Annotated in this window: 51 protein-coding genes (2 of these 51 cut by a window edge); 22 read left to right on the top strand and 29 right to left on the bottom strand. The window is 71.6% G+C overall.

Features of this window, described 5'->3' with window-relative positions; all coding sequences use genetic code 11:
- The 3 genes from LOK46_RS19545 to LOK46_RS19535 all read right to left on the bottom strand — a co-directional run.
- Positions 1–647, bottom strand: the beginning of a protein-coding gene (locus LOK46_RS19545; RefSeq protein ID WP_273559935.1) for an efflux transporter outer membrane subunit. 889 nt of this gene lie to the left of the window's left edge; 647 of the gene's 1,536 nt are visible here — the first part of the coding sequence; its start codon is at positions 645–647; its stop codon lies beyond the left edge, outside the window.
- A 143-nt stretch (positions 648–790) separates the two neighbouring features.
- On the bottom strand, positions 791–3,940 hold the full coding sequence (locus LOK46_RS19540) for an efflux RND transporter permease subunit (protein ID WP_273559933.1): 3,150 nt from the start codon (positions 3,938–3,940) through the stop codon (positions 791–793).
- A gap of 16 nt (positions 3,941–3,956) precedes the next feature.
- On the bottom strand, positions 3,957–5,279 hold the full coding sequence (locus LOK46_RS19535) for an efflux RND transporter periplasmic adaptor subunit (RefSeq protein ID WP_273559931.1): 1,323 nt from the start codon (positions 5,277–5,279) through the stop codon (positions 3,957–3,959).
- A gap of 293 nt (positions 5,280–5,572) precedes the next feature.
- On the opposite strand from LOK46_RS19535, the gene LOK46_RS19530 reads away from it, so the two are divergent.
- From LOK46_RS19530 to LOK46_RS19520, 3 genes are all read left to right on the top strand, one after another.
- On the top strand, positions 5,573–6,580 hold the full coding sequence (locus LOK46_RS19530; protein WP_273559929.1) for a CobW family GTP-binding protein: 1,008 nt from the start codon (positions 5,573–5,575) through the stop codon (positions 6,578–6,580).
- A gap of 112 nt (positions 6,581–6,692) precedes the next feature.
- On the top strand, positions 6,693–7,967 hold the full coding sequence (locus LOK46_RS19525) for an O-antigen ligase family protein (protein ID WP_273559927.1): 1,275 nt from the start codon (positions 6,693–6,695) through the stop codon (positions 7,965–7,967).
- A gap of 54 nt (positions 7,968–8,021) precedes the next feature.
- A complete protein-coding gene (locus LOK46_RS19520) occupies positions 8,022–11,357 on the top strand; it encodes an ATP-binding protein (protein WP_273559925.1) in 3,336 nt (1,111 codons plus the stop codon).
- A 135-nt stretch (positions 11,358–11,492) separates the two neighbouring features.
- Here LOK46_RS19520 and LOK46_RS19515 read toward each other — a convergent pair whose 3' ends face one another.
- From LOK46_RS19515 to maiA, 4 genes are all read right to left on the bottom strand, one after another.
- Positions 11,493–11,810, bottom strand: coding sequence for a hypothetical protein (locus LOK46_RS19515; protein WP_273559923.1), 318 nt, complete (start codon positions 11,808–11,810; stop codon positions 11,493–11,495).
- Entirely contained in the window at positions 11,807–12,118 is a 312-nt protein-coding gene (locus LOK46_RS19510) for an EthD family reductase (RefSeq protein WP_273559921.1), read from the bottom strand. The genes LOK46_RS19515 and LOK46_RS19510 overlap by 4 nt, the downstream gene beginning before the upstream one ends.
- Positions 12,119–12,183: 65 nt before the next feature.
- Positions 12,184–13,515 (bottom strand): NAD(P)/FAD-dependent oxidoreductase, encoded by a 1,332-nt coding sequence (locus tag LOK46_RS19505; protein ID WP_273559919.1) that lies wholly within the window; start codon positions 13,513–13,515, stop codon positions 12,184–12,186.
- A 138-nt stretch (positions 13,516–13,653) separates the two neighbouring features.
- The gene (maiA, locus tag LOK46_RS19500; protein ID WP_273559917.1) at positions 13,654–14,301 is read right to left on the bottom strand and encodes a maleylacetoacetate isomerase; all 648 of its coding nucleotides are present in this window, start codon (positions 14,299–14,301) and stop codon (positions 13,654–13,656) included.
- A gap of 142 nt (positions 14,302–14,443) precedes the next feature.
- Between maiA and moaB the strand changes: the two genes are divergently transcribed.
- Positions 14,444–15,001 (top strand): molybdenum cofactor biosynthesis protein B, encoded by a 558-nt coding sequence (gene moaB, locus LOK46_RS19495; RefSeq protein ID WP_273559915.1) that lies wholly within the window; start codon positions 14,444–14,446, stop codon positions 14,999–15,001.
- 9 nt (positions 15,002–15,010) lie between these two features.
- Here moaB and LOK46_RS19490 read toward each other — a convergent pair whose 3' ends face one another.
- Positions 15,011–16,459 carry an amino acid permease gene (locus LOK46_RS19490; RefSeq protein ID WP_273559913.1) on the bottom strand — a complete coding sequence of 483 codons (1,449 nt, stop codon included), beginning with the start codon at positions 16,457–16,459 and terminating at the stop codon, positions 15,011–15,013.
- 134 nt (positions 16,460–16,593) lie between these two features.
- Positions 16,594–17,124 carry a hypothetical protein gene (locus LOK46_RS19485; RefSeq protein WP_273559911.1) on the bottom strand — a complete coding sequence of 177 codons (531 nt, stop codon included), beginning with the start codon at positions 17,122–17,124 and terminating at the stop codon, positions 16,594–16,596.
- A gap of 158 nt (positions 17,125–17,282) precedes the next feature.
- On the opposite strand from LOK46_RS19485, the gene LOK46_RS19480 reads away from it, so the two are divergent.
- Both LOK46_RS19480 and LOK46_RS19475 read left to right on the top strand, forming a co-directional pair.
- The gene (locus LOK46_RS19480; protein WP_273559909.1) at positions 17,283–18,398 is read left to right on the top strand and encodes a PA0069 family radical SAM protein; all 1,116 of its coding nucleotides are present in this window, start codon (positions 17,283–17,285) and stop codon (positions 18,396–18,398) included.
- A gap of 831 nt (positions 18,399–19,229) precedes the next feature.
- On the top strand, positions 19,230–21,332 hold the full coding sequence (locus LOK46_RS19475; RefSeq protein WP_273559907.1) for a methyl-accepting chemotaxis protein: 2,103 nt from the start codon (positions 19,230–19,232) through the stop codon (positions 21,330–21,332).
- 15 nt (positions 21,333–21,347) lie between these two features.
- Here the strand turns inward: LOK46_RS19475 and LOK46_RS19470 are convergent, their stop codons facing one another.
- From LOK46_RS19470 to LOK46_RS19460, 3 genes are read right to left on the bottom strand one after another with little or no spacing between them, the layout of a single operon-like run.
- Complete coding sequence (locus LOK46_RS19470; RefSeq protein ID WP_273559905.1) at positions 21,348–22,010, bottom strand: ribonuclease HII; 663 nt, start codon at positions 22,008–22,010, stop codon at positions 21,348–21,350.
- A 38-nt stretch (positions 22,011–22,048) separates the two neighbouring features.
- Positions 22,049–23,092 (bottom strand): glycosyltransferase family 4 protein, encoded by a 1,044-nt coding sequence (locus tag LOK46_RS19465; protein ID WP_273559903.1) that lies wholly within the window; start codon positions 23,090–23,092, stop codon positions 22,049–22,051.
- Positions 23,093–23,102: 10 nt separating this feature from the next.
- Positions 23,103–23,900, bottom strand: a complete 798-nt coding sequence (locus LOK46_RS19460) for a UDP-2,3-diacylglucosamine diphosphatase (protein WP_441011440.1) — start codon at positions 23,898–23,900, stop codon at positions 23,103–23,105.
- A 538-nt stretch (positions 23,901–24,438) separates the two neighbouring features.
- Between LOK46_RS19460 and LOK46_RS19455 the strand changes: the two genes are divergently transcribed.
- From LOK46_RS19455 to LOK46_RS19420, 8 genes are all read left to right on the top strand, one after another.
- Positions 24,439–25,647 (top strand): aminotransferase class V-fold PLP-dependent enzyme, encoded by a 1,209-nt coding sequence (locus tag LOK46_RS19455; protein WP_273559899.1) that lies wholly within the window; start codon positions 24,439–24,441, stop codon positions 25,645–25,647.
- Positions 25,648–25,750: 103 nt separating this feature from the next.
- Positions 25,751–26,692, top strand: a complete 942-nt coding sequence (locus LOK46_RS19450) for a D-2-hydroxyacid dehydrogenase (RefSeq protein WP_273559897.1) — start codon at positions 25,751–25,753, stop codon at positions 26,690–26,692.
- Between the two features lie 234 nt (positions 26,693–26,926).
- Positions 26,927–27,790 (top strand): NADP-dependent methylenetetrahydromethanopterin/methylenetetrahydrofolate dehydrogenase, encoded by an 864-nt coding sequence (locus LOK46_RS19445; RefSeq protein WP_273559895.1) that lies wholly within the window; start codon positions 26,927–26,929, stop codon positions 27,788–27,790.
- Positions 27,791–27,800: 10 nt separating this feature from the next.
- Positions 27,801–28,442, top strand: a complete 642-nt coding sequence (gene fchA, locus LOK46_RS19440; RefSeq protein WP_273559893.1) for a methenyltetrahydrofolate cyclohydrolase — start codon at positions 27,801–27,803, stop codon at positions 28,440–28,442.
- Between the two features lie 399 nt (positions 28,443–28,841).
- Positions 28,842–30,020 carry a malate--CoA ligase subunit beta gene (locus LOK46_RS19435; RefSeq protein ID WP_273559891.1) on the top strand — a complete coding sequence of 393 codons (1,179 nt, stop codon included), beginning with the start codon at positions 28,842–28,844 and terminating at the stop codon, positions 30,018–30,020.
- A gap of 18 nt (positions 30,021–30,038) precedes the next feature.
- A complete protein-coding gene (sucD, locus tag LOK46_RS19430) occupies positions 30,039–30,929 on the top strand; it encodes a succinate--CoA ligase subunit alpha (RefSeq protein WP_010687110.1) in 891 nt (296 codons plus the stop codon).
- A gap of 172 nt (positions 30,930–31,101) precedes the next feature.
- The gene (locus tag LOK46_RS19425; protein ID WP_273559884.1) at positions 31,102–33,852 is read left to right on the top strand and encodes a phosphoenolpyruvate carboxylase; all 2,751 of its coding nucleotides are present in this window, start codon (positions 31,102–31,104) and stop codon (positions 33,850–33,852) included.
- Between the two features lie 188 nt (positions 33,853–34,040).
- Positions 34,041–35,012: an HpcH/HpaI aldolase/citrate lyase family protein gene (locus LOK46_RS19420; RefSeq protein ID WP_273559882.1), complete on the top strand. Its 972-nt coding sequence runs from the start codon at positions 34,041–34,043 to the stop codon at positions 35,010–35,012.
- Between the two features lie 91 nt (positions 35,013–35,103).
- Here the strand turns inward: LOK46_RS19420 and LOK46_RS19415 are convergent, their stop codons facing one another.
- The 4 genes from LOK46_RS19415 to LOK46_RS19400 form a co-directional block, all read right to left on the bottom strand.
- Complete coding sequence (locus LOK46_RS19415; RefSeq protein WP_273559880.1) at positions 35,104–35,955, bottom strand: glycosyltransferase family 2 protein; 852 nt, start codon at positions 35,953–35,955, stop codon at positions 35,104–35,106.
- Entirely contained in the window at positions 35,952–36,545 is a 594-nt protein-coding gene (locus tag LOK46_RS19410) for a class I SAM-dependent methyltransferase (RefSeq protein WP_273559877.1), read from the bottom strand. The genes LOK46_RS19415 and LOK46_RS19410 overlap by 4 nt, the downstream gene beginning before the upstream one ends.
- The gene (locus LOK46_RS19405) at positions 36,542–37,279 is read right to left on the bottom strand and encodes a PIG-L deacetylase family protein (protein WP_273559875.1); all 738 of its coding nucleotides are present in this window, start codon (positions 37,277–37,279) and stop codon (positions 36,542–36,544) included. Before LOK46_RS19405 ends, LOK46_RS19410 begins: the two co-directional genes overlap by 4 nt.
- Positions 37,280–37,456: 177 nt before the next feature.
- Complete coding sequence (locus tag LOK46_RS19400; protein WP_273559873.1) at positions 37,457–37,780, bottom strand: XRE family transcriptional regulator; 324 nt, start codon at positions 37,778–37,780, stop codon at positions 37,457–37,459.
- A gap of 221 nt (positions 37,781–38,001) precedes the next feature.
- Here LOK46_RS19400 and LOK46_RS19395 point away from each other — a divergent pair, with 221 nt between their 5' ends.
- Positions 38,002–38,517 carry an META domain-containing protein gene (locus LOK46_RS19395; RefSeq protein WP_273559871.1) on the top strand — a complete coding sequence of 172 codons (516 nt, stop codon included), beginning with the start codon at positions 38,002–38,004 and terminating at the stop codon, positions 38,515–38,517.
- Positions 38,518–38,611: 94 nt separating this feature from the next.
- Positions 38,612–38,776, top strand: coding sequence for a hypothetical protein (locus LOK46_RS19390; protein ID WP_273559869.1), 165 nt, complete (start codon positions 38,612–38,614; stop codon positions 38,774–38,776).
- A gap of 29 nt (positions 38,777–38,805) precedes the next feature.
- Here the strand turns inward: LOK46_RS19390 and LOK46_RS19385 are convergent, their stop codons facing one another.
- Positions 38,806–39,021, bottom strand: a complete 216-nt coding sequence (locus LOK46_RS19385) for a hypothetical protein (RefSeq protein WP_273559867.1) — start codon at positions 39,019–39,021, stop codon at positions 38,806–38,808.
- Positions 39,022–39,130: 109 nt separating this feature from the next.
- Complete coding sequence (locus LOK46_RS19380; protein WP_273559865.1) at positions 39,131–39,409, bottom strand: hypothetical protein; 279 nt, start codon at positions 39,407–39,409, stop codon at positions 39,131–39,133.
- Positions 39,410–39,566: 157 nt separating this feature from the next.
- On the opposite strand from LOK46_RS19380, the gene LOK46_RS19375 reads away from it, so the two are divergent.
- Complete coding sequence (locus tag LOK46_RS19375) at positions 39,567–40,100, top strand: gamma carbonic anhydrase family protein (RefSeq protein WP_273559863.1); 534 nt, start codon at positions 39,567–39,569, stop codon at positions 40,098–40,100.
- 40 nt (positions 40,101–40,140) lie between these two features.
- Here the strand turns inward: LOK46_RS19375 and ppa are convergent, their stop codons facing one another.
- Together ppa and LOK46_RS19365 are read right to left on the bottom strand one after the other, a co-directional pair.
- Positions 40,141–40,674 carry an inorganic diphosphatase gene (ppa, locus tag LOK46_RS19370; protein WP_273559861.1) on the bottom strand — a complete coding sequence of 178 codons (534 nt, stop codon included), beginning with the start codon at positions 40,672–40,674 and terminating at the stop codon, positions 40,141–40,143.
- Between the two features lie 111 nt (positions 40,675–40,785).
- The gene (locus LOK46_RS19365; protein WP_273559859.1) at positions 40,786–41,292 is read right to left on the bottom strand and encodes a GNAT family N-acetyltransferase; all 507 of its coding nucleotides are present in this window, start codon (positions 41,290–41,292) and stop codon (positions 40,786–40,788) included.
- A gap of 209 nt (positions 41,293–41,501) precedes the next feature.
- Here LOK46_RS19365 and LOK46_RS19360 point away from each other — a divergent pair, with 209 nt between their 5' ends.
- Positions 41,502–42,227, top strand: coding sequence for a tyrosine-protein phosphatase (locus tag LOK46_RS19360; protein WP_273559857.1), 726 nt, complete (start codon positions 41,502–41,504; stop codon positions 42,225–42,227).
- Between the two features lie 4 nt (positions 42,228–42,231).
- On the opposite strand, the gene LOK46_RS19355 is transcribed toward LOK46_RS19360, so the two are convergent.
- Both LOK46_RS19355 and LOK46_RS19350 read right to left on the bottom strand, forming a co-directional pair.
- Positions 42,232–43,089, bottom strand: a complete 858-nt coding sequence (locus LOK46_RS19355; RefSeq protein ID WP_273559855.1) for a prephenate dehydratase — start codon at positions 43,087–43,089, stop codon at positions 42,232–42,234.
- A gap of 24 nt (positions 43,090–43,113) precedes the next feature.
- Positions 43,114–43,857: a 3-deoxy-manno-octulosonate cytidylyltransferase gene (locus tag LOK46_RS19350; protein WP_273559853.1), complete on the bottom strand. Its 744-nt coding sequence runs from the start codon at positions 43,855–43,857 to the stop codon at positions 43,114–43,116.
- Between the two features lie 343 nt (positions 43,858–44,200).
- Here LOK46_RS19350 and LOK46_RS19345 point away from each other — a divergent pair, with 343 nt between their 5' ends.
- Both LOK46_RS19345 and LOK46_RS19340 read left to right on the top strand, forming a co-directional pair.
- Positions 44,201–45,172 (top strand): c-type cytochrome, encoded by a 972-nt coding sequence (locus tag LOK46_RS19345; protein ID WP_273559851.1) that lies wholly within the window; start codon positions 44,201–44,203, stop codon positions 45,170–45,172.
- 164 nt (positions 45,173–45,336) lie between these two features.
- Entirely contained in the window at positions 45,337–46,497 is a 1,161-nt protein-coding gene (locus LOK46_RS19340) for a multidrug effflux MFS transporter (protein WP_273559849.1), read from the top strand.
- A gap of 271 nt (positions 46,498–46,768) precedes the next feature.
- Here the strand turns inward: LOK46_RS19340 and LOK46_RS19335 are convergent, their stop codons facing one another.
- Positions 46,769–47,272 carry a GNAT family N-acetyltransferase gene (locus LOK46_RS19335; RefSeq protein ID WP_273559847.1) on the bottom strand — a complete coding sequence of 168 codons (504 nt, stop codon included), beginning with the start codon at positions 47,270–47,272 and terminating at the stop codon, positions 46,769–46,771.
- A 64-nt stretch (positions 47,273–47,336) separates the two neighbouring features.
- Complete coding sequence (locus LOK46_RS19330; protein WP_273559845.1) at positions 47,337–48,533, bottom strand: MFS transporter; 1,197 nt, start codon at positions 48,531–48,533, stop codon at positions 47,337–47,339.
- A gap of 80 nt (positions 48,534–48,613) precedes the next feature.
- Here LOK46_RS19330 and LOK46_RS19325 point away from each other — a divergent pair, with 80 nt between their 5' ends.
- Positions 48,614–49,402 (top strand): AraC family transcriptional regulator, encoded by a 789-nt coding sequence (locus LOK46_RS19325; protein ID WP_273559843.1) that lies wholly within the window; start codon positions 48,614–48,616, stop codon positions 49,400–49,402.
- On the opposite strand, the gene hmpA is transcribed toward LOK46_RS19325, so the two are convergent.
- A complete protein-coding gene (gene hmpA / locus LOK46_RS19320; protein ID WP_273559841.1) occupies positions 49,399–50,640 on the bottom strand; it encodes an NO-inducible flavohemoprotein in 1,242 nt (413 codons plus the stop codon). The genes LOK46_RS19325 and hmpA overlap by 4 nt on opposite strands.
- A gap of 193 nt (positions 50,641–50,833) precedes the next feature.
- On the opposite strand from hmpA, the gene LOK46_RS19315 reads away from it, so the two are divergent.
- A complete protein-coding gene (locus LOK46_RS19315; protein ID WP_273559838.1) occupies positions 50,834–51,325 on the top strand; it encodes an Rrf2 family transcriptional regulator in 492 nt (163 codons plus the stop codon).
- Between the two features lie 12 nt (positions 51,326–51,337).
- Here LOK46_RS19315 and LOK46_RS19310 read toward each other — a convergent pair whose 3' ends face one another.
- The 4 genes from LOK46_RS19310 to LOK46_RS19295 all read right to left on the bottom strand — a co-directional run.
- Entirely contained in the window at positions 51,338–52,444 is a 1,107-nt protein-coding gene (locus LOK46_RS19310) for a microcin C ABC transporter permease YejB (RefSeq protein WP_273559837.1), read from the bottom strand.
- A 4-nt stretch (positions 52,445–52,448) separates the two neighbouring features.
- On the bottom strand, positions 52,449–54,296 hold the full coding sequence (locus tag LOK46_RS19305; RefSeq protein WP_273559835.1) for an extracellular solute-binding protein: 1,848 nt from the start codon (positions 54,294–54,296) through the stop codon (positions 52,449–52,451).
- A gap of 14 nt (positions 54,297–54,310) precedes the next feature.
- Positions 54,311–56,236: an extracellular solute-binding protein gene (locus LOK46_RS19300; protein WP_273559833.1), complete on the bottom strand. Its 1,926-nt coding sequence runs from the start codon at positions 56,234–56,236 to the stop codon at positions 54,311–54,313.
- Between the two features lie 148 nt (positions 56,237–56,384).
- A protein-coding gene (locus LOK46_RS19295; protein WP_273559831.1) for a hypothetical protein crosses the window boundary here: on the bottom strand, positions 56,385–56,546 show its end. The gene runs 1,920 nt beyond the window's last position; the window shows 162 of its 2,082 coding nt (coding positions 1,921–2,082); the start codon falls outside the window, past its right edge — the gene reads right to left on this strand; its stop codon occupies positions 56,385–56,387.

Raw genomic sequence — 56,546 nt, 5'->3', positions numbered from 1 at the left:
ATCTGCGCGCGCAGGGACGCTTCCTGGATCGCGGCGGCGACGACGTTGGCGGTCAGGCTCAGGTAGGCCGCTTCCAGCTGGAAGCGCTGGTTCTCGGTGGTGGCCTCCAGGGACTCGATCTGCCGGCGGTTCCCGCCGAACACGTCCGGATTGTACGAGACCACCGCCTGCGGCGTGGACAGGCTGTAGAGATACTGGGTCTGGTTGTTGAGGGGCGATTGCAGGTCGAGGCCGGGCGCCAGCGCCCCCTGGATCTGCGGCGTCGCCGTCAGGCTCGGGTAGAGCGTGCCCTTCTGGGCGAGCACGTTCTGCTGCGCCACCCGCAGGGAGGCCTGCGCCGCCTCCAGCGTCGGGTTGTTGGCGAGCGCCTGCTCGACGAGGCGGTTCAGCGCCTTCGAGTGGAACAGGGTCCACCACGAGCCCGGGATATCGGCGCCGGAGACGAAGCTCTGGTCGGCCGAGCCGCCCTGCCGGGTCCGGATCTTGTCGGCCGCGGAGGGGTTCTGCAGCGGTTCCCTGGTGTAGCGGCCGACCGGCGGGGCCTCGGGCGCCACGTAGTTCGGGCCGACCGCGCAGGCCGACAGGCCGAGGGAGGCCGCCAGCCACGCGGTCGCCCGTCCGCACCGTCTCGGCGCAAAGCTCACCATCCCGCCCCCGAAAGCCTCACCTCGGTAGAGCGGCGCGACCCGCTGCCAAGTCAATCCGACCGTCCCCAGATGGCGCGCGCGGCTGGGCCGTTGTGGCGCCCCTGCAACGGGCGGCGGCGCGGCCCGCGCGCTCCTGAGCCGGCTCACGCGGCGGCCCGGTGCGCGGGCCGCGCCTGGGCGTCCGGGTTCGGGCGGCGCCGGGAGAACAGCGAGATCAGGACCGGGACGATCACGAGGATCAGGTTCGGCGCCAGGATGATGCCGCCCACCACCACGAGCGCCAGCGGCTTCTGCACCTGCGAGCCGATGCCGGTGGAGACGGCGGCCGGCAGCAGGCCGACGCAGGCCGCCACGCAGGTCATCATCACCGGGCGCATGCGCACCACGGCGGCGTGCCAGACCGCCTCCTGCCGCCTCCAGCCCTCGTCGAGCAGCTGGTTGTAGTAGGCGAGCAGGATCACGCCCTCCATGGTCGAGATCCCGAACAGCGCGATGAAGCCGATCGCCGCCGAGATCGAGAACGGCGTGCCGGTCAGCGCCAGCGCGAAGATGCCGCCGATCATCGCCATCGGGATGACCGACAGGGTCAGCAGCATGTCGGCCACCGACGAGAAGTTGATGTAGAGGAGCAGCGCGATCAGCAGCAGCGTGATCGGCACCACGAGGCTGAGCCGGGCGGCCGCCTCCTTCAGGTTGGTGAACTGCCCGACCCATTCCAGCCGGTAGCCCGGCGGCAGGTCGACCGCGTCGGCGACCTTGCGCTGGGCCTCGAGCACGGCGCTGCCGAGGTCGCGGCCGCGCACCGAGAACTTCACCGGGATGTAGCGCTGCTGGTCCTCGCGGTAGATGAACGAGGCGCCGGAGACGAGGTCGACGTCGGCGATCTCGGAGAGCGGCACCTGGATCACGCCGCCGTTGGGGTTCTGGGCGCCGACCGCGATGTTGCGGATGCCCGCGAGCGAGGAGCGGTACTCCTTGGCGAGCCGCACCCGCATCGGGAAGTGGCGGTCGGAGCCGTACTCGTAGAGGTCGCCCGCGGTCTGGCCGCCGATCGCCGCCTGGATCGTGGTGTTCACGTCGCCGATCGACAGGCCGTAGCGCGCGGCCTTGTGGCGGTCGACGTCGATCCGCACCGTCGGCTGGCCGAGGGATTCGAACACCGACAGGTCGGTGACGCCCTGGACGGTGGCGAGCGCGGCCTTGACGGCGTTGGCGGTCTTGGTGAGCTGCGCGAGGTCGTTGCCGTAGATCTTGACCGAGTTCTCGCCCTTCACGCCCGAGGCCGCTTCCTGGACGTTGTCCTCGATATACTGCGAGAAGTTGAATTCGATGCCGGGGAATTCGGCCTCCAGCTTCTTGCTGAGGTCCTGGATCAGCGTCTCCTTGTCGAGGCCCTTGCGCCACTGGTCGATGGGCTTGAGCGGCGCCAGGATCTCGACGTTGAAGAAGCCCGTGGCGTCGGTGCCGTCGTTCGGGCGGCCCTGGTGCGACAGGACCGTGGTGACCTCCGGGACCTCCTGGAAGATCTTGCGCATGCGCTGGACGTAGGCGTTGCCGGCCTCCAGCGAGATCGAGGACGGCATCGTCCCGCGCACGTAGAGGTTGCCCTCCTCGAGCCGCGGCAGGAATTCCAGGCCGAGATTGCGGGCCGTGAGGCCGGAGACCAGCAGCACCGCCAGCATCACGGCGATCGCCAGGACGCGGTTGCGCAGGCCGAAGCGCAGAGCCGCCTCGTGGCCGACGCGCAGCACCCGCACGATCAGGGTGTCGCGCTCCTCGAGCTTCTTCGGCAGCATCAGGGCCGAGAGCGCGGGCGAGACCGTGAAGGTCGCGAGCAGGCCGCCGAGCAGCGCGTACGCGTAGGTCTTGGCCATCGGGCCGAAGATGTGGCCCTCGACGCCGGTCATCGTGAACAGCGGCAGGAAGCCGACGATGATGATGGTCGCTGAGAAGAAGATCGCCCGGTTCACCTCGCGGCCGGCGATCGCGATGGTGCCGAGCCGGCCCGTCAGGCCGTCGGGCGGGGCCTCGCCCTTGACGTGATCGGGCTCGGCGATGTGGCGGAAGACGTTCTCCACCATGATCACGGTCGCGTCGACGATCAGGCCGAAATCGATCGCGCCGAGCGACAGGAGGTTGGCCGAGTCGCCGCGCACCACCAGGATCAGGATCGCGAAGCCGAGCGCGAACGGGATCGTGGCCGCCACGATGATCGCGCTGGTGAGCGAGCCGAGGAACAGCCACTGCACCACGAAGACCAGCACCACGCCGAAGACGAGGTTGTGCATCACCGTGTGGGTGGTGGTGTGGATCAGGCCCGAGCGGTCGTAGATCCGCTCGATCTTCACGTCGGGCGGCAGGATCGTGGAGCTGTTGATCTTGTCGATCTCGGCCTCGACCCGCTCAAGCGTCGGCAGGCTCTTGCCGCCGCGGGTCATGAGCACGATGCCCTCGACGATGTCGGGCTGGTTGTCGTGGCCGACGATGCCGAGGCGCGGGGCGTTCGACACGCGCACCTCCGCCACGTCCCGCACCAGCACCGGGGTGCCGTTGACGAGGCTGATCATCGTGTCGCGGATGTCGTCCATGTCGCGGATCAGGCCGATGCCGCGCACCACCGCCGATTGCTGCCCGACGTTCAGCGTCTGGCCGCCGACGTTGATCGAGGCGTTGTTCAGCGCGTTGGTCAACTGCACCAGGGTCAGGCCCTGGGCCTGGAGGCGGTTCAGGTCGACCGCGACCTCGTACTCCTTGGCCTTGCCGCCGAAGGCCGTCACGTCGACGACGCCGGGGATCGCCTTGAACCGGCGCTGCAGCACCCAGTCCTGCAGGGTCTTCATGTCCATCGGCGAGTAGCCCGCCGGGCCGACGAGCTTGTAGCGCATGATCTCGCCCACCGGGCTTGTCGGCGAGATCTGCGGCGTGGCGCCGTTGGGCAGCGTCGGGGCCTGCGACAGGCGGTTGAGGACCCGCTGCAGCGCCTGCTCGTACGTGTACTCGTAGTTGAACTGGACCTTCACGTCCGAGAGGCCGAACAGCGAGATCGTCCGGACCACCTGGGCGTTCGGGATGCCGGCGAGCGCCACCTCCAGCGGGATGGTGATGTAGCGCTCGATCTCGTCGGCCGACTGGCCCGGGTTCTGGGTGATCACGTCGACGAGCGGCGGGACCGGATCCGGGTAGGCCTCGATGTTGAGCTGCGTGTAGGCGCCGTAGCCGACGCCGAGCATCACGACGAACAGCAGCACCACCAGCACGCGCTGGCGCAGCGAGAAGGCGATCAGGGCGTTCATCGGACCGGATCCCCGCTCAGGACGCCTTGTCGCCGGTGGCCGCCCGGTCGATGAACAGGGCTCCCCGGGTGACGACCTGCTCGCCCGCGCGCAGGCCCTGGACGACCTGCGCGTTGTCGCCGTTGATCAGGCCGAGCTTGATGTCGCGCGCCTCCACGGCGCCGTCCGGCCGGGCCACCCAGACGTGGGTGCGGTCGCCCTCGTAGACGATGGCGGCCACCGGCACGCTCGGGCTCGGCTCGCCCTTGCCGGTGATGATCGTGTAGGTGGCGAACATCTCCGGGCGCAGCACCCGGTCCGGGTTGTCGACCTCGCTGCGCACCGCGAGCCGCCGCGTCGCCGGGTCGAGGCTGGAAGCCATGTAGTTCACCCGGGCCTTGAACACCCGGGCGCCGAAGCCCGCCACCTTCGCCTCGACCTCCTGGCCGATGCGGATCCGCGGGATCTCGCTCTCGCGAACGTTGGCCACGAGCCAGACCGTCGACAGGTCGCCGATCACGAAGACCGGGTCGCTGGAGGCGGAGAGGTACTGTCCGATGCCGACCTTGCGCTGGACGATCGTGCCGGCGATCGGCGCCCGGATCTGCGTCTCGGCGCTCATCGTGCCCTTCTTCTCGAAGGCGGCGATCTCGGCGTCGGTCTTGCCCAGCAGGCGCAGGCGGCTCTTCACCGCGTCGAGGGCGCCCTCGGCGGTCTTCAGGTCGCTCTGGGCGGCGATGACGTCGTTCTGGGCCGACTGGTAGTCCTTCAGCGCCGTCGCGTGGGCCTGGAACAGCTCCTGCTGGCGCTGCGCGATGGTCTGGTCGAGCTTCAGGAGCGCCTGCTGCTTCTGGAGGTTGTTCACGGCGGCCTGATAGTCGTTCTGCGCCTGGACCATGTCGGTGGCCTCGAGCGTCAGCAGCACGTCGCCGGCCTTCACGTCGTCGCCGGCCCGGACCAGGACCTTCGTCACCCGGCCGGCATAGGGCGAGACCACCGGGACGTTGTCGTCGTCGTTGAGGGCGATCCGTCCCTCGGCCGAGCCCTCGGGCCGGAACACGAGGTTGGCGACCGGCAGGATCTCGAAGGCGGCGCGCTGCTCCTTGGAGGGCCGGAACACCCGCTCCACCGGACCGGCCCTCTCCACGTCGATGCCCGGGTCGGGGTTGCCCGAGGCGAACAGCCCGGTCACGGCCGCGACGAGGTGCGCGGCGGTCTCGCGGGTCCGGTCGGGAAACGCGACGGCGGCGCCGAGGCCGGCCGCGAGCAGGACGACGGCGACCAGCAGGCCGGGCCACCGGCGCCCGCGCGCGGGCACGGTGACGGCCTCGTCCTGGTCCAGCGGATTTCGGGCGTCCATGCGGATGATCTTCTAGGGCCGGACCGAGAGCCCGGGCTGCGTGACAAGAGTACGATACGTGCCCGGACGACGCCTACATCAATGCGATCGCTGGTGCTTTTCTATGGCGCGCCGCGGGAAGATTCCGGCGGTACCGCTTGCCTAGAGCAAAGCTTGTCAGACAGGCAATCGATCCGGCGCCCCGGTCGCGAAACCGTGTGGCCCCGTCTTCCTTTGACGGGATTTGTTACAATATGACAACGCTCGCGGGCGCAGGCCCGCCCGATCCCGCATCTGCCACCGAAGAACCCGACATGTCCGATTCGAGCAACGCTTCCGCCCCGGCCGCTCCCGGTTCAGCCGCCGGCAAGATCCCGGTCACCGTGCTCACCGGCTATCTCGGCGCGGGCAAGACCACGCTCCTCAACCGGATCCTCACCGAGAACCACGGCAAGCGCTACGCCGTGATCGTCAACGAGTTCGGCGAGATCGGCATCGACAACGACCTCGTCGTCGGCGCGGACGAGGAGGTGTTCGAGATGAACAACGGCTGCGTCTGCTGCACGGTGCGCGGCGACCTGATCCGGATCATGGACGGGCTGGTCAAGCGCCGGGGCAAGTTCGACGCGATCATCGTCGAGACGACCGGGCTCGCCGACCCGGCCCCCGTGGCGCAGACCTTCTTCGTCGACCAGGATGTCGGCGAGGCCGCCCGCCTCGACGCCGTGGTGACGGTGGCCGACGCCAAGTGGCTGTCCGACCGCCTGAAGGACGCGCCCGAGGCCAAGAACCAGATCGCCTTCGCGGACGTGATCCTGCTCAACAAGAGCGACCTCGTCTCCCCGGCCGACCTCGACCGCGTCGAGGCCGAGATCCGCACGATCAACCCGCTGGCCAAGCTCCACCGGACGCAGAACTGCGCCGTGCCCCTCGACGCGGTCCTCGAGCGCAACGCCTTCGACCTCGACCGCATCCTCGACGTCGAGCCCGACTTCCTCGAGGCGGGGCACCACCACCATCACGATTCCGACATCCGCTCGATCTCGGCGAAGATCGACGGCGCGGTCGATCCGGACAAGTTCATGCCGTGGATCTCGAACCTGACCCAGTCGCAGGGGCCGGACATCCTGCGGTGCAAGGGGATCGTGGCCTTCCCGGACGAGCCGAAGCGCTTCGTCTTCCAGGGCGTGCACATGATCCTCGACGGCGACGTGCAGGGCGACTGGGGCCAGGACGAGGAGCGGGTCTCGCGGGTGGTGTTCATCGGCCGCAACCTCGATCCGGCGGCGATCACGGAGGGCTTCGAGGCCTGCCGCGCCTGAACCCGCGGATCGCCGTCCGGGGCGCCGCGCGCCGGGAAGGCGATTCTCAACGTTTCGATGGCATCACGGACGGCGCGGGCCAGCGTAACCGGCCCGCGGAGCCCGCGTATCCATGGCCCACACCGCAGCGCCCGCAGGCCCGGTCCCGTCCGGGTCGGCGGGCGGAGTCCCGCTCATCGTGGCCGTCGAGGGGCTGGCCAAGGCGCTGTTCGCGGCGTTCATCTTCTTCGCCTGCTTCGCCTTCTCGGAGACGTCGCCCTACGACGCGGTCGCGATCCCCACGATCCTGCTCTGGCTCTGCCTCGGCGTGCGGCTGCACCGCGGGGCGGTGCCCCTGGTGGCGCTCCTCCTGCTCTACCTCGCGGCCATCGTCACCGCGCTGCTGCCGTACCTGAACGAGGAGTTCCCGGTCACCTGGACCGTGCAGCTGATCTACCTCTCGATCACCTGCATCTTCTTCGCCATGTTCTTCGCGGACGACACGCACGCCCGGATGGAGCTGGCGCTCAAGGCCTACACGGCGAGCTGCGTGTTCTCGGCGGCTTTGGGCATCGTCGGCTACCTGCAATGGCTCGGGATCGAGGACCTGTTCTACAAGTACGACCGGGCCTCGGGCACGTTCCAGGACCCGAACGTCTTCGGCTCGTTCCTGACGCTCGGCGCCCTCTACCTGATGCACGGCCTGCTCACCGGCTCCACCCGCCGGCCGCTCGTGTCCCTCGCCGGCCTGCTGATCATCGTGGCCGGCATCTTCCTGTCGTTCTCGCGCGGGTCCTGGGGCGGGAGCGTCGTCGCGGTGCTCCTGATGGTGGGATCGGTCTACGCCGGCAGCGCCGCCCCGCGCCTGCGCCGCCGCATCGTGCTCCTGACGCTCGCGACGATCGTCCTCGGCACCGTCGCGGTGATCGGGCTGCTCTCGGTCGACCACGTGCACAAGATGTTCGAGACCCGGGCGGCCCTGACCCAGGACTACGACCAGGGCGAGACCGGGCGCTTCGGCAACCAGATCCGGGGCTTCGCCATGCTGCTGGAGCGGCCGTTCGGGATGGGGCCGATGCACTGGCGGCTGACCTTCGGGCTCGAACCGCACAATTCATACATCGGCTCCTTCGCCAACGGCGGCTGGCTCGGCGGGGCCGTGTTCATCGGCCTCGTGGCGGCGACCGGCCTCGTCGGGTTCCGGCTCCTGGCGCGGCCGTCGCCGGTCCGGGCGCACGCCCAGATCGTCTGGCCGGCGCTGCTGATGTTCTTCCTGCAGGCCGTCCAGATCGACATCGAGAAGTGGCGCCACGTCTACATGATGCTGGGCATGGTCTGGGCGCTGGAGGCCGCGCGGTTGCGCGCGGGCACGCCGCCGCAGGCGGGCGCGCTTGAAACGCGGCGCTAGGCGCGGCATCGCTCGGCCGCGGCCGAGCTGCCGATCGGCACCCGGAGACGGTATTTGAACACACAGCCGGACAACGAGCGCGACCGGCTCGAGGCCCTCGAGGCCCTCGCGATCCTCGGGACCCCGTCCGAGCCGCATTTCGAGGCCGTCTGCCGGACGGCCCGGCGCCTGTTCGGCGTGCGCAGCGCGTTCGTGGCCTTCCTCGGCGAGACACATCAGTGGCTGAAGACGCCCTGCGCCGGGGTGCCGACCACGATGCGGCGGGAGGAGAGCTTCTGCCAGCACACGATCCGCAGCGACGCCCTCGTGGTGGTCCCCGACGCGCGGCGCGACCCGCGCTTCCGCGACCTGCCCGTCACCGGCGCACCGGACGGGATCCGGTTCTACGTGGGCATCGCCCTCAGCCTCCAGCCGGGGCTGCGGGTCGGAACCCTCTGCCTCGCCGATCCCGAGCCCCGCTCCGACTTCTCGCCCGAGGACGCGGCCGCCTTCCGCGACCTCGCCGAGGTCGTCGTGGCGCATCTGCGCCTCACGGAGGCCAACGCGCGGCGCGACCGGGAGATCGCGCAGGCGGCGATCCGCGAGGCGCTGATCCGCGAGCAGCACCGGGAGATCAACGCCCGGGCCCGCGCCCAGGAGGCGGCGAACCACCAGCTCACCATGGCCGAGCAGCTCGCCAGCGTCGGGAACTGGCGCGTGGAGCTCGCCGAGGGGCAGCCGATCTGGTCGGCCAGCCTGTACGCCATCGCGGGCCGCGACCCCGCGACCCCGCCGCCGCACCTCGACGCCTTCTCGCAGATCTACCATCCCGCCGACCGCGCCCGGCTCGAGGCGATCGTCGCGGACGCGATCGCCCGCAGGGTCCGGTTCGATTTCGAGGCCCGGCTGCTGCGGCCGGACGGCGAGCTCCGCGACGTCGTCGTGCGCGGCATGGCCCGGGGGGAGGGCGCGGGCGCCGGCCTGTTCGGCGTGCTGATCGACGTGACCGAGCGCCGGCGCGCCGAGGACGAGGTTCGCCGCAGCGAGCTGCGCTACCGGGGCCTCGCCGAGGCGCTGCCGCTCCTGGTCTGGACCATGCGGGTCGGGGACGGCCAGGCGACCTATATCAACGCGCAGTTCCAGTCCTATTACGGGCCGATCGGGCCCGAGCGCGCGGAGCGCCTCGTCCGGAACCACCCGGAGGATGCCGCCGCCATGGACGCGGCCTGGGCCCGGGCGGTCGAGACCGGAACGGGCTACAGCGGCCAGTGGCGGATCCGGCGCCACGACGGCGTCTACCGGTGGCACAAGCTCTCGCTGATCCCGATCCGCCTCGACCCGGCGGACGGCGCGGTGGCGGAGTGGCTCGGGACCGCCCTCGACGTCGACGACATCGTCACGGCGCGGCTCGCCGTCGAGGAGGCGAGCGGCCTGCTGGACATCGCCCTCGACGCCGCGGAGGCCGGCACCTGGGACTGGGACATGCGCACCGGGCTCGCCGTCCTCAGCCCGGAGAGCGCGCGGATGCACGGCCTGCCGGAGACCGGCGCCGCCCACACGATCTCGGCCTCCGCGTGGACGGCGCTGATCGATCCCGACGACGTGGCCGATGTCTGGAACGAGATCCGGCGGGCGGTCGAGTCCGGCACCCCCTACGCGGCCGAGTTCCGGGTCGGGGCGCGCTGGCTCTACGCGCGGGGCCGGACGCTCAGCGGCGCCGACGGGCAGCCGCAGCGCATGGTCGGCCTCCATCTCGACATCACCGAGCGCAAGGCGGTCGAGGCGGCCCTGCGCACCGCCACGCGGGACGCCGAGGCGGCCCGCACCGAGGCGGAGCGGGCGAGCGCGGCCAAGAGCGAGTTCCTCGCCGCCATGAGCCACGAGATCCGCACCCCGCTGAACGGCATCCTGGGCTACGCCGAGCTGCTCCTCGACGGCGACGCGATCCAGAACGAGGACCGGCGCCGCCTGGAGCTGATCCAGAGCTCCGGCGCGGCGCTGCTCACGGTCGTCAACGACATCCTCGACTTCTCGAAGATCGAGGCGGGCGAGCTGACCCTCGATCCGGTCACCTTCCCGCTGGTCTCGATCGTCGACGGCACGGTCTCGATCGTGCGGGGCAGCGCGCTCCGCAGCGGCCTCGCCATCGAGGCCCGGATCGACCCGGCCCTGCCGGCCTTCGTGGTCGGCGACGCTGGACGCCTGCGTCAGGTGCTGCTCAACCTGCTGAACAACGCCGTGAAATTCACGCCCGAGGGCTCGGTCACGGTGACCGTGGAGCGGGAGGCTGACGGCGTTGCCCCCGACGGCCGCCCCGGCGACACGGTCCGGTTCTCCGTGGTCGATACCGGCATCGGCATCGCCCCGGCGCAGCAGGACCGGCTGTTCAAGCGGTTCAGCCAGGTCGACGGCTCGATCAGCCGCCGCTTCGGTGGGACCGGCCTCGGTCTCGCGATCTCCCGGCACCTCGTGACGCTGATGGGCGGCGAGATCGGGGTCGAGAGCCGCGAGGGCGCGGGCTCGACCTTCTGGTTCCGGCTGGTGCTGCCCCGCGGCGAGCAGGGCGCCGGGGTCTCGGGCGCCGCGGTCGACGCGGGCACGCCGCCGCAACCGCCCCCGGTCACGGCTCCGGCGGCCGGGGATGTCCGGGGCGCGCCGCTGCGGCTGCTCCTCGTCGAGGACGTGCCGCTCAACCAGGAACTCGCCTGCGCGGTGCTCGAATCCCAGGGCTACGCGGTGGACGTCGCCGGGGACGGCGCCGAGGCGATCACGGCGGTCGGGTCGTCCGTCGCGGCGGGCCGGGCCTACGATCTCGTGCTGATGGACGTCCAGATGCCCCGCGTCGACGGGCTCACGGCCACGCGCCGCATCCGCGCCCTCGCGCCGCCCGCCTGCGACATCCCGATCGTCGCCATGACCGCCAACGTCCTGCCGTCGCAGATCGAGGAGCTGCGCGAGGCCGGGATGGACGATTACGTCGGCAAGCCGTTCCGGCGGGCCGACCTCTTCGCCACGATCAGCCGCTGGACGGCACCGGGCGCGCGGCGGCCGGCTCGGGCCGAGGAGCCGCGCCGCCTGCCGCAGGTGGACTCGGCCGTGCTCGACGCGGCGGTGCTGACCGAGATGGAGGCGAGCTTCGGCGCCGATCGCGTCGGGGCGCTGCTCGATCTCCTGGCGAACGAGCTGTCCGAGCGGTTCCGGCCGAGCGAGACCGACCGCCTGCAGATCGCCCACGACGCCCACGCCCTGGTGGCGGCGGCCGGGCTTCTGGGCTTCGTCGGCCTGTCGAGCCTGTGCCGCGAGGTCGAGGCCGCCGCCCACGCGGGCGCCGACCTGATGCCGCTGATCCGGCGCCTGGAGATCCAGCGGGCGACCGCGCTCCGCGCCATCCGGCAGCTGCGCGCGGCCTGAGCCTGCGCGCGGTCTTGCGGCCGCTTTCCGTCATCACGAGCGGAGCGAAGTGACCCGGGGCAGCGCGACGTCCGCGATCGCGGCGCGGCCCCGGATTGCTTCGCCGCGCTCGCGAAGACGGCGGCCCCGAGGCCATCAGTCGGGAACAGATTCCCCTGGCTCCTCCGGCAGCGGGTCGCCGGTCCAGGTCGTCGCGAAGGCGGCGAGCTCCCGCGCGTCGGCGAAGGCCGCCACAGTGACCTCGCGCGCGGCCGGCTCCGCCCCCGGATAGGGCGCGAGCAGGACGCGCACCCGGGCGAGGCGGCCGCCGGGTGCCTTCTCGGCGATCCAGGCCTGCGCCTCCGGCGTGAAGCGCTCCGGGCCGTCGAGGGCCCGGGCGTCGGTGCGCAGCACGACCACGTAGCTGCCGAGGCTCGGGTCGGCCTCCTGCACCGCCTTGACGATGTCGATCACGGGTTTTCCGCGAAGTCGTTGAGCTGCACCTGGGCCTGCGCCGGGGTGAAGTTCGGGATGTCGGCGAAGATCTCCTCGCCGTGGGCGGCCACGGCCTTCTTGAAGGCGTCGACCGACTCGAAGGTCAGCAGGGCCATCACCTGGAACGGGGCGGCGCCGCCGTCCGGCGTGCCGGCGCCCTTGACGACCTTCGCGTCGTGGAGGCCGAGGGACGACCAGCGCTCGCGCACCAGCGGCATGTGGTGTCCGAGATAGTAGCCCATGTCGAAGCTCGGGCCGGCCGGGTACATCACGCTTACCAGGATCATGGCGTTTCCTTCCTGTGTCGCGCCCGGTCGATCCGGGCGCCCGTCCTCGGTTCGTACGGCGACGGTCAGTGCAGCTTCACCCGCGGCTCGGTGCGCCGGGTGAGCGCGCGGGCCAGGGTGTCGAGGGCGGTCTTGGCCGTGCCGTGCAGCGCCCGCTCGTGCATCTTGTAGAGCGAGCGGTACATCATCCGGGCGAACAGACCGGCGATGAGCATGTTCTTGCCGCGGACGAAGCCCATCAGGCTGCCCACGGTCGAGTACTCGCCGAGCGAGACCAGCGAGCCGAAATCCTTGTACCGGAACGGCTTCAGCGGCTTGCCGTCGATCTTGGCCGGGATCTGGCTAATCAGGTGGCTCGCCTGCTGGTGGGCCGCCTGCGCGCGCGGCGGCACCGGCGTGTCGGAGCCGGCCTCCACCAGGTAGGCGCAGTCGCCGAGGGCGAAGATGTCGGGATCGCGGGTGGTCTGCAGCGTCGGCGTCACCACCAGCTGGTTGGTCCGCGTCGTCTCCAGCCCGCCGATGCCCTGCAGGAAGGGCGGCGCCTTCACGCCCGCCGCCCAGACGACCAGCTCGGACGGGATGAAGGTGCCGTCCGCGAGCTGCACGCCGTCCGCGCGGACCTCGGTGACCCGCGCCTTCACGCGCACGTCGACGCCGATCTTGTTGAGGAGCTGCATCACCTCCGCCGAGAGGCGCTGCGGCACCGCCGGCAGGATCCGGTCGGCGGCCTCGACCAGGGTGATGCGGATGTCCTTGCCCGGATCGATCTTGTCGAGCCCGGTGGAGACGACGTGGCGCAGGGTCCGGTGCAGCTCGGCCGCGAGTTCCGTCCCGGTCGCGCCCGCGCCGATCACCGTGACGTGGAGCTGGCCGGGCCGGACGGGGCCGACCTGCGTGTGCGCCCGCAGCGAGGCGTTCACGAGGCGCTGGTGGAAGCGCACCGCCTGGTCCTGAGTGTCGAGGGCGATGGCGTGCTCGGCGACGCCGGGCGTGCCGAAATCGTTGGTGGTCGAGCCCACCGCCATCACCAGCGTGTCGTAGGGGACGGCGCGCTCGGGCGTGACCTCGCGCCCTTCCGCGTCGTAGCTCGCGGCCAGCTGGATCGTGCGCGCCTCCCGGTCGAGCCCGGTCATCCGCCCGATCCGGTAGCGGAAGCCGTGCATGTGGGCGTGGTGCAGGTAGTCCACCGCGTGGTGGCCGACGTCGAGGCTGCCGGCCGCCACCTCGTGGAGCAGCGGCTTCCAGATGTGCGTCCGGGCGCGGTCCACGAGGGTGATGTGCGCGCGCTTGCCGCGCCCGAGCTTGTCGCCGAGCTTCGTGACCAGCTGCAGTCCGGCGGCGCCGCCGCCGACCACCACGACACGATGAAGACCGGACTCGTTCTCGACGGATGCCATCGACACTCTTTCTTCCCCCGGACCGGGATCAATCGCCGGCCTCCTTACACGGCCTGCGTTGCCGAATTCCACTTCGCTGTCCGCGACCCCGGGTCACGAGTGCGACGGCGCGCGCGTGGCGGGACGCGCGCGGCCCGGTCACGCCGGCGGGGCGCCCGGCTGACGCAGCGGATGTGCCTCCGCGACCGCCGGCAGGGCGAGGCAGGCCTCGGCGATTCGCGCGACCGTCGGGTAGGCCGCCGTGTCGATGCCGAAGATGCCCGTCCCGACCCAGAGGCTCACGAGGCAGAGGTCGGCGTGGCTCACCGAGTCGCCCTGGCAGAACCGGCCCGTCCCCGGCTCGGTCGAGAGGCGCGCCTCCAGGGTCCTGAGGCCGGTCTCGAAGGCGTTGCGCAGGAAGTCCAGCATCCGCTCCCGGGGCAGGCCGTAATGCTCCATCAGGAAGGTGCGCACCCGGGGCACGTAGAGCGGGTGGGTGTCGCACGCGACCACCTGCGCCAGCGAGCGGGCCCGGGCCCGCGCCCGGGGCTCCTCGGGCAGGAGGCGCACGCCGCCGCGCGTCTCCTCCAGGTAGTCGAGGATCGCCAGCGACTGGGTGAGCGGCGGCCCGTCGCCGTCGAACAGCGCCGGCACCGCGCCCTGCGGGTTGATCGTGCGGAATTCCGGCCTGTGCTGGTCGCCCGCGTCGAGGTCGATGAAGGTCTCCTCGTACGCGATGCCCTTCAGCTTCAGGGCGATCCGCACCCGGAAGGCCGCGGCCGAACGCCAGTTGCCGTACATGTGCATGGGTGAGCGATCTCCGATGGGGTCGAGCGAGCACAGCCGAGTTCGCGGCGGGCCGCAAGAGGCGCGCGGGCGCGGCGGCCCCGGGGGCGACAAGCGGTCCCGCCGGGCCCATATCGGTCTCCCGCCCCGGAGAGCCCGCACGATGGCCGATCAGACCGACGCCCGCCGCTTCATCCCCCTGAACATCGCGGTCCTGACCGTCTCCGACACGCGCCGCCCGGAGGACGACCGCTCGGGCGACACCCTGGCCCAGCGCCTCACCGAGGCGGGGCACATTCTGGCGGCCCGGTCGATCGTCCCGGACGAGGTCCGGGCGATCCGCGCGCGGGTGGAGGCGTGGCTGCGCGACCCCGGGGTCGATGTGGTGATCACCACCGGCGGGACCGGCTTCACCGGCCGCGACGTGACGCCCGAGGCGCTGGAGCCGCTGTTCGAGAAGCGCATGGACGGCTTCTCGGCCGTGTTCCACCGGATCTCGTACGACAAGATCGGCACCTCGACCCTGCAGTCCCGCGCCACCGCGGGGGTCGCGCAGGCCACCTACGTGTTCGTGCTGCCGGGCTCGCCCGGCGCCTGCCGCGACGCCTGGGACGGGATCCTCGCCCAGCAGCTCGACTACCGGCACCGGCCCTGCAACTTCGTGGAGATCATGCCGCGCCTCGACGAGCACCTGCGGCGCGGCGCGAGCCTCACGGTGTGACGCCGCGCGCTACGCGAGATTCCCCTCCTTGCGGCGCAGGACCGAGTGCTTGCGGCCGTAGAAGAAGTACACGACGAGGCCGATCGCCATCCAGATCACCAGCCGCAGCCACGTGTCGAGGGGCAGGCCGATCATCAGGAGCAGGCAGGACAGGATGCCGAGGATCGGCACGACCGGCACGGCGGGCGCCCGGAACGGCCGCTCCATGTGGCGCTCGGCCCGCCGCAGGTAGAGCACCGAGCCGCAGACGAGGATGAAGGCGGCGAGCGTGCCGATGCTGACCATCTCGCCGAGGATGTGGATCGGCACCAGGGCCGCCACCAAGGCGACCGCGGCCCCGATGAGCGCCTGGCTGCGATACGGCGTCTGGTAGGTCGGGTGGACGTGGGAGAACATCTTCGGCAGCAGGCCGTCCTGCGCCATGGTGAAGAAGATCCGGCTCTGGCCGTAGAGCAGGACCAGGATCACGGTGGTCAGCCCGGTCAGCGCCCCGAGCTTGATCAGGAGGCTGAACCAGCCGATGCCGATCACGTCGACGCCCTTGGCGATCGGGTCCGGGACGTTCAGCTCCTTGTAGGGCACGAGCCCGGTCAGCACGGCGGCGACGAGCACGTACAGGATCGTGCAGACCGCCAGCGAGCCCAGGATGCCGATGGGCATGTCCTTCTGGGGTTTGCGCGCCTCCTGGGCGGCGGTCGAGACCGCGTCGAAGCCGATGAACGCGAAGAACACCACGCCCGCGCCGCGCAGGACGCCGCTGTAGCCGTAATGTCCGAAGGTCCCGTCGTTGTCCGGGATCAGCGGGCTCCAGTTCGCGGCGTCGACATGGCCCCAGCCCAGAACGATGAAGGCGACCACGACGGTGAGCTTCACCGCGACCATGATGTTGTTGAAGCGCGCCGATTCCTTCGTGCCCCGCATCAGCAGGATCGTGATCAGCGCCACGATCAGCACGGCCGGCAGGTTGAACAGCGCGGTCCCGCCGCCGTCGATCGGCGTGCCCGGCGCGTTGGCGAACTGCGCCGGGATCACGATCCCGACGTTCTTCAGGATGCTGGTCACGTAGCCCGACCAGCCGACCGCCACGGTCGCGGCGCCCATGGCGTATTCGAGGATCAGGTCCCAGCCGATCAGCCACGCGAAGAACTCGCCGAGCGTCGCGTACGTGTAGGTGTAGCTCGAGCCGGCGACCGGGATCAGCGCGGCCATCTCGGAGTAGCAGAGGCCGACGAAGGCGCAGGCGATGCCGCCGAGCACGAAGGACAGCATGATCCCCGGCCCGGCATACTGGGCCGCGGCGGTGCCGGTGAGGACGAAGATGCCGGCGCCGATGATCGCCCCGATGCCCATCGCGGTGATCGAGAGGGCGCCGAGCGATTTCGAGAGCTGCTGCTCGCCCTCTCCGCTCTCGACGATGTCGTCGACCGACTTGCGCCCCATCAGGCCCGACGAATCCATGGCACCATCCTTCTAGGTCGGGGTGGTTCAGCGCGGGTCAACACGGCCGGAGGCGGCGACGTTTCTGCCGCGCTTCCAGAATTGTAGAGGCGAATCGACCGACAACAACGTGAGCCGGCGCAAGATTCTTCCGCTCAGGCGCGCTCGATCCGCGCGATCAGCGGCCTGACCTTGAGGCGACCCGCGAACGCGCCCTCGGCGCGCAGGGCCTCGCGCCGGACGACGTCGCCGGCCCGGGCCTGCCGGGCGCCGGCGACGGTCTCCGCGCGCCTGACGAGGCGGCCGAGCCAGCTCCCGGCCGGGCGGTGCAGGCGGCCGAGCGCCGTCTCCGGCCGCGCCGTCCCGACGAAGCGGTCGAGGGTGCGGATCCAGCCCTCGGCCGGGACGTCGCCGGCCTCCAGGCACAGGATCCAGTCCCGCCGGGCCGCGGCGGCGCCGACCGCGTAGGGATTGCCGCCCCGGTGCAGCACCAGGGTCGCGCCCGTGGCCTCGGCGACGGCGGCCACGGCCTCGCTCTCGCGGCCCGCGACGATCACCGCGTCGCCGACGAGACCGCCGGCCACGCCCGAGACGAGCACGCTGAGCGTGTCGGCCAGGCGATCGATCGCGTCCGGATCGGCCGGGTCGGCCAGATAGGTCACCGCGGAGAGCATGAGCGGGCGCATAGACGATTCTGCGGCGCCGTAAACTGCCCCGCCGCATCCGCGTGGACGCACCGTCGCCCGGACGGGCTGCAGGGCCGCATTTGCCTGAAAAAAAGGCGCTCGCTGGCGACGTGTTCGCTCTATGTTCTTTACCGGATCCGAGAGGGAGACGAGCGGCCATGGTGGACACGCGCGACGGGACCGCGTCCGGGGCCGTGACGCGACTCGGCCCGAGCGCCGCGGACCCGGCCGCCCGGCGCGGGCGCGGCGCCACGGCCAACCCGACGGGCCGGTACGAGTGCGCCCGGCGCGAGGCGTTCCACGACGGGGCCTGGATCGCGGACGCCCCGGCGCCCCTGCGCACGCAGGTCACGCCGGAGCGGTCCGCCCGGATCATCGCCCGCAACAGCTCGCCCGACATCCCGTTCGATCGGTCGATCAATCCGTACCGGGGCTGCGAGCACGGCTGCATCTACTGCTACGCGCGCCCCACCCATGCCTGGCTCGGCCTGTCCCCGGGGCTCGACTTCGAGTCGCGGATCTTCACCAAGCCGGACGCCGCGCGGCTCCTCGCCCGCGAGATCGCCGCGCCGGGCTACCGGCCCGAGACGATCGCCCTCGGCACCGCCACGGATCCCTATCAGCCGGTCGAGCGGGAGCACCGGCTCACCCGCGCGGTGCTGGAGGTGCTGCGGGAGGCCCGCCACCCCGTCAGCATCACCACCAAGTCGGACCTCGTGCTGCGCGACCTCGACCTCCTGGCCGAGATGGCGGCGGACGACCTCGTGCTGGCGGCGATCTCGCTGCCGACGCTGGATCCGGACCTCTCCCGCCGCCTCGACCCGCGGGCGCCGCGGCCGGGCAAGCGGCTCGCGGCGATGCGGGCGCTGAGCGCGGCGGGGGTACCCGTCATGGTCAACGTCTCGCCGATCATCCCCGGCCTGACCGATCACGAGATCGAGTCGATCCTGGCTCAGGCGCGCGCGCACGGGGCGAGCCGCATCGGCCACGCGCTGCTGCGCCTCCCGGGCGAAGTGGCCGACCTCGTGGCGGACTGGTTCGCCGAGCACTATCCCGAGCGCAGGGCCCGGGCCTTCGCACTCCTGCGGGAAGCCCGGGGCGGGCGCGAGAACGACCCGCGCTTCGGCCACCGCTTCCGCGGGGAGGGGGTCTACGCGGCGATGATCGGCCAGCGGGTCCGGCTCGCCGGCACGCGGCTCGGTTTCGCCTTCGGGCGGATCGCGCTGAACCGCGACGCCTTCCGCAAGCCGGGGGCACAGCTGGCGCTGTTCTGACCCGCGTCCCGCGGGGTGCCGCCCACCCGTGAGCCGGCGGATCCGCGCGATCCGTCGCTGTCTTCGAAAACCTCAGAATTCCCGAGTGTACCAGGACACTCGAATAGACTCGGCATGTCTCTCGCGACGAACATCTACGCTTCGGTCCGTTTGCATGTGTTCACGTCGGCCGCGTGGCCTGGAAGCGTAAGATTGACATCCGTATCTTTCAGGTTTCAAATGCATCGGGCAGAAATTTGCTTGGGCTGGCGGGCATTTATTCTGAGATTTGTAGCACGAATAGATATTTCGGTCGAATAAATGTGTAGGATTGAAATAATGCATCTCAATCATCTTTGTCGATCTGTTGTATCATCGGCGAGCGACCGCCGGCGGCCGTCCTGCGCCGGGAGGTCGCCCGACCGACATCGGACGACGTTTCGGAGGCCGCGCGCCGTGAAGGGATCGCGGGCGAGCCTTGCTCCGCGTCGCCGCGCGACGGCGCCGCTTGCCGCGACCGGCCTTCGTTGAGACGTGGACCGTCGGAGTTCGACCTCCGGTGACGCCGGGACCGGCTTTCCGTCCGATGATCGAGCCGGGATCGACGGTGAGCCCTCGGCCGCGCCGTGCCCTCGGCTCGAACCGGGCCGGTGCCCCTCCGGGGCGCCCGGCGACGTCCGATCAACCCCGGACCGCGCGCCGGCACGGCGGATCGCGGTCGAGGCCGCCACGGACCTGTCGTGCCACCCCGAGGCTCCGTCGACCGCGGTCGACCGGCCGCCCCGCTCGATCCTGGGGATCGGGCGGTTGGCCTCGCCCCGCGCCGCACCGCCAAGAGAGATCCCGACGCTCATGCTGCGCCTTCCGCGTCCGTCGATCGGCACGATCCTGTGCGCGATCCTGTTCTCACTCAGCGCCATGCTGCTGGCCGCGGGCGCCCGGACGGCGCTGGATGCCCGGGCGCAGGAGCGGGAGAGCCGCCGCGTGGTCGCGCTCACGGAAGGCAGCCGGATCCTCCTCGAGGTCCTGCTCGCCGTGCGCCTCGAGCGGGGACGGACCCTGCAGGCGCTGATCGCCGCGGACAGGATTCCGCCCGCCGACGCGGACCTGATCGCCCGACAGCGCACGACCAGGACCGAGCGACTGGACGCCCTCCTGGCCCTCGTGCGCGCGATCGACGCCGCCGCGGTGACGAGGACGGTCGATCCACTCCGGCGCGCGCACGAGGCCGTCACCGGTCTGTCCGCGCGGACGGACGCGACCCTCTCGGTCCCGATCGGGGAGCGCGCCGCCGCGACCGCGGAGGCCGCCGCTAGGGCGTTCCAGGATCTGCTCGACGCGCTCACGGCGACCAGCGGGGCCGTCGACGCCGCGATCCCGCGCCGGGACACCGCGCTGGCCCGCGCCCTGGACGTCAAGCGCGCCGCCTGGATCACGCGGGTCGCGATCGGCGGCAACGTGGCGCGGGCCGAGACGGCCGTGACGCGGGGGACGGGCTGGTCCGAGGAGGAGCGCCTCGCCGAGGCCGAGGAGCGCGGCCGCGTCGCGGCGAACTGGGCGAACCTCGTTGACCACATGGACGATTCACTGCCGCGGGCGATCCAGGACGCCTTCCTGAGGGCCGGCGCCAGCAACTTCGAGGGCGAGGTCGCGGCGCGCCGGCAAGCCCTGCGGGCGGCCCTGAGCCGCGGCGCGCCGCCGAATGTCGCGCTCCAGGACTTGCGCGACCGCAACACCCGGGAGGTCAACACCATCGCCGACCTCGCCGACGCGGCCCTCGACGCGATGGTCGCGCGCGCGCAGGCGCTCGCCGCGGAGGCGCGGGCGACGCTGCTCCACACCGGCCTGTTCCTGGCCGCATCGGTGCTCCTCGCCGGTGTCGGCGCCGTCCTCGTCTTCCGTCGCGTGCTCGGACCGCTCCGGGCCATGATCCGGGCGATGCGGGCGCTCGCCTCCGGCGACGTCGCCGTGGCGATCCCGGCCCGCGGGCGGCGGGACGAGATCGGCGCGATGGCGGCGGCCGTGCAGGTCTTCCGGGACAACCTCATCCGCACCAGCGCCCTGGAGGCGGACGCGGCCGAGGCGGCGCGCGCCGCGGAGGCGCAGCGCCGGACCATGACGCACACGCTGGCGCAGACCTTCGAGGCGGCGGTGGCCGGCATCGTCGGGCAGGTCTCCGCCGCCGCGACCGAACTGCAGACCACGGCCTGGCAGATGACCACGACCGCCCAGGAGACCGCCGGCCGGTCCGATACCGTGGCCGCGGCCGCCGAGGAGGCCTCCGCCGGCGTCAGGACCGTCGCCGCCGCGGTGGAGGAACTCGGTACCTCCGTCCAGGAGATCGGCCGGCAGGTCCGGAGCTCGTCCGAACTGGCCCGGATCGCGGTCGGCGAGGCCGACCAGACCGCCGCCCTGGTGGCGGCGCTCAACGCGTCTGTCGCCCGGGTCGACGCCGTCGTCGAGATGATCGCCAGCATCGCCGCGCAGACGAACCTGCTGGCCCTCAACGCCACGATCGAGGCGGCGCGGGCCGGCGAGGCCGGACGCGGCTTCGCGGTGGTCGCCACGGAGGTCAAGGAACTGGCCACCCAGACCGGCCGCGCCACCGACGAGATCGGCCGGCAGATCGGCGAGATCCGGGCCGTGACCGGTCAGGCGGTGCGGGCGATCGGCACGATCACCGGCCGGATCGGTGAGATCGACACCGTGGCGGCCGCCATCGCGGCCGCGGTGGAGCAGCAGGGGGCGGCCACCCAGAAGATCGTCCGCAACGTCGCCCAGGCCAATGCCGGCACGCAGGAGGTGACCGGCAACATCGCCGGCGTGGCGCGGGCGGCCGACCAGACCGGGCGCGCGGCCGACCACGTGCTCACCGCCGCCACCGCGCTCACGCGTCAAGCGGAGGACCTCGCCGCGGAGGTTCAGCGCTTCCTCGCGGGCGTCCGGGCCGCGTGACCCGTCTTGCCCGGCTCAGTCGAAGCCGCGGGTGAAGCTGAGCCGGTGATGCGGGCTGCGCCCGAGCCGCGTCAGGCCGGCGCGGTGGACGGCCGTCCCGTAGCCGACGTTGCGCTCCCAGCCGTAGCCGGGATGGCGCTGGGCGAGGCGCCGCATCAGCTGGTCGCGGAGCACCTTGGCGACGATCGAGGCGGCGGCGATCTGCGGCACCAAGTGGTCGCCCCCGACGACGGCGCGGCCGGGCAGGCCCGGCAGGGCGTCCCGCCCATCGACCAGCACCGGCGCGACGAGGCCGAGCCGCGCCACCGCCCGCGCCATGGCGTCGAGGGTGGCGCCGCGGATGTTGATCCGGTCGATCAGGGCGCGCGACCCCGCCGCCACCGCGACCCGCGCGTGGGCGCGGATCAGCGGCGCCAGCCGTTCCCGCGCGGGCTCGGGGACGCGCTTGCTGTCGTCGAGGGCGGCGAGCAGGTCGGCCGGGATCGCCGTCGGATCGAACCAGACCGCCGCCGCCACCACCGGTCCGCAGAGGGCGCCGCGCCCGACCTCGTCGCAGCCGATCGCCGCCGGATACGCGGCGGCCCGGGCGGGATCGAACGGCCGGGCGGACAGGGCCCGGGTTCTGGCGGAGGCGGCCGGTCCGGCGGACGGCTCGGTGGTCGATCTGGCGGGCGGCATCGCGCCGTCCTGCCATCCCGCGCGGACGCCGTCACGCGTCAGGCGGCGTCCCGGGTGGTCCGGGTGCCGCCATGCGCCTCGACGATGTTGCCGAAGAACTGCCGGGCGCTCACGTCCCAGCCGCAGCGCAGCGCCTCGGCCCGGCACTCGGCGCGCGACAGGCGCAGCGCCGCCAGCGCGGCGCCCCGCAGGTCCGGGTCGAGCACCCCGACCCGCGTGCCGACGACGTCGTTGGGGCCCGGCACCGGGAAGGCCGCCACCGGGAGGCCGCTGGCCAGGGCCTCCAGGAGCACGATGCCGAACGTGTCGGTGAGGCTCGGGAAGACGAAGACGTCGCAGGCGGCGTAGACGGCCGAGAGGTCCGCGCCGGTGCGGGTGCCGAGGAAGCGGGCCTCCGGCGCCAGTGCCTGCAGCCGCGCGCGGTCCGGCCCGTCGCCGACCACCACCTTCGTGCCGGGCAGGTCGAGGCTCAGGAAGGCCGCGACGTTCTTCTCCACCGCCAGCCGCCCGACGTAGAGGAACAGCGGCCCCGGCAGGCCGGCGAGCTCCGCCGGGACGGGCGTCCCGGCCTCGGCCGGCCGGAACCGCTCCGTGTCCACGCCCCGGGTCCAGCGCATCAGCCGGCCGAAGCCCCGCGCCGCGAGCTCGCCCTGGAGCGAGGCGGTGCTGACCATCGTGCCCCGGGCGGCGCCGTGGAACCGGCGCAGGTACGCGTAGGACCACGCCTCCGGCACCGGGGCGCGGGCGGCGAGGTATTCCGGGAAGCGCGTGTGGTAGCTCGTCGTGAAGGGCAGGCCGTGGGCGAGGCAGTGCCGCCGCGCCGCGAGGCCCACCGGCCCTTCCGTGGCGATGTGCACGTGGCTCGGCCGCTCGGCCCGCCAGCGCGCCGCCACCCGCTCGCGCCCGGCATAGGCGAGGCGGATCTCGGGGTAGCCCGGCAGCGGCAGCGAGCGGAAATCCGCCACGGTGAGCAGGGTCGTGGCGAAGCCGTGCTCCGGCGCGCGCCGGACCATCTGCTCGAGGGAGCGCACGACGCCGTTCACCTGGGGGTGCCACGCGTCGCTGGCGATCAGGAGCTTCACGGCGCCGCCCTCACGCCACCGCGCGCCGGCCCGGCAGGGGCTGCGGCGCGACCTCGGCCGCCTGCGCCCGCAGGAGGCTCGGGTAGTGCAGCACCTCGATGCGACCGTCGTAGTGCTCCACGAGCCCGGTGCAGGATTCCACCCAGTCGCCGGTGTTGAGGTAGCGCAGGTCGCCGATCGGCCGGTCCGCCGCGTGGTGGATGTGGCCGCAGATCACCCCGTCGGCGCCCTGGCGGCGGGCCTCCTCGGCCAGGATCGTCTCGAAGCGGCCGATGAAGCTCACGGCGTTCTTGACGCGCAGCTTCGCCCAGGCGGAGAGCGACCAGTAGGACAGGCCAAGGCGGCGCCGCACCTTGTTGATCAGCGTGTTGAGGGAGAGGGCCAGCGTGTAGGCGCCGTCGCCCAGATGGGCGAGCCACGGCGAGTGGCGCACGACCATGTCGAACTGGTCGCCGTGGATGACGAGGTAGCGCTTGCCGTCGGCCGCCTCGTGGATCGCGGTCTCGGCCAGCTCGATGCCGCCGAAGCTCGTGCCCACGTAGTCGCGCAGGAACTCGTCGTGGTTGCCGGGCAGGTAGACGATCCGCGCGCCCTTGCGGACCTTGCGCAGGAGCTTCTGCACGACGTCGTTGTGCTCCTGCGGCCAGTACCAGCCCGAGCGCAGCTGCCAGCCGTCCACGATGTCGCCGACGAGGTAGATCGTGTCGGCGTCGTAGTCCTTCAGGAACGACAGCAGCAGGCCGGCCTGGCAGCCGCGCGTGCCGAGATGCAGGTCGGACAGGAACAGCGTCCGCACTCGGACCGGCATCTCCTCAACCTCGGCCACGGCACCCTCTCCCGGCGGCTGTACGGTGCCGGGATCCAGAGCGCGATCCCATCTCAGTTTGATGACGCGGGTCCCGGAGCGTGCGGGAAGACTTCGGTGTGCAATGCCGCGAAGCCTCTCAACCGCGGCTCGACTTCGTTGCGTCGCACAAAAAATTTTTTTGCCAAGTTCCGGAAGTTTTTCCGGTTTTCCTTTCCAGCGCCACCGCCTCATAATGCCAAGAACCGGCGGCTCGGCGCGAGTTCGGCCGGACCTTGACAGGAAGGCGGCGAGGACGGCCCTGAGGCCGTTGGACGGGACGGCATTTCGGAGGCGACCGGCGCGCGGGGGCGCGCCGCGACGCGAGCGGCGTGAGGCCGCCTGCCGCTCCGCGGAGGCCCCCCGATCACGGCAGAGGATGGCGTTCGAGGGGGCGCGGCGCGAGCCGCTCTCGACGACGCCGGACCGACTCCCTGACGACGCTTGGACAACCCGGCGCGGGTTCACGCCCGCGCGCAATGGACTTTTCGGAGGAAACATCATGGCCGCAACCCGGCGCCCCGGTCGCAACCACCTCTTCATCCCGGGCCCCACCAACATCCCGGAGCGCGTCCTGCGCGCCATGCACGTGCCGTCGGAGGATCACCGCTCGCCGAGCTTCCCCGAGCTGGTGAAGCCGCTGCTGCAGGACTCCAAGATGGTGTTCGGCTCGACCGCCGGGACGGTCATCCTGTTCCCGTCCTCGGGCACCGGCATCTGGGAATCGGCCCTGTCCAACACCCTCTGCCGCGGCGACAAGGTGCTCACCGCCCGCTACGGCCAGTTCAGCCACCTCTGGGTCGACATGGCCCAGCGCCTCGGCCTCGACGTGATCGTCCAGGAGGAGGAGTGGGGCGCCGGCGCCGATCCGCAGAAGATCGAGGAGGCGCTGCGGGCCGACAAGGATCACGCCATCAAGGCCGTGATGGTCGTCCACAACGAGACCGCCACGGGCGTCACCAGCGACATCGGCGCGGTGCGCAAGGCGATCGACGCCGCCGGCCACCCGGCGCTGCTGTTCGTGGACGGCATCTCGTCGATCGGCTCGCTGCCGTTCTACATGGACGAGTGGAAGGTCGACTGCGCCATCGCGGGCTCGCAGAAGGGCTTCATGCTGCCGGCCGGCCTCGGCCTGATCTGCATCAGCCCGAAGGCGCTCAAGATCGCCGAGGGCGGCACCGGCCGCAACGACCGGCTCGGCCACGCCTACTTCGCCTGGAAGGACCAGCTGGCCGCCAACGCCACCGGCTACTTCCCCTACACGCCCGTCCTGCCGCTGCTCTACGGCCTGCGCGAGGCCCTGGCGATCGTGAAGGAGGAGGGGCTGGAGAACGTCTACCACCGCCATCACGTGCTCGGCGAGGCGACCCGCCAGGCCGTGGCAGCCTGGGGCCTGAAGCCCTGCGCCAAGGAGCCGAAGTGGAACTCCGACACGGTCACGGCGATCGTGGTGCCGGAGGGTGCCGACGCCGCCAAGGTGATCACCCACGCCTACGAGCGCTACAACCTCTCGCTCGGGGCCGGCCTGTCGAAAGTCGCCGGCAAGGTGTTCCGCATCGGTCACCTGGGCGACCTGAACGAGCTGTCGCTCCTGGGCGCCATCGCGGGCGCCGAGATGGCCATGATCGATTGCGGCATCAAGGTCACGCCGGGCTCGGGCGTCGCCGCCGCCTCCAGCTACCTGCGCGAGAATCCGCTGCATAAGGCGTGATCGGCGCACGCGATCGGGGCGGGACCGGGTTGCCGGGCCCGCCCCGACGCGCAAGTAAGAACAAGACTATCGAGGAAGCCGCCCGTCGTACGAGAGGGGTCCTATGACCAAGAAGATCGTGTTCCTGGATCGTGAATCCCTCGATGCCAGGGTCCGACCGTTCAACTTCCCGCACGAATACGTCGAGCACGAGTCGACCTGGACGCCGGAAGAGATCGTCTCCCGCCTCCAGGGCGCGGAGATCGCGCTGATCAACAAGGTCCCGATGCGGGCCGAGACCCTGAAGCAGCTCCCCGACCTGAAGCTGATCGCGGTCGCCGCCACCGGCACCGACGTGGTCGACAAGGCCCAGGCCAAGGCCCAGGGGGTCACGGTCGTCAACATCCGCAACTACGCGTTCAACACCGTGCCGGAGCACGTGGTCGGGCTGATGTTCGCCCTGCGCCGGGCGATCGTGCCCTACGCCAACTCGGTGCGGCGCGGCGACTGGGCGAAGTCCAAGCAGTTCTGCTACTTCGACTACCCGATCTACGACATCGCCGGCTCGACGCTCGGCATCGTCGGCTACGGGGCGCTGGGCAAGTCGATCGCCAAGCGCGCCGAGGCGCTCGGCATGAAGGTCATCGCCTACGACGTGTTCCCGCAGGACGGGCTGGTCGACTTCGAGACGATCCTGGCGCAGTCCGACGTGATCACGCTGCACGTGCCGCTGACCCCCGACACCAAGGGGATGATCGGCGCCGCCGAGCTCAAGAAGATGAAGAAGAGCGCCATCCTCATCAACACGGCCCGGGGCGGGCTCGTGGACGAGGCGGCGCTGCTCGAGGCGCTCAAGGACGGCACGATCGCGGGCGCCGGGTTCGACGTGGTGGCGCAGGAGCCGCCCAAGGACGGCAACATCCTGTGCGAGGCCGACCTGCCGAACCTGATCGTCACGCCGCACGTCGCCTGGGCGAGCAAGGAGGCGATGCAGATCCTGGCCGACCAGCTCGTCGACAACGTCGAGGCCTTCGTGGCGGGCAAGCCGCAGAACGTGGTCGAGTAGGCGCGACAGGCCCCCTCTCCCGGTCGGGAGAGGGTTGGGGTGAGGGAGGAGAACTCTCCGGGTGAGGCACGCCCCTCACCCTGTCCCTCGCCCGCACGGGAGAGGGGAACCGCGCCTCGCCCCGTCGGCCATCTGAAGCCTCGGGCGCACCATGGCGCGAACGGGTCGCTCGGTGCGCCCGCCCTTTGAAAACAAGACGATAGCGCCGCAGGGCGCGACAGAAAGGTCCGAATCGTGACGAAGAAGCTGCTGTTCCTGTTCGACACCGATGCCGTGCCGAACGTGTTCGACACGGTGGTCGGCTACGACGGCGGCGCCGACCACATCACCGGCTACGGCGGCGTGAATCCCGACAATGTCGGCGCGCTGGTCGACGGCACGATCTACACCCGCGGCGGCTCCGAGAAGAAGTCGACGGCGATCTTCGTCGGCGGCGGCAGCATGGCGGCGGGCGAGGCGCTGTTCACCGCCGTCAAGAAGCGCTTCTTCGGCCCCTTCCGGGTCTCGGTGATGCTCGACTCCAACGGCTCGAACACCACGGCCGCCGCGGGCGTGGCGCTGGTCGCCAAGGCCGCCGGGTCGCTCCAGGGCAAGAAGGCCGTCGTGCTGGCGGGCACCGGCCCGGTCGGCATGCGCTCGGCCGCGCTGCTCGCCGGCGAGGGCGCCGAGGTCACCATCGCGGGCCGCGCGCTGGACAAGACCCAGGCCGCCGCGGACCAGATCAACACGCGCTTCAAGGTCAACGTGAAGGCCGCCGCCACCCCCGACGAGGCGTCCCGCATCGCCCTGGTCAAGGGCACGAACCTCGTGTTCACGGCCGGCGCCATCGGCGTCGAGCTGCTGCCGGAAGCGGCCTGGGCGCAGGAATCGTCCATCGAGTTCGTCGCCGACTACAACGCCCAGCCCCCGACGGGCATCGGCGGCATCGACGTGATGGACAAGGGCAAGGAGCGCAACGGCAAGCAGGCCTTCGGCGCGCTGGGCATCGGCGGCCTGAAGCTCAAGCTGCACCGCGCCTGCGTCGGTCAGCTCTTCGAGAGCACCGACAAGGTGCTCGACGCCGAGGAGATCTACGCCCTCGCCAAGACGATGGCCTGAGGAGGCGCCGGTGACCGAGACGCATCGCCCCGAGACCGACAGCATCGAAAAGTTCCTGACGGAGCTGGCGAGCGCCGCCCCGACCCCCGGCGGCGGCGGCGCGGCGGCGATCTCCTGCGCCATGGGCGCGGCCCTGGTGTCGATGGTCTGCAACCTCACCATCGGCAAGAAGAAGTACGTCGAGGTCGAGGCCGAGCTGAAGGACGTGCTGGCCAAGTCCGAGGGCCTGCGGGTCGTGCTCACCGGCATGATCGGCGAGGACGTCCAGGCCTTCGACGCCGTGATGGGCGCCTACGGCCTGCCCAAGGCCACCGACGACGAGAAGGCCGCGCGTGCGGAGAAGATCCAGGCGGCGCTCAAGACCGCCTGCGACGTGCCGCTCGCCTGCTGCCGGGCCTGCCGCGCGGTGATCGACCTCGCGGCGATCACGGCCGACAAGGGCAACCTCAACGTCGTGTCGGATGCCGGCGTGGCGGTGCTCTCCGCCTATGCCGGCCTGCGCAGCGCGGCCCTCAACGTCTACGTCAACGCGAAAGGTCTCGAGGACCGGGACTTCGCCGACGAGCGGCTGAAGGAGCTTGAGGAACTGCTCGGCGAGGCCGGTGCGCTCACCGAGAAGGTCTACGCCGTCGTCAAGGACAAGGTGAACTGAATCGGCGACTTGGGTCAGCGCCACGCTTCACAGCGTGTCCGGTCGGCCCCGTCGATGCTGCCGTCTTTGCCAGCGCAGCGAAGCAATCCAGTCGGCGCCACCCTCGCAGGGGTCGCGCTGCCCTGGGTCGCTTCGCTGCGCTCTCGATGACGGACAGAGCGTCCTGAACGAGGCGTTCCAACGAACTTTGTATTGATCCAACAGTCGAGGCCGGGTGCATCACGCCCCGGCCTCGTTGTTTTTCTGTATGCTGCACCGCAATGTCGAATACGGTCCGTGCTGCGGCCGCGAAAAAGTCTCGGTCAATCAGCTGCTTAAAAAATTTGACGGGCGTAATCTTTCGACTCAACTAAAGTGAAGGGCGTCAACGGCGGCAACGAACCGCGGAGGAGGCGCCGAATGGACGTCCACGAGTATCAGGCCAAGGAGCTGCTCGCGAGCTTCGGCGTGGCCGTCCCGAAAGGGGCCATCGCGTTCAGTCCGGACCAGGCGGTCTACGCCGCCACCGAGCTCGGCGGCTCGTTCTGGGCCGTCAAGGCGCAGATCCACGCCGGCGCCCGCGGCAAGGCCGGCGGCATCAAGCTGTGCCGGACCTACAACGAGGTCCGCGACGCCGCCAAGGACCTCCTCGGCAAGCGCCTCGTGACGCACCAGACCGGCCCCGAGGGCAAGCCGGTGCAGCGCGTCTACGTCGAGACCGCCGACCCGTTCGAGCGCGAGCTCTACCTCGGCTACGTGCTGGACCGGAAGGCCGAGCGCGTTCGGGTCATCGCCAGCCAGCGCGGCGGCATGGACATCGAGGAGATCTCCGCCAAGGAGCCGGACTCGCTCATCCAGGTGGTGGTCGAGCCGGCGGTCGGCCTGCAGCAGTTCCAGGCGCGGGAGATCGCCTTCCAGCTCGGGCTGAACATCAAGCAGGTCTCGGCCGCGGTGAAGACGATCATGAACGCCTACCGGGCGTTCCGCGACTGCGACGGCACCATGCTGGAGATCAACCCGCTCGTCGTCACCAAGGACGACCGGGTGCTGGCGCTCGACGCCAAGATGAGCTTCGACGACAACGCGATGTTCCGCCGGCCGGGCATCGCCGACATGCACGACCCGTCGCAGGGCGACCCCCGCGAGGCCCAGGCCGCCGAGCACAACCTCAGCTACATCGGCCTCGAGGGGGAGATCGGCTGCATCGTCAACGGCGCCGGCCTCGCCATGGCCACCATGGACATGATCAAGCACGCCGGCGGCGAGCCGGCGAATTTCCTGGATGTCGGCGGTGGTGCGTCTCCGGAACGCGTCGCGACGGCCTTCCGGCTGGTCCTGTCGGACCGCAACGTGAAGGCGATCCTCGTCAACATCTTCGCCGGCATCAACCGCTGCGACTGGGTCGCCGAGGGCGTCGTCCAGGCCGCCCGCGAGGTGAAGATCGACGTGCCGCTGGTGGTGCGCCTCGCCGGCACGAACGTGGAGGCGGGCAAGAAGATCCTGGCCGAGAGCGGCCTCGACCTGATCACGGCCGACACCCTGGCGGAGGCGGCCAAGAAGGCGGTCGACGCCTGCGACGCCGCCAAGACGCACCACTGAGAGGGGGGAGACCGCGCCATGAGCATCCTCATCGACGAGACCACCCCGATCATCGTCCAGGGCATCACGGGCGACAAGGGCACCTTCCACGCCAAGGAGATGCTCGACTACGGCACGAACGTCGTCGGCGGCGTCACCCCGGGCAAGGGCGGGCGCACCCATCTCGGCCTGCCGGTGTTCAACACCGTCAAGGAAGCGGTGGCGGCGACCGGGGCCACGACCTCGATCACCTTCGTGGCGCCCCCCTTCGCGGCGGACGCCATCATGGAGGCGGCCGATGCCGGGCTGCGGCTGGTCTGCTCGATCACCGACGGCATCCCGGCCCAGGACATGATGCGGGTGAAGCGCTACCTGTACCGCTACCCGAAAGAGAAGCGGACCATGGTGGTCGGCCCGAACTGCGCCGGCATCATCTCGCCCGGCAAGGCGATGCTCGGCATCATGCCCGGCCACATCTACCTCCCGGGCAATGTCGGGGTGATCTCCCGCTCGGGCACGCTCGGCTACGAGGCCGCCTCCCAGCTCAAGGAGCTCGGGCTGGGTATCTCGACCTCGGTGGGCATCGGCGGCGACCCGATCAACGGCTCGTCGTTCCTCGACCACCTCGCCCTGTTCGAGACCGACCCGGACACCGACGCGGTGCTGATGATCGGCGAGATCGGCGGCCCGCAGGAGGCCGAGGCCTCGGCCTGGATCCGCGAGAACATGTCGAAGCCGGTGATCGGCTTCGTGGCCGGGCTGACCGCGCCGAAGGGGCGCCGCATGGGCCACGCCGGCGCGATCATCTCGGCGGCCGGCGACAGCGCCGCCGAGAAGGCCGAGATCATGCGCTCCTACGGGCTGACCGTGGCGCCGGATCCGGGCTCGTTCGGGCAGACGGTGGCCGACGTGCTCGCCCGGGCGGCGTAGCGCGGCCGGCCCGCCGCACAGTCACGGAATGCGGCGTGGGTCCCCTCTCCCGGGCGGGAGAGGGGGCTCGTCGCGCCGGGCACCGGCCGATGCGTGTCCCTCCCGGTCGCGGCGGTGACGACGCTCCGCGCTGAACATCCTCGAAAAAGACCATGCGCCACGAGGTGGCCCCATGACCCGCACCCTTCACGCAACCCCAGGTCTCGTCGATGCCACGGCCTTCGCGCCGCCGGTGATCGTCGGCACGTCGTCGGAGCAGGCGCTGGACATCCTGTTCCAGGCGCTGCTCGACGTCGCCCGCCGGCACGACCCCGACCTCGAGGCGGTCCTGCACGGCACGGCCGACATCTCGCGCTTCTCGCCGCAGATGCTCGCGCGCGCGCTGCAGGTTCAGGGCATCTGGTTCCAGCTGATCTCCATCGCCGAGCAGAACGCCGCGATGCGCCGGCGCCGCCACGTGGAGCGCACGGAGGGCCGGGCCGCGCTCGGCGGCTCCTTCGCCAAGGTCTTCGCGGATGCCCGCCGGCAGGGCGTGCCCCCGGAGAAGATCCAGGCGCTGCTCAGCGACCTGCGCATCCGCCCGACGCTCACCGCCCACCCGACCGAGGGCAAGCGGGTCACGGTGCTGGAGAAGTTCCGCCGGATCTACCTCGTCCTGCGCGAGCTGGAGATGCCGCGCTGGACCGACCGCGAGCGCAACGGGCTCATGAACGCGCTGCGCGACCAGATCGAGCTGGTCTGGATGACGGGCGAGCTGCACCTGGAGAAGGCGACCGTCGAGCGGGAGGTGGCCTGGGGGCTGCACTTCTTCGACGAGACCCTCTTCGAGATGCTGCCCGAGACCCTGGAGACCCTGCACGAGGCGCTGGCCGAGACCTATCCGGGCACGGAGTTCCGGGTGCCGCCGTTCTTCCAGTTCGGCTCCTGGATCGGCGGCGACCGGGACGGCAACCCCTACGTCACGGCGGCGGTCACCCGGCAGACCCTGCACCGCAACGCGCTCGCCTCGCTCACGCGTTACCGCGACGGCGTCCGCGAGCTGGGTCGGACCCTCTCGCTCACCGAGCGCTCGCTGCCGCTGCCCGAGGCCTTCCGCGCGGAACTCGACCGAAACCTCGCCGAGAGCGGCCAAGCCCGCGCCATCACCCGGCGCAACCCGGGCGAGCCCTATCGCCAGTACCTCTCCTGCGTCTCGCGCAAGATCGAGGCGACCATCGCCCGCAACGAGGGCGAGCATCCCTCCGGTCCCGACTACGCGAGCGCGGACGGGCTGATCGAGGATCTGCGCACCCTGGAGCGCGGCCTGACCGAGGCCAAGTGCGGGGCGCTGGCGCGGGACCTCGTCCGCCCGGTCCGGCGCATGGTGGAGATCTTCCGCTTCTCGACGGTCCGCCTCGACCTGCGCGAGAACACCACCCGGACCACCGACACGCTCCACGCCCTCTGGCGCCAGCGCAACGGCGACGGCGAGCCGCCGGCCCTCGGCTCGGCCGCGTGGCGCCAGTGGCTGGACACGGAGCTCGCCCGGCCGCGCGATCCCGAGCGGTCCTTCGAGGACCTGCCCGACGCCGCCCGGGAGACGCTGGCCACCTTCGCCCTCGTCGCCGAGATGCGCGAGGCCCTCGACCGCGAGGCGTTCGGCGCCTTCGTGCTGTCGATGACCCGCTCGGTGGAGGACGTGCTCGGCGCGTACCTGCTGGCCAAGGAGGCGGGGGTGTTCCTCGACGCCGCCGGCACCGAGATCTGCCCGCTGCCGATCGTGCCCCTGTTCGAGACCATCGACGACCTGCGCGCCGCCCCGGCGATCATGCGGGCGCTGCTCAACGTGCCGGTTGTCCGCCGCTCCACCCGCTGGCAGGGCGGCGTGCAGGAGGTGATGATCGGCTACTCCGACTCCAACAAGGACGGCGGCTTCGTCGCCGCCAACTGGGAGCTCTACAAGGCGCAGAGCAAGCTGACCCGGCTCGGCGAGGAGCTCGGCGTCGGGATCGCCTTCTTCCACGGGCGCGGCGGCTCGGTGAGCCGCGGCGGCGTGCCGACCCAAAAGGGCATCATGGCCCAGCCGCCGGGCTCCATCCGCGGCCGGTTCCGGACCACCGAGCAGGGCGAGGTCGTCTCGTTCAAGTACGCCAACCGCGGCACGGCCGCCTACCAGATGGAGCTGCTGGCGGCCTCGGTGTTCGAGCACGCGCTGGCGGGCGACGGCGAGCGTGCGGGGCCGGGCCACGACGACGCCCTCGAGGCGCTGGCGGGCGCCTCAAGGGCGGCCTACGTCCAGCTGCTCCAGACCGACGGACTCGTCGACTACTTCCAGGCGGCGAGCCCCCTGGACGAGATCTCCCTCCTCAACATCGGCTCGCGCCCGGCCCGCCGCTTCGGCGCGCGCTCGCTCTCGGACCTCCGGGCGATCCCCTGGGTGTTCGCGTGGTCGCAGAACCGGCACGTGATCACCGGCTGGTACGGCGTCGGCTCGGGGCTCGCGAGCTTCCTCGAGGTGCGCGGCCGCGACGGCGAGGCGACCCTCAGGCGCCTGTTCAACGAGTCCCGCATCCTCCGCCTCGTCCTCGACGAGGTCGAGAAGACCCTGATGATGGTCGATCTCGACATCGCCCGCGCCTACGCGGGCCTCGTCCCGGACGCGTCGATCCGGGACCGGATCTTCTCGATGATCGAGGCCGAGTACGCGCTCACCCGCGAGATGGTGCTGCGGGTGAGCGGAGGGACGGATCTGGCCGAGCGCTTCCCGCTGTTCCGGGACCGCCTGAAGGGCCGGCTCCCGACCATCAACCAGGTCAGCCGCGAGCAGGTCGAGCTGCTCGCCCGCTACCGCGCGGAAACCGACGAGGACCGGCGCGAGGCGGTGAAGTCGGCCCTGCTCCTGTCGATCAACTGCATCGCGGTCGGCTTCGGGGCGACGGGATAGGGCAGAGCCCAACAGGCTCCCCCCTCCCGCGCGGGAGAGGGGACCCGCGCCTCGATCCCTTACCGGGGAACCGGTCCATTCGTGCGGTCGCGCCCTGTCAGCGACCCTCGCGCGCGCCATTTGCCGCCGATGACCGGGACCCCATCCCGCAACGGCATCAGAACCGTCACCAAGAGAGAGGAACACCCATGAGCTTCACCCTGATCCAGCAGGCCAAGCCGCGCCTGCACCGATCCGAACTGGCCGTCCCCGGCTCGAACCCGACCTTCATGGAGAAGTCGGCCTCGTCGGCGGCGGACGTGATCTTCCTCGACCTCGAGGACGCGGTCGCCCCGGACGACAAGGAGAAGGCCCGCACCAACATCATCCAGGCGCTGAACGACCTGGATTGGGGCAACAAGACCATGATGATCCGCATCAACGGTCTCGACACCCACTACATGTACCGCGACGTGGTCGACATCGTCGAAGCCTGCCCGCGGCTCGACATGGTGCTGATCCCCAAGGTCGGCGTGCCGGCCGACGTCTACGCCATCGACGTGCTGGTCACCCAGATCGAGCAGGCCAAGAAGCGCGAGAAGCAGATCGGCTTCGAGGTGCTGATCGAGACGGCGCTCGGCATGGCCAACGTCGAGGCGATCGCCCAGTCGTCGAAGCGCCTGGAGGCGATGTCCTTCGGCGTCGCCGACTACGCCGCCTCGACCCGCGCCCGCTCCACCGTCATCGGCGGCGTGAACCCCGACTTCTCGGTGCTCACCGACAAGGACGAGGCCGGAAACCGCCAGACCCACTGGCAGGACCCGTGGCTGTTCGCCCAGAACCGCATGCTGGTGGCCTGCCGCGCCTACGGCCTGCGCCCGATCGACGGACCGTTCGGCGACTTCTCGGATCCGGACGGCTACCGCTCGGCGGCCCGCCGCTGCGCGGCCCTCGGCTTCGAGGGCAAGTGGGCGATCCACCCGAGCCAGATCGATCTCGCCAACGAGGTGTTCACCCCGTCGGAGGCCGAGGTCACCAAGGCCCGCCGCATCCTCGAGGCCATGGAAGAGGCCGCCAAGGCCGGCCGCGGCGCCGTCTCCCTGGACGGCCGCCTCATCGACATCGCCTCGATCCGCATGGCCGAGGCGCTGATCGAGAAGGCGAATGCCATGAAGGGCTGAAGACAGCTCTGACGCGGGCGGATCCTGGCCCCGTGCCAGGATCCGCCATCCGCCCTGCGCGGACGGCGGCGCCGCGTGGCCCGAAGTCCCGTCAGAACGGCCGATCGTCCGGCAGCCGCGCCGCCGCCATCTCGTCCGGCGTCGGGTCCCGGTGAATCACGATTCCGGTCGACCGATCCGCCGCGATCAGTCCGAGCCGGGCGAACCCGTCGAGCCAGCCGTCCATCGGCCAGATCCCGTGCCGGTCGTGAAAGCGGGCCGCGTTGGCGACGATGTCGCGGAAATGCTGGAGCGGCGGGTCGTAGCCCGGATGATGCTGGTGGTAGGCCCGGGGGCCGCCGAGGAACAGGATCGGCACGCCGGCCCGCTCGGCCCGGAACGCGAGGTCGGTATCCTCCGCGCCGTAGCCCGAGAAGGTCTCGTCGAAGCCGCCGAGCCGGTCGTAGGTCGCGGCCCGCACCGCGAAGGCGAGGGACCAGAACAGGCCGGGCTGCGGCGCCGGCGCCACCGCGCCGGCGGGCGGGAAGACCCGCACCGGGTGCGGGTGGCCGAGCCGCTCCAGATCCGCGGCCAGCCACCCATCCGCGACCGCGCCGGCCGGCAGGTAGCCGATCTCGCAGCAGATCAGGCCGTCCCGCTCGGCCACCGCCCGCGACAGGCCGGCGACGAGCCCCGCCGAGGGAATGCAGTCCACGTCGAGGAAGATCAGCGTGTCGGCGCCGGCCGCCCGGCGCCCGGCATTGCGCGCCGCGGCGAGCGGCAGGCCGGCATGCGGGAACGGGACGCGCTCCACCGGGAAGGGCAGGGCCGGGTAGGGCGCCGCGTCGTCGCCGATCTCGACGACCACGCAGCGATCGGGCGGGTCGCCGCGGCCGAGGCCTTCGAGCAGGCGGGTCAGGTGCACGCGCCGGCCCTTGTTGAGGGTGATGACCGCGACGCTCACGGGGCGAGTCCGGCGCGCAGGACATCGATCCGGTACGCGTCCGTCCGCGCCTGACTCAGCACCTGGGCGAAGGGCGCGGACAGCCGGATGAAGCCCTCTGCGGCGGCGTCACCCGAGAGCGGGTAGTCGGTCTCGCCCAGCCAGTGCACCAGCACGATGTCGCCGCCGGGCGCAATCGTCGCGCCGGCCCGGCGCACGAGCGCGGCGAAATCCTCCGGGGCCAGGAAGTACAGGAATTCGGAGAGGACGATCAGGTCGAACCGCTCCTCGGGCCAGTCCGCCGGCAGCCTGCCCGGCCGGACCTCGACGTTGGGGCGATCCGCGCAGCGCTCGCGGGCGGCCTCGACCGCGGCCGGGACCAGGTCGGTGGCGAGCAGCCGCTCGCAGCGCTCGGACAGGGCGCGGGTGAAGACGCCGATGGAGCAGGCCGGCTCGAAGGCGGCCCGATAGCGCGCCTGCGGCAGGGCCGCCAGCGTCGCCGCGTACTTGTCGCGCTCGTAGGACGACGTGGTGAAGCGCCAGGGATCCGGGTCGCTCGCGTAGATGCCGAGGAAGTAATCCTCCGGGAGGGTCTGAGTCCGCCGGGTCATGCGGGCACGGCCACGAAGCGTTCGTAGGGGCCGCAGAGCCGGTCGATCATGGCGGGCTCGAGCCGGAAGCCCTCGGGATCGTCCGCGATCAGGTCGGTGGTCTGCGATTCGTGGGCTGCGACGGCGCGCGCCTTCGTCTCGCGATAGGCGGAGACGTCGAGGCGCAGGCCGGCCGGGCTCGGCCCGACCTCGGTCTCGGGCGGCAGGGTCCAGCCCCAGACGGGATACTCGTAGACCCGCACGCCCGGCATCTGCGGCCGGGCGAGGGCGACGATCGCGGCGGCCGCCTTGTGGTCGCAGTGCGGATCGTGGCGCCACGTCACGAAGACCGCGCCGGCCCCGATCGCCGCGGCCGCGCGGGCCACCGCGGACGCGGCCGCCTCGGCCTCCGGCCCGTCGCTCGGGACGTGGGCGTCCGGCAGGCGCAGGAAGGTGACGGCGTCGGGCCCGAGACCGAGGACCGCCACGGCCCGCCGGGTCTCGGCCTCGCGCAGGGCGCGCAGCGTCTCCGGCGGGTAGAGGCGGGAATGCGTGTGCGAGCCGCAGCCGTCGCTGACCACGACGAGGTGCGCGGGCCGCCCCGACGCCCGGGCGGCGGCGATCAGCCCCCCGCATCCGAGGCTCTCGTCGTCGGGATGGGGCGCGACGACCACGAGCCCCCGGCTCCCCAGGAGGGCGTCGAGGCTCGCCACGGGCAGCGCGTCGGCGGCGGCCAGGAAGGCGTCGGCGCGCATCAGCGGCCTCCGATCCGGTCGGAGGCCGAGGGGAAGCGCCGGTCGCACCGCGACGGGCTGCAGACGGGATCGATCACGGGACGCTCCAGGGACGGTGCGCGGGTTCGGGCGTCCCCGGTTCTCGGGCGCGGCGCATGAACGCGCCATGAGCGGCGCGTTCGGGAGAGCCGGCGGGTGTTAGCGATCGTTCTCGGTCGTCAGAGCGTCGGCGCGGGTGCCCTCGTCGACGCCCCGGCCGGCCGCGAGGTGGACGCCGGGCGTCGGTGCGTCGCTGAACACCGCTCCGGCCGCGCTGAGGGCGCTGCGCAGGGCCTCGACCTGCCCGCTGGGCGCATCGCTGTAGCCGCCCTCGAAATCCCGCACGAATCGCTCGTCCAGACCTACCTTGCGGGCGAGATCGGCCTCCGACCAGCCGAGCAGCCCGCGGGCCGCCCGCGACTGCGCCGGGGTCATGGCGAGCGCCCGGCTCCCGCTCTGCGCGCCCTCGTCCGATCCTGCCAACGTCATCCTCCCGCTTCGCAATGATCAACAACGATCACGGTCCCGGATCGTTTCCAGGCGGTCTCCGGCCGAGCGCGACCATAATTGTGCTGAAATCCTGTCGCATCCGCCAAGGCGCAAGGATTCGGGACGGCCTCGTAAGGGGTCGGTCCGCGCGGCCGGCGCGGCGGTTTCGGATCGGGATGACCTGCGCGCGGCGCGCGCGACATGGGGACTGGACGATGAGAGGGGTGCTGATCGCGAGCTTGGCCTGTGCCGTGCTGGCCGTGGACCTGTCGGCGGCGACGCAGGCGCAGGCGCAGATGGGCGGCTCGCCCACGGGCTTCGGCCGGGGCAACCGCCGTCCCGGCGGCGAGGAGGAGAAGAAGCCCCAGTACGTGCCGGGGACCAAGGCCAGCGAGAAGATGTTCCCGCTGGATTCGACCTGGACCGCCGTGAGCCTGAACGGCAAGCCGTTCGCGGGCGGCGACCGGCCGAGCTTCATCATCGACAAGCAGTACCGCGCCCGCGGCTACGGCGGATGCAACACGTTCGCGGCCACCGCCTTCCCGCTGAAGGAGCAGCACATCGCCGTGGGCCCGCTCGCGCTCACCAAGAAGAGCTGCGACAAGGGCCTCGCGGCCACCGAGCAGGCCTTCTTCATCGCCCTCCGCACGTCGGCGGTGTGGGACTTGGTCGGCTCGCAGCTCGTGCTCAAGAGCCCGAACGGCGAGCTGAAGTTCGACCGGGCCCTTTAAGGACCGGTTCACCACGCCGGACGAAGACGGCCGCCGATTCAGACACCCTTGATGGGCGTCGAGGCTCACTCCTCGCGTATCGAGGAGGCCACGGATGCCAGTCGGGATCGGGATCGGACGCGGGGATCCCCTGCGTCCCGCGGTGACGCGGACCTCGCGCTTCTCGGGGCCCGACGGCTTTCATCCCGGTGCCCTGTGGCTCGCCGCGGCGGTTCCGCTCCTGGCGACGGTCCTCCTCGTCGTCCGGCTCGCCGCCTGAGGCGGAGTCCGCGTCGGGCAGGCCGGGCTCTATCGCGTGCCGGTCGTATCCGGCGCTCGGCTGCTCGCGGAGGCGCGGCGCGGTTCGGGCGCGGCTTCCGATCGCGGCACAACCGGCGGAAACAGGGCCGCCAAGCCGGCGGCGACGCCGTACAGGACGGGATCGGCGTTCGGGCCCGCTTCGGGCGGGCGCAGATCGCTGGTCAGCGTCGTGCTCCGGCGGGCATCGCGCGCGTTCGCGAGCATCTGTCCGCGTCCCCGTTGTTCACCTGTTCGAAACGGTCAATGCCGCGGTCCGCGTTTCGTTGCCGCGGACGTCCGATATTTCACCCGGCAATCCACCCGCGGCCGAGGCTCAGCCTCGGCGCCGGAGAATCGTCACGGGCCGACCGTCGGATAGCGGGCAGGCGGCCGGGACGACCTCGACGATCGACGCGCTCGGGCAGCGCGCCCGGCAGCCCTGGGCCGCCGCGATCTGATCGCCGCCGCAGGCGTCGGCGAAGCAGAAAGTCCCGAGATCCTCGCAGGTCGCCCGGAACCGGCCGAGGGGCGCGGCCTCCCGCAGATCCGCGGCTCCGGCCCCCTGCGTCAGCAGGAGCGCCGTCAGACCGATCAGGATCGGGAGCCGTGCCATCTCTGTCTCCGATCCGGGCCGCGCCTGCTTGCGGAGCCAGCCTAGCATTGGCAGCCTGGACGCGCCGTACCATTCCCGCGACAGGCGAGGCGCGTCATCTGTCGCGATCCCGGCCGCGCCGCGCGGTCGGGACGACCGCTCCCTCTGAAAGGCCGCCATGCCGCTCTACGCCCTCGACGACCACGTCCCCGACCTCGCCGACCCCGACCGGGTCTGGATCGCGCCCGACGCGCAGGTGGTCGGCCGCGTGCATCTCGGCCTCGATGTCGGGATCTGGTTCGGCGCGGCCCTGCGCGGCGACAACGAGCCGATCCGCATCGGCGATCGCACTAACGTCCAGGAGGGCGTGATCATGCACGTCGATCCCGGCTTTCCCCTCGTGATCGGGACCGACGTCACGATCGGGCACGGGGCGATCGTGCACGGCTGCACCATCGGGGACGGTAGCCTCGTCGGCATGGGGGCGACGGTACTGAACGGAGCCCGGATCGGGCGCGGCTGCCTCGTCGGCGCCAACGCGCTCATCACCGAGGGCAAGGAATTCCCGGATCACAGCCTGATCGTCGGGGCGCCGGCGAAGGCCGTGCGCACCCTCGACGAGGCCGCGATCGAGGGTCTGCGGCAGGCCGCCCTGCGCTACGTGGAGAATGCCCGGCGCTACAGGGCCGGGCTGCGCCGCATCGACGGCTGACGCCCCCGGCCGCTCCCGGGCGGGAGCGGCCGGGCCGCCCTTACTTCTTGGCCTTGCCGCGCTCGATCGCTTCCTCGATCAGCCGGTGGGCCTCCTCCTTGTCGCCCCAGCGGACGAACTTGACCCACTTGCCGGGCTCCAGATCCTTGTAGTGCTCGAAGAAGTGCTGGATCTGCTGGATCGTGATGTCGGGCAGGTCGGTGTAGTTCTCGACCCGGTCGTAGCGCTTGGTCAGGTGGCGCGAGGGCACCGCGATGATCTTCTCGTCCTCGCCGCCCTCGTCCTGCATCACCATGACGCCCACGGGGCGCGCGCTGATGATCGCGCCCGGCAGCACCGCGCGGGTGTTGGCCACCAGCACGTCGCAGGGATCGCCGTCGCCCGACAGGGTGTGGGGGATGAAGCCGTAATTGCCCGGGTAGAACATCGGCGTGTACAGGAACCGGTCGACGACCAGCGCGCCGGAATCCTTGTCCATCTCGTACTTGATCGGCTCGCCGCCGAGCGGCACCTCGACGATCACGTTGACGTCGTGCGGCGGCTTCTTGCCGAGCGGGATGGCGTCGATCTTCATGGCGTGTCGCTTCCGGAATGCGGTCTCGTCCGCTTCCCGGATCTCTTAGAGGCGCGGCCTAGCAAAGCAAATCAGTCGATGGTGCGGCCCGGCAACGAGCGCTGGAAAACGTTAGCCGAAGAGAAACCCGACCTTCGGGAGCGGGAGGCCCGCCACGCGGTCCAGCACCCGCGGGCCGGCGACGCCGCCGAGCCCCTCGTAGAAGGCGCTGGCGCGGGCGTTGTCCTCCAGGCTCCACACGCCGAGCCGCGCGAGGCCGTGATCCGCGAGGTCGTTGCGCACCGCCCGGAACAGGCGGCGGCCCAGGCCGACACCCTGGTACTCCGGAAGCAGGTAGAGTTCGTCGATCTCGGCCTCGGTCCCGAGCGACCGGCTGCGCGTCCGCCCGTAGGCCGCGTAGCCGACGACGAGGTCGCCCGTCTCGACCACCGCGATCGGCCGCCCGCGGCGCAGGGCGCCCCGCCACCACGCCCGGTCCCGGGTGGAGATCAGCCGCTCCAGGGCGACGCCCGGGATGATGCCGCGATAGGCCTCGCGCCACGACGCATCGAACACCTTGGACAAGCCGCCGAGATCGGCCTCGCGGGCCCGGCGGATGCTCGTGGTGCGCGTGCTCATGGGCTTCGGGCCTCCCGTCGTCCGACCGGCGGATAACTCGCGCGGCCCGCGCAGGTTCGATGCCGATCCGGGCGGAGTGAAGGCAAGAACGGCGCCGGATCGCGCCGGCTCCGGGGCGTGGCCCGCCGGCCCGTCGTCTGCCGGCCCGCGAATTGCCGGGCCGGCGGGTGGCTGGTAGAGCCCGGGCTCGTTCCCTCGGCAGCACGGCCTTGTTCAACCGCTTCCTCAAGCCCGAGACGCGCTACGCGCGCCGCATGGCCCGGATCGCCCGCTTCGAGCGGCCGATCGCCGGTCCCGGCGACCGGCTGATGGCCTGGGCCAACATGCTGCTGATGGACCACGGCGTCTTCCGCCTCGCCTATCTCAACCGGCACCGGGTCGGCGCCGGCGCCCTCTGGCGCTCGGCCCAGCCCGGCCCCCACCAGCTCGCCCGCTTCCGGGCCGAGGGGGTGCGGACGATCATCTCCCTGCGCGGCGGGCGCGAGCACGGGTCGTGGCCGCTGCAGCGCGAGGCCTGCGAGCGCCACGGGCTCAAGCTCGTCGAGTTCGTGCTCCGCTCGCGGGAGGCGCCGGACCGGGCCACCATCCTGGGCGCCAAGGCGTTCTTCGCCGGCATCGAGTACCCGGCCGTGATGCACTGCAAGTCCGGCGCCGACCGGGCCGGCCTCGCCTCGGCCCTGTACCTGATCCTGCACGAGGGCCGCCCGGTGGCCGAGGCCGCCCGGCAGCTCTCCGCCCGCTACGGCCATCTCCGCTTCGCCAAGACCGGCATCCTCGACGCGTTCTTCGCCCGGTACCGCCTCGAGGGCGAGGCGAACGGCCTCGACTTCCTGACCTGGGTCGAGACCGTCTACGATCCCGAGGCGCTCAAGCGCGACTTCCGGCCGGGCTTCTGGTCGGATCTGGCGGCCGACCGGGTGCTCCGGCGGGAGTGAGGGCTCACTCCGCCGCCGGCCGCGCCGCCTCGCGGAACGGGTGGGCCGGGTAGGTCCCGATCACCCGCAGCTCGCGCGAGAAGAAGCCGAGCTCGTCCAGCGCGCGGCTGAGGCCCGGATCCTCCGGATGGCCGTCGACCTCGGCGTAGAACTGCGTGGCGGTGAACTCGCCGTCGACCATGTAGCTCTCGAGCTTCGACATGTTGACGCCGTTGGTCGCGAAGCCGCCGAGCGCCTTGTAGAGGGCGGCCGGGATGTTGCGGACGCGGAACACGAAGCTCGTCACGCAGGGCTCGGTGCCCTGGGCGACCGGCTCGGCCTCGGGGGAGAACACCACGAACCGGGTGGTGTTGTGCGCCTCGTCCTCGACGTCCCGCTCCAGCATGTCGAGGCCGTAGACCTCGGCGGCGAGGGCGGGCGCCAGAGCCGCCCGGCTCGGGTCGCCGATCTCGGCGATCTCGCGCGCCGCCCCGGCGGTGTCGCCGGCGACCACGGCCTTCAGGCCCAGCCGGCGGATGATCCGGCGGCACTGGCCCAGCGCGTGGACGTGGCTGTGGACGCTCTTCAGCGCCTCGAGCTTCGTGCCCGGCAGGACCATCAGCTGGAAGTGAATCGGCAGGAAGTGCTCGGCCACGATGTGCAGCGGCGAGATCGGGATCAGGTGGTGGATGTCGGCGACGCGGCCCGCGATCGAGTTCTCGATCGGGATCATCGCCCGCTGGGCGCGACCCTCCGTCACCGCCGCGAAGGCGTCCTCGAAGGTCGGGCAGGGGAAGGGCGTCCAGTCCGGGTAGGCCTCCGCGCAGATGATGTGCGAGTTGGCCCCGGGCTCACCCTGGTAGGCGATGGTGCGGTCGGTCATGGCGGCGCGGATTCGTTCGTCGGGTCAGTTCAGGCGCCGGCCCTGCAGCAGGGCGCGGGCCCGTTCCAGGTCGGCGGGGGTGTCGACGCCGAGCGGCAGGTCGTCGACGATGGCGGCATCGATGCGCATGCCGGCCTCGAGGGCCCGCAGCTGCTCCAGCTTCTCCCGCACCTCCAGCTCGCCGGGCGGCAAGGCGACGAATCGGCTGAGCGCCGTGCGCCGGTAGGCGTAGAGGCCGATATGGTGCCAGAGGGGACCGTCGCCCCAGGGGGCGCGGGCGCGGGTGAAGTAGAGGGCGCGCAGGCGCCCGGGACCGACAGCGTGGCCGACGAGCTTGACCACGTTGGGATTGTCGGCCTCATGCGGATCGGTGATCGGCGCGCAGAGGGTGACGATGTCGACGGTGCGGTCGGCGAGCGGCGCGACGGAGGCGCCGATGATCGCCGGGTCGATGGTCGGCAGGTCGCCCTGCACGTTGACGACCACGTCGTGGCGGCCCTCCGGATCGACGATCTCCAGGGCCTCGGCGAGCCGGTCGGAGCCCGACGGGTGGTCGGCCCGGGTCATCACCGCGAGGCCGCCCGCGGCCTCGACCGTGCGGGCGATCTCCACCGTGTCGGTGGCGACCACCACGGGGCCGATGCCGGCCTCCACGGCCCGGCGCCAGACATGGACGATCATGGCCTCGCCGGCGATGTCGGCCAGCGGCTTGTTCGGCAGGCGGGTCGCGGCGAGGCGCGCCGGGATCAGGACCAGGGGATCGAACATCGAGATTCGGATCCGGATGCGCGGATCGGGGGCCGCGGCGGGAGGCGGCCGGCTGCTTAACAGGCCGGCCCCCGGTTGTCGTCCCCTGGAAGCGGGCCGGGTCGAGGGCTGGACAGTGGGCTGGGGTGCGGCCGGGCCGCGGTGGAGAAAAGGTGCCACCCGGTGACAAGCTGGGCAATTCGGTGGAACAATCCTGCGCCGGAGCGACGCGGAACGCCCTTGCGGCATTGTCAGGAACCGCCCGGAACCGCTAAGGCAACCTCGAAATCTTCCAATGTCCGGTGTCCGAGCCCGCTCGCCCGTGTCAGGCGCGCGTTCGGCACGGCCGAGTTGCGAGAAGAGCATGAACTCGTTCGAGGTGAACAAGGTCCTGGGTGCGGTCCTCGGCGCCCTTCTGTTCGCGGCCGGATCGGGTTTCGTCGCCGAATTGATCTACCACCCGAAGCCGGCGGGCAATGCCGGCTACGATCTGCCCGAGCCGCAGCCCCAGGCCGCATCCGCGGCGACCGAGGCCAAGGTCGAGCCGATCGCCGTCCGCCTCGCCAGCGCCAACGTCGAGAAGGGCGAGGCCGGCACCAAGGCCTGCCACGCCTGCCACAGCTTCGAGAAGGGCGGCCCGAACAAGGTCGGCCCCGACCTGTACGGCATCGTCGAGCGGTCGAAGGGCGCGCATGCGGGCTTCGACTACTCGGCGGCCATGAAGGAGAAGGGCGGCACTTGGACCTACGCCGACCTCGACGAGTTCCTCACGAACCCGAAGGCCTACGTGAAGGGCACCAAGATGGCCTACGCGGGCATCGCCGCGCCGCAGGAGCGGGCCAACGTCATCGCCTACCTGCGGACGCTCGCCGAATCGCCGAAGCCGCTGCCGGCCGTCGAGAAGAGCGACGCCGCGCCGGCGGCCGCGCCCGCCGCGGCCAAGCCCGAGGACAAGCCCGCCGCCGACAAGCCGTCCGCCGACAAGCCCGCCGCCGGCAAGGCGTCCGAGGGCAAGGACAGCCCGGCCAAGCCCGCCGATACCGGCACCGCCAAGCCGGTCGAGGCGAAGTCGCCCGGCAGCCCGCGCACGACCGGCGAGTCGAGCGACCGCAACGCGCCGGCCCCGCCGGCCAGCGCCCACGACAGCGACCAGCAGGGCCAGCCCTCGAGCATGATCCCCGCCGAGCCGACCGCGCCGACGGCGCCGGCCGCCAAGGAGCCGGCCGCGAAGGCCAATCCCGAGGCGGTCGAGCGGGCGAAGGATCTCGAGGTCGGCGGCCCGACCAAGGATCTGAACGCGCCGCTGCCGACGCCGCAGCCGCTGCCGAAGGAGTAAGCCGCACCGCCGGGTGCGGGGCCGGGGACGGTCCCGCCCCTCGCGTGTCTGGCGCGTTCCGCCGGCATGGCTCCGGGCGCGGCCCTTGCTCTAAGGCGGCCGCGCCCCGGCATCCTGCCGGCTCGAGAACCGCGTAGGACCCCTTGGCTGATCGAAGTCCCGATGTGACGGAGCGCCGGGCCCCCCTGCCGCTCCTGGTCGCCGTGACCATGACCGGTACGGTGGCGCTGCACATCTTCGTGCCGGCGCTCGCGGCGGCGGCCGTCGACCTCGGCACCAACGCCGCTGGCGCCCAGCTGACGATCACCGTCTACCTGATCGGGCTCGCGGGCGGTCAGCTCCTCTACGGGCCGCTCTCGGACCGGTACGGGCGGCGCCCGATCCTGATCGGCGGACTCGGCCTCTACCTCGCCGGGCTGCTGCTCGCGATCCCCGCGCCGAACATCGGTGTCCTCCTCGTCGCCCGGGTCCTGCAGTCGCTCGGCGCCTGCGGCTCGCTGGTGATCGGCCGGGCGATGGTCCGCGACGTCTCGACCCGCGAGGACGCGGCCCGGAAGCTCGCGATCCTCACCACCGCGATGACGCTCACGCCCGCGCTGGCCCCGGCGATCGGCGGCGTGGTGAACGAGGCCTTCGGCTGGCGCGCCGTGTTCGTGGTGCTGGCCGGCCTCGTCGCGGTGCTGGGCGCGCTCGTGGTCTTCACCCTGCCCGAGACCAACCGCCACAAGGTCGCGCTGCCGGGCTTCGTCGCGGTTCTGGCCGGCTACCTGCGGCTGGTGCGGGTCCCGGTGTTCCGCGCCTACTTGGTGGCGGGGGCCTGCGGCGGCACCAGCCTCTACGCCTTCCTGGCGGTGGCGCCGTTCCTCCTCGTGGACCGGCTCGGGCGCTCCTCGCAGGAGGTGGGCTTCGACTCACTGATCGTCGTGTTCGGCATGGTCGGCGGCGCCGTCCTGGCGAGCCGGCTCGCCGCCCGGGTGCCGATCCGCAAGGCGGCGCGGCGCGGGAATCTCCTCTGCATCGTCGCGGCGGTGTCCCTGCTGATCGTGGACCGCACCGGCATGCTCGGCGTGGTCAGCCTGATCGTGCCGCTCTTCGCCTACGCGGTGGGCGTCGGCCTGCTCAGCCCCAACGCGGTGGCGGGGCTGATGAACGTCGACCCGCACGCGGCCGGGTCAGCCTCCAGCCTCTACGGTTTCACGCAGATGACGTTCGGGGCGCTGTTCACGGCCGCCGCCTCCGCGTGGCCCGCGACCTCGGCGACGCCGGTGGCGCTGGCGCTGCTCGCGGCCGGGCTGATCGCCGCGCTGGCGCTCCGGCGGGCCTGAACGGGGCTTCGAAAGGTCGAGGGCCGGCCCCGGAGGTGTTCGCTGCTCGACGGACCCGTCAGCTCCTCCGTCATCGCGAGCGTAGCGAAGCGACCCAGGGTCAGCGCGCCATCGGCACGTGCGGCGCTGCCGGGATCGCTTCGCCGTCGCTCGCGACGACAGCGCCTGCGTGTGGGTTGAGCTGAGCCATTCACCTGCATGCAGAAGCACCGGCCCGGTGCGGACCGAAATCACCTTCCGAGAGCTGAGGCACGCCCTTCGGGACCCCGTTTCAGGTCCGGACCGACTCGATCAGGCCCGACGCGCCGGCGCCGAAACCCTCGGCGAGCTCCAGCCACAGCAGGCGCGCGGGGTCGACCGGCCCCGGCAGGGTCAGGCGCCCGGGCGGAACCGAGGTGAACCCGAAGCGGGCGTAGTAGGGCGCGTCGCCGACGAGGATCACCAGGCCCTCGCCCGCCCGCCGGGCCCCGTCGATCGCCGCGCGGGTCAGGGTGCCGCCGATGCCGCGACCCTCGAAGCTCGGATCGACCGCCAGGGGGCCGAGCATCACGAAGGGCGTCGCCCCGGTCCGCACCGGACCCATCCGGACCGAGCCGACGAGGAAGCTGCCGACCGAGGCGGTGATGCCGAGATCGATCCGCTCGGCCGCGCCCTCGCGGAGGCGGTAGGCGGTGCGGGCGAAGCGGCCGGGGCCGAAGGTCCGGGCGTGGAGGCGCTCGATGGCGGGGGCATCCTCCGGCCGCTCCGGCCGGATGACGAGGGACAGGTCGGTCACGGGGTACTCGCGGATCGGACGGGCGCCGCGTAGCAGCGCCGGGCCGGACCCGCAAACCGTCGCGCTACTCGGCGGCGGCCAGCGCGGGCCGCTCGCCGCCCTGCGTCAGCCTCAGGAAGCCCAGGGCCGCGAGCCAGATCACCGCGCCGCAGGCGGAGGCGACGCCGAGGACCAGCGCGAAGCCGCCGCGGTCGTGCAGCAGGGCGATCGCCGGCACCACGAAGCCGCTCGCCGTGAAGCCCACGAAGTAGCGCACGCTGTAGGCGCGGGCCCGGTAGGCGGGCGGCACGTAGCGGGCGATCATCGCGTCGTTGATCACCACCTGCCCGTAGATCGCCGTCATGGCGAGGACGAGCCCGGCGAGCAGCGGCAGGCCGGTGGAGACGGCCGCGATCCCGAGCCCCAGCGGCTGCAGCACCGACAGGGCCACGAACAGGGACGGCAGGCTGTAGCGGTCGATCAGCCGGCCCATGGCGAGCTGCATCAGGGCGCCGAACAGGAAGACGCCGGTGGCGATCGAGCCGGTCAGCGCCAGGGGCAGCGCCTGCCCGACGCCCTCGTCGATCACCTTGGGCAGGCTGATCGTCGTCAGGTTGAAGGTCAGGCCGCCCGCGAAGATCGACAGGGCGAACATCGCCATGAGCGCCCAGGGCCGGGTGACCGGGATCACCGCCGCGCCGGCGGCCTTCCTCCCCGCGGCGTCGCCGTCGCCCGGGACCAGCGCCACGAAGGCGGCCCCGCAGGCGAGGCAGACGAGGCCGGGAACGACGAAGGCCGCGCGCCAGCTGACCGTGGCGGCGAGCAGCGCGGTCAGGCCGGAGGCCGAGGCCGCGCCGAGATTGCCCCAGACGCCGTTGATGCCGAGATCGTGCCCGAGCCGGCGGGCGTGGGTGACCAGCATGGCCGAGCCGACCGGGTGGTAGATCGCCGAGGCGAGCCCGAGGACGCAGAGCCAGAGGGCGAAGCCCAGCGGCGTCGAGGCGGTCGCGACGCCGAGGCAGGACAGGCCGTAGCCGAAGAAGAACACCGCCAGCATGTTGCGCCGCCCGAACCGGTCGGCGAGTGAGCCCATCGGCAGCGAGCACAGGCCGAAGGCCACGAAGGCGCCGGTGGCGAGCCCGATCAGCTCGCCGTAGCCGAGCCCGGTCTGGGCCGCGATGGCGATGACCGCGGTCGGGTAGATCAGCAGCACGAAATGGTCGAGGGCGTGCGCGACGTTCACGAAGCGCAGGGTGCGGCGGGACAGCGTATCCGAATCCATCGCGGCGTATCCTCCGGGACGACCCCCTGATAGCCTGACCCGATGGCGGTGTTGGGCCGGATATGTACGCGAACGGGCCAATGTTGACGGAGGCGCGCGCCGCGGGGCGGTCGACCGAGGCGGCCGACTATCAGGACGTGCCCCGCCCGGTCGCGGTGATGCCCAAGACCTACGCGGCCGGGATGCATCTCGCCCGGCACTTCCATCCCCGCGCGCAGCTGCTCTACGCCACGTCCGGGCTGATGATGGCGTTCGCGGAGGACGGCACCTGGGTCGTTCCCGAGGGGCACGCCCTCTGGATCCCGCCGCTTCTGCCGCACGCGGTCGCGACCCACGGCGCCGTCGCGATGTGCTCGGCCTATCTCGATCCCGCCGCGGTCCGGTCCTTCCCGGCGAGTTGCCGGGTGATCGCGGTGTCGCGGCTCCTGGCCTCCGCGCTCACGGCGCTGGCGGAGGAGCCGGTGCTGTACGCGGTCGACGGTCGCGGCGGCCACCTCGCCGCCCTGGTGCTCGACGAGATCGGCCGGGCCCCCGCGACGCCGCTCGCGCTGCCGCTCCCGCGCGACTCGCGCCTGCGCCGGGTCTGCCTCGCGCTGATCGAGGATCCGGCCTCGGAGGCCGATCTCGACTCCTGGGCCGACCGTGCCGGCGCGAGCCGGCGCACGCTCACGCGCGGGTTCCGCGCGGAGACGGGCCTCAGCTTCGGCGATTGGCGGGCCAGGGCCCGCGTGATCCGGGCGCTGGCGCTCGCGGCCGAGGGGCGGCCGCCGCGGGCGGTCGCGGCGGCCGTCGGCTACCGGAGCGCGCAAGCGCTGCGGACGACCGTGGCGCGGGTGTTCGGCACGGACCACCCGCTCCGCGGCGCCTAGGCCGCCCGACGGGGCTCCTCGAAGAGCTCGTCGGCCGGGCCGAAGAACTCGAACTTCACCCGCTCGGCCGGGACGCCGCGGCGCAGCAGGCCGGTGGCGAGATCGCGCAGGAACGGCTTGGGACCGCACAGATAGTAGGTCGCGCGGTCGTGCGGCGTGTGCTCCGCGAGCCAGTCCGCGGTGATCAGGCCCTGGACGTCGTAGTGCTCACCCGGCCGGTCCGCGGCTTCGGGCTCCGCGTAGAAGGTCACGAGCTTCGTGCCGCGGGCCCGCGCCGCGAGCGACCGGGCGTGGTCGCGCAGGGCGTGCACGCGGCCGAATAGGGCGCCGTGCACGTACCAGGTCGGCCGGTCCGGACTGTCCGCCGCGATGGTCTCCAGCATGCTGATCATCGGGGTCAGCCCGACCCCGCCGCTGACCAGCACCACGGGCGCGTCGCTCTCGGCGTCGAGGCTGAAGTCGCCCGCGGGGGCGGCGACCTTCAGCACGGTGCCGGGCCGCGCGTGGTCGTGCAGCCAGTTCGAGGCGATCCCGGCCGGGCGGCCCGGCGCCGCCTCGCGCTTGACGGTGATGCGGTAGGCCCGGTCGCTCGGCGCGCAGGACACCGAGTAGTTCCGCTTCAGCACGCCGCGGCCCGGCAGGTCCAGGAGGAAGCCGAGATACTGGCCCGGCCGATGCCGCAGCACCGGGCCGCCGTCGGCCGGCACCAGGACGAAGGAGCGGATCGTCTCGCTCTCCTGGGTCACGCTGTCGACCACGAAGTCGCGCCAGCCGTTCCAGCCGCCCGGCTTGGAGGCGTGGTCGCGGTAGATCGCGGCCTCCCGGCCGATCAGCAGTTCCGCCAGGAACCAGTAGGCCTCGCCCCAGGCGGTGGCGATCTCCGGCGTGGCGGCCTCGCCGAGGACGTCCCCGATCGCGCCGAGGAGGGCGTCGGCCACGTGCGGGTAGTGCTCCGGCAGGATGTTCAGGGCGACGTGCTTCTGCGCGATGCGCTCCACCGCGCCCGCCAGGACGCCGAGATTGTCGATGTTGCGGGCGTAGGCGAGCACGGCCTGGGCCAGGGCTTTCGGCTGCGCGCCGGTCTCGCCGTGGTGGGACCGGTTGAAGAGGTCGCGCATCGCCGCGTCCTCGAACAGGCGCTCGTACATGCGCTTCGTGATGGTGAGGCCGTGGGCCTCCAGGGCCGGTACGGTGGCCTTGATGAGAGCGACGGTGGCGGGGGACAGGGGCGCGGGCATGGCACAGCTCAAAAGGTGCATACGACATGCTTCTTTTAGCGCGCCCTTGGAAAAGGTGCAACGAAAATACATCTTATAGCGACGAGGTCCGTCCACGCGTCGCTGGTGGTGCCGGTCCTCCGCAGGGGGTACGGACTCAGACCGCGGTGGAGATCGCATCGCCCCGCGGCAGAGATCGTCTTCTGGAGTTGAGATGCGCCTGACCCGCTACACGGATTACGCGCTGCGCACGCTGATCTACGTCGGGCTCCACGAGCCCCAGCAGAGCTCGATCGCCGCGATCGCGCGCGCCTACGGCATCTCGGAGAACCACCTGACCAAGGTGGTCCACCAGCTGGGTCGGCTCGGCCTGATCCGGACGATCCGCGGCCGGGGCGGCGGCCTCCGGCTGGCGAAGCCGCCGGAGGAGATCGTCGTCGGCGCGGTGGTGCGCCAGACCGAGGACGACCTGGCGCTGGTCGAATGCCTCGGCGGTGGGGCCTGCGCCATCACGGCCCCGTGCCGGCTCCGGCGGGTGCTGGGGGAGGCCTTGGCGGCGTTCCTCGCGGTCCTCGACCGCTACACCCTGGCGGATCTCCTCGGCGCGCCGGACGGCGACGCGATCGCGGCGCTGCTGGGCCTGGCCGGCCCTCCGGGCGGCGAGCCGCCGATGCCGACCGGCGCCGCGAGCCTGCCGGAGGCCTGACGGCCCGCCCGCTCAGGTCGCCCGGGCCGAGAAATCGATCCGCGGGTCGATCCAGACGTAGATCAGGTCGGACAGCAGGTTCACCGCGAGCCCGAGCAGCGAGAAGATGTAGAGCGTGGCGAACACCACCGGGTAGTCGCGCCCGACGATCGCCCGGAACGACAGCTCGCCGAGACCGTCGAGGGAGAAGATCGTCTCGATCAGCAGCGAGCCGGTGAAGAAGGCCGAGATGAAGGCGCCGGGGAAGCCCGCGATCACGATCAGCATGGCGTTGCGGAACACGTGCCCGTAGAGCACGCGCCGCTCGGACAGCCCCTTCATCCGCGCGGTCAGCACGTACTGCTTGCGGATCTCGTCGAGGAACGAGTTCTTGGTCAGCAGGGTCGAGGTGGCGAAGGCGCCGATCACCAGGGCGGTCAGCGGCAGCACCATGTGCCACGCGTAGTCGGTCACCTTGTGCCAGGGCGAGAAGCTCTCCCAGCCCTCGCTGGTCAGGCCGCGGAGCGGGAACCACTGGTAGAACGAGCCGCCGGCGAACAGGATGATGAGCATCAGCCCGAACATGAAGCCCGGGATCGCGTAGCCGATGATCACCACGAAGGAGGTCGCGCGGTCGAAGCGCGTGCCGTCGGCCACCGCCTTGCGGATGCCGAGCGGGATCGAGATCGCGTAGGACAGCAGCGTCATCCACAGGCCCAGCGAGATCGAGACCGGCAGGCGCTCCTTGATCAGCTGGATGACCGTGACGTCGCGGAAGTAGCTGCGGCCGAAATCGAACCGGGCGTAGTCCCACAGCATCTTGGCGAAGCGCTCGGGTGCCGGCCTGTCGAAGCCGAACTGCTTCTCGAGCTTGGCGATGAATTCCGGGCTCAACCCCTGGGCGCCGCGATAGCGGGAACTGGCGTCGCCGCCGCCGCCCGACGGCCGGCTGGCGCCGCCGAGGTCGCCCGACCCGCCGGTGACGCGGGACATGGCCCCGTCGCGCTGGCCCTGCAGCTGCGACAGCACCCGCTCCACCGGGCCGCCGGGGGCGAACTGCACGATCGTGAAGGTGATCAGCATGATCCCGAACAGGGTCGGGATCATCAGGCCGATGCGGCGCAGGATGTAGGCGAGCATGGCGTCAGTCCCGCCCGATCCGCTTGGCCCTGTCGGCGTCGAACCACCACGTCCCGGGGGCGCCGAGGTCGTATTTCGGCGCCGCCGCCGGGCGGCCGTACACGTCCCAGAGGGCGAGGCGGTGGGTCGAGGCGTACCACATCGGCACCCAGTAGCGCCCGGCCCGCAGGACCCGGTCCAGGGCCCGGCAGGCGGTGGTCAGGTCCGCCCGCGACTTCGCGTCGGCGACGGCGGTGAGCAGCGCGTCGACCGCCGGGCTGGCGATCCCCGAGAGGTTGTTGGAGCCCGCGGTCCCGGCGGACCGGGAGCCGTAGGTCTCGCGCAGCTCCGCGCCGGGGGTGAGCCCGCTGCTGTAGCGGCGCGGCGTGACGTCGAAGTCGAAATCCTTCAGCCGCGCCTGGTACTGGGACGGGTCGACCGTGCGCAGGCTCGCCTTGATCCCGAGCAGCCCCAGGTTGCGGATGAAGGGCTGCGTGACCGCCTGGAAGACCGGATCCTCGTCGAGGAACTCGAGGGTCAGGGGCTGGCCGCCGGGCAGCAGCAGGCTGCCGCCCTGGCGGGTGCAGCCGACCTCCCGCAGGAGCGCGTCGGCGCGCTTCAGGAGGGCCCGGTCCTGGCCGGACCCGTCGGAGACCGGCGGCGCCCAGGCCTCTCCGAACACCTCGGGCGGCAGGTCCTTGAACGGATCCAGCAGGGCGAGTTCCTCGGCCGAGGGCTTGCCGGTCGCCTTGAGGTCGGAATTCTCGAAGAACGAGGCCGTGCGCGCGTAGGCGCCGTACATCAGGTTGCGGTTCGACCACTCGAAATCGAAGCACAGGCCGATCGCCTCGCGCACCCGCGGGTCGCGGAACGCCGCGCGGCGGGTGTTGATCCACCAGCCCTGCGTGCCGCTCGGCCGCGCATCCGGCACCGTCTCGCGGACCACGCGGCCCTCATTCATCGCCGGGAAGTCGTAGCCGGTGGCCCAGACCCGGGCGGTGAACTCCTCGCGGAACGTGAAGGCGCCGCTCTTGAACGCCTCGAACGCCACGGTGCGGTCGCGGAAATACTCGTAGCGGATCGCGTCGAAGTTGTTCTGGCCGACGTTCACCGGCAGCTCGGCGGCCCAGTAATCCGGGACGCGCTCCAGGCCGATGGACCGGCCCGGATCGACGGCGCCGACCCGGTAGGGACCGGAGCCGAGGGGCGCCTCCAGGGTCGAGGCCTCGAAGTCCCGGCCGGCGTAGTAGGCGGCGGAGAAGAGCGGCAGCTGCGCGACGAGCAGCGGGAGGTCCCGGGCGCGGCCCGGCTCGAAGGTCACCACGAGCCGCCCGTCGCCCTCGGCCCGGGCGTCGGTCATGGGGCGGATGACCTCGGCGATCTCGGGGTGGCCCTTGTCGCGCAGGAGCTTGAGGCTGAAGGCCGCGTCCCGCGCCGTCAGCGGCGAGCCGTCGTGGAACCGCGCCTGCGGGCGCAGGGCGAACGTGTAGGTCAGGCCGTCCGGGCTGACCGTGACGGCGCGCGCCACCAGCCCGTAGAGGGCGTCCGGCTCGTCGAGGGCCCGGACCATCAGGCTGTCGAAGGTCAGGGGCATGCCGGCGGCCCCGTCGCCGCGCAGCACGAAGATGTTGAGCGTGTTGAAGGTGTTGAGCGACTGGTTGCCGGTCGTCGCGGCGAGCTGCGCCGAGAAGCGGCCGCCGCGGGGCGCCATCGGGTTCACATAGTCGAAATGCGCGAAGTCCGGGCCGTATTTCAGCTCGCCGAAGCTGGACAGGCCGTGGCGCTCGGCGCCGTCGGCCGCCCGGGCGGGGCGCCACGGCGGCATCGCCGCCAGGGCGCCGGCCCCGAGGACCAGCCCGCGCCGGGTCGGCATCCCGGGACCGCCCGTCAACGGGGCGCCCCGGTCTTGGCGGCGAGTTTCTCGTCGTACCACCACGTCGTCGGGAAGCCGGAACTGGCGTAGAGCGGCAGGATCGCCGGGTGGCCGAACCGGTTCCAGCGCAGCGTCCGCTGCTGGTCGGAGGACCATTGCGGGACGACGTAGTCGTGGGCGAGCAGCACCCGGTCGAGGGCCCGGGTCGCCGCGATCACGGTGTGCCGGTCCTTGGCGAAGATCACCTTCTCGATCAGGGCGTCGATGCCGGGATCCTTGATCCCGATCAGGTTGCGCGAGCCCGGCTTGTCGGCCGCCGCCGAGCCCCAGTACTCGCGCTGCTCGTTGCCGGGCGAGAGCGACTCGCCCCACGACGCCGTGGTGACGTCGAAGTCGAAGTTGCGGACGCGGTTCTGGTACTGCGCCTGGTCGATGACCCGCAGGGTGGCGTCGATGCCGATCAGCTTCAGCTGCGCCGCGAATGGCAGGATGACCCGCTCGAAGGTGTTCTGGAACTCCAGGAACTCGACGGTCAGCGGCTCGCCGGTGGCCTTGCTGACCATCTTGCCGCCGCGCAGCTCGTAGCCGGCCTCGCGCAGCAGGCCGACGGCCTCGCGGAGGTTCTTGCGCACCGCCTCGGGGCCGTCGTTGACCGGGTTGGCGTAGGGGGTAGTAAAGACCGAGGCCGGGACCTTGTCCTTGACGCTCTCGAGGATCGCCTTCTCCTCGCCCTCCGGCAGGCCCGAGGAGGCCAGCTCCGAGCCGAAGAAGTAGGAGTTGATCCGCTTGTACAGGCCGTAGAACAGGGCCTTGTTCATCTCCTCGTAGTTCATCGCGAGGTTGAAGGCCCGGCGGACGCGCGGATCCCTGAACTTGTCCCGGCGCGTGTTGAACGCGAAGGCCTGCATGATGCCCATGCCGCGCTCCGGGAACGCCTCCTTGATCAGGCGCCCCTCCTTCACGGCCGGGAAATCCTCGTAGGCGGTCGCCCAGTTCCGGGCGATGTTCTCCACCCGGAAATCGTAGAGATCGCCCTTCAGCGCCTCGACCAGCACGGTGCCGTCGCGGAAGTACTCATAGCGCTCGGTGTCGAAGTTGTAGCGCCCGGCGTTCACCGGCAGGTCCTTGCCCCAGTAATCGGGCACGCGGGTGTAGGTGGTCGTGCGGCCCGGCTCGAACTTCGCGAGGCGGTAGGGGCCCGAGCCCAGCGGCGGCTCCAGGGTCGTCTCGGTGACGCTGCGCGGCTTGCCGTTGGCGTCCTTGGCGGTCCACCAGTGCTTGGGCAGGACGCGCAGCTGCCCGATCACCTGCGGCAGCTCGCGGTTGCCGGTCTCGGTGAAGGTGAAGGTCACCTCGCGCGGCCCGGTCACCTCGGCCTTGGCCACGGTCTGGTAGTAGGCGGCGTAGAACGGGCTGTTGGCCTTGAGCACGTCGAAGGACCAGACCACGTCCTCGGGCGTGATCGGCTTGCCGTCGTGCCAGCGGGCGTTCTCGCGCAGCCGGTACGAGACCGAGCCGAGATCGGGGGCGATCCGCACCGCCTCGGCGAGCAGGCCGTAGGAGGTGAACGGCTCGTCCGACGACTCGGTCATCAGCGGATCGTAGATCTGCTGGATGCCGTTCTCGAGGTCGCCCTTCAGGCCGGCGACGACGATGTTGAAATTGTCGAACCCGCCCTGGGCCCCGAACCGGACCATCCCGCCCTTGGGCGCGGCCGGGTCGGCGTAGTCGAAATGCTTGAAGTCGGGGCCGTATTTCGGCTGGCCCATCAGCGTGATCGCGTGGGTCCACTGGCCGTTGGCGGCCGGCAGGGTGGCCGGCACGGTGGGCGGCGTCGACGGCATCGCGGCCGGTTCCTGCGCACGGGCCGGGGCGAGCTGGAGGCAGGCGACGAGGAGCGTCGCGGCGAGGAGGCGTCCAGTCACGGTCTGCGCTGTCACGGGCAGGCTGTCTCCGTTGCGTCGGGCCCGCGCGCGGCGCGGGCGTCTCGAGAGTACCAGGGTCATAGGACGCGGGCGGCCACCCGTCGACCATGCGCCACCGCACAGGACCGCACGCGCGCCGCGCCCGGCCCGCCGCGGGGCCGCGTCACGCCGCCCGACCCCGGCGGCCCTCGACCAGCCACATGGCGAGCAGCGCGGCCGCCAGCGCGGCGAGCGCCGCGAGGCCGAGCGCCAGCGGGTAGACCTCGACGCCGCGGATGTTGGCGCTGTCGCTCGGACGGAAGCCGATCCAGTCGCTGCCGGCGAG

It is taken from the genome of Methylobacterium sp. NMS14P (assembly GCF_028583545.1).
In the GTDB taxonomy this organism is placed as follows: domain Bacteria; phylum Pseudomonadota; class Alphaproteobacteria; order Rhizobiales; family Beijerinckiaceae; genus Methylobacterium.
The sequence above is the reverse complement of the archived record's forward strand: the minus strand, read 5'-3'. Positions and strand labels throughout refer to the sequence as shown.

Bases quoted from the DNA above. Each gene is read 5' to 3' on its own strand.
- LOK46_RS19540 (WP_273559933.1), bottom strand. From the start codon at position 3,940: ATGAACGCCCTGATCGCCTTCTCGCTGCGCCAGCGCGTGCTGGTGGTG.
- LOK46_RS19535 (WP_273559931.1), bottom strand. From the start codon at position 5,279: ATGGACGCCCGAAATCCGCTGGACCAGGACGAGGCCGTCACCGTGCCC.
- LOK46_RS19530 (WP_273559929.1), top strand. From the start codon at position 5,573: ATGTCCGATTCGAGCAACGCTTCCGCCCCGGCCGCTCCCGGTTCAGCC.
- LOK46_RS19525 (WP_273559927.1), top strand. From the start codon at position 6,693: ATGGCCCACACCGCAGCGCCCGCAGGCCCGGTCCCGTCCGGGTCGGCG.
- LOK46_RS19510 (WP_273559921.1), bottom strand. From the start codon at position 12,118: ATGATCCTGGTAAGCGTGATGTACCCGGCCGGCCCGAGCTTCGACATG.
- LOK46_RS19505 (WP_273559919.1), bottom strand. From the start codon at position 13,515: ATGGCATCCGTCGAGAACGAGTCCGGTCTTCATCGTGTCGTGGTGGTC.
- maiA (WP_273559917.1), bottom strand. From the start codon at position 14,301: ATGCACATGTACGGCAACTGGCGTTCGGCCGCGGCCTTCCGGGTGCGG.
- moaB (WP_273559915.1), top strand. From the start codon at position 14,444: ATGGCCGATCAGACCGACGCCCGCCGCTTCATCCCCCTGAACATCGCG.
- LOK46_RS19490 (WP_273559913.1), bottom strand. From the start codon at position 16,459: ATGGATTCGTCGGGCCTGATGGGGCGCAAGTCGGTCGACGACATCGTC.
- LOK46_RS19485 (WP_273559911.1), bottom strand. From the start codon at position 17,124: ATGCGCCCGCTCATGCTCTCCGCGGTGACCTATCTGGCCGACCCGGCC.
- LOK46_RS19480 (WP_273559909.1), top strand. From the start codon at position 17,283: ATGGTGGACACGCGCGACGGGACCGCGTCCGGGGCCGTGACGCGACTC.
- LOK46_RS19475 (WP_273559907.1), top strand. From the start codon at position 19,230: ATGCTGCGCCTTCCGCGTCCGTCGATCGGCACGATCCTGTGCGCGATC.
- LOK46_RS19470 (WP_273559905.1), bottom strand. From the start codon at position 22,010: ATGCCGCCCGCCAGATCGACCACCGAGCCGTCCGCCGGACCGGCCGCC.
- LOK46_RS19460 (WP_441011440.1), bottom strand. From the start codon at position 23,900: ATGCCGGTCCGAGTGCGGACGCTGTTCCTGTCCGACCTGCATCTCGGC.
- LOK46_RS19455 (WP_273559899.1), top strand. From the start codon at position 24,439: ATGGCCGCAACCCGGCGCCCCGGTCGCAACCACCTCTTCATCCCGGGC.
- LOK46_RS19450 (WP_273559897.1), top strand. From the start codon at position 25,751: ATGACCAAGAAGATCGTGTTCCTGGATCGTGAATCCCTCGATGCCAGG.
- LOK46_RS19435 (WP_273559891.1), top strand. From the start codon at position 28,842: ATGGACGTCCACGAGTATCAGGCCAAGGAGCTGCTCGCGAGCTTCGGC.
- sucD (WP_010687110.1), top strand. From the start codon at position 30,039: ATGAGCATCCTCATCGACGAGACCACCCCGATCATCGTCCAGGGCATC.
- LOK46_RS19425 (WP_273559884.1), top strand. From the start codon at position 31,102: ATGACCCGCACCCTTCACGCAACCCCAGGTCTCGTCGATGCCACGGCC.
- LOK46_RS19420 (WP_273559882.1), top strand. From the start codon at position 34,041: ATGAGCTTCACCCTGATCCAGCAGGCCAAGCCGCGCCTGCACCGATCC.
- LOK46_RS19410 (WP_273559877.1), bottom strand. From the start codon at position 36,545: ATGACCCGGCGGACTCAGACCCTCCCGGAGGATTACTTCCTCGGCATC.
- LOK46_RS19405 (WP_273559875.1), bottom strand. From the start codon at position 37,279: ATGCGCGCCGACGCCTTCCTGGCCGCCGCCGACGCGCTGCCCGTGGCG.
- LOK46_RS19395 (WP_273559871.1), top strand. From the start codon at position 38,002: ATGAGAGGGGTGCTGATCGCGAGCTTGGCCTGTGCCGTGCTGGCCGTG.
- LOK46_RS19390 (WP_273559869.1), top strand. From the start codon at position 38,612: ATGCCAGTCGGGATCGGGATCGGACGCGGGGATCCCCTGCGTCCCGCG.
- LOK46_RS19385 (WP_273559867.1), bottom strand. From the start codon at position 39,021: ATGCTCGCGAACGCGCGCGATGCCCGCCGGAGCACGACGCTGACCAGC.
- LOK46_RS19380 (WP_273559865.1), bottom strand. From the start codon at position 39,409: ATGGCACGGCTCCCGATCCTGATCGGTCTGACGGCGCTCCTGCTGACG.
- LOK46_RS19375 (WP_273559863.1), top strand. From the start codon at position 39,567: ATGCCGCTCTACGCCCTCGACGACCACGTCCCCGACCTCGCCGACCCC.
- ppa (WP_273559861.1), bottom strand. From the start codon at position 40,674: ATGAAGATCGACGCCATCCCGCTCGGCAAGAAGCCGCCGCACGACGTC.
- LOK46_RS19365 (WP_273559859.1), bottom strand. From the start codon at position 41,292: ATGAGCACGCGCACCACGAGCATCCGCCGGGCCCGCGAGGCCGATCTC.
- LOK46_RS19355 (WP_273559855.1), bottom strand. From the start codon at position 43,089: ATGACCGACCGCACCATCGCCTACCAGGGTGAGCCCGGGGCCAACTCG.
- LOK46_RS19350 (WP_273559853.1), bottom strand. From the start codon at position 43,857: ATGTTCGATCCCCTGGTCCTGATCCCGGCGCGCCTCGCCGCGACCCGC.
- LOK46_RS19345 (WP_273559851.1), top strand. From the start codon at position 44,201: ATGAACTCGTTCGAGGTGAACAAGGTCCTGGGTGCGGTCCTCGGCGCC.
- LOK46_RS19330 (WP_273559845.1), bottom strand. From the start codon at position 48,533: ATGGATTCGGATACGCTGTCCCGCCGCACCCTGCGCTTCGTGAACGTC.
- LOK46_RS19325 (WP_273559843.1), top strand. From the start codon at position 48,614: ATGTTGACGGAGGCGCGCGCCGCGGGGCGGTCGACCGAGGCGGCCGAC.
- hmpA (WP_273559841.1), bottom strand. From the start codon at position 50,640: ATGCCCGCGCCCCTGTCCCCCGCCACCGTCGCTCTCATCAAGGCCACC.
- LOK46_RS19315 (WP_273559838.1), top strand. From the start codon at position 50,834: ATGCGCCTGACCCGCTACACGGATTACGCGCTGCGCACGCTGATCTAC.
- LOK46_RS19310 (WP_273559837.1), bottom strand. From the start codon at position 52,444: ATGCTCGCCTACATCCTGCGCCGCATCGGCCTGATGATCCCGACCCTG.
- LOK46_RS19305 (WP_273559835.1), bottom strand. From the start codon at position 54,296: ATGCCGACCCGGCGCGGGCTGGTCCTCGGGGCCGGCGCCCTGGCGGCG.